General features: G+C 70.3%; 43 protein-coding genes, 1 tRNA gene and 1 pseudogene. 19 read left to right on the top strand and 26 right to left on the bottom strand.

Translation table 11 applies throughout. The features are described 5' to 3' along the window. Positions 1 to 177: 177 nt before the first annotated feature. Positions 178 to 1,770, bottom strand: coding sequence for a hypothetical protein (locus RGD00_RS18575; RefSeq protein WP_310458772.1), 1,593 nt, complete (start codon positions 1,768 to 1,770; stop codon positions 178 to 180). 317 nt (positions 1,771 to 2,087) lie between these two features. Here RGD00_RS18575 and RGD00_RS18570 point away from each other — a divergent pair, with 317 nt between their 5' ends. Genes RGD00_RS18570 through RGD00_RS18550 form a run of 5 tightly spaced genes read left to right on the top strand, consistent with a single transcriptional unit; the run spans position 2,088 to position 6,923 of the window. Beyond that, positions 2,088 to 2,648, top strand: coding sequence for a F0F1 ATP synthase subunit delta (locus RGD00_RS18570; protein WP_310458771.1), 561 nt, complete (start codon positions 2,088 to 2,090; stop codon positions 2,646 to 2,648). 1 nt (position 2,649) lies between these two features. Beyond that, positions 2,650 to 4,188 carry a F0F1 ATP synthase subunit alpha gene (gene atpA / locus RGD00_RS18565; RefSeq protein WP_310458770.1) on the top strand — a complete coding sequence of 513 codons (1,539 nt, stop codon included), beginning with the start codon at positions 2,650 to 2,652 and terminating at the stop codon, positions 4,186 to 4,188. Positions 4,189 to 4,211: 23 nt separating this feature from the next. Further along, entirely contained in the window at positions 4,212 to 5,081 is an 870-nt protein-coding gene (locus tag RGD00_RS18560; protein WP_310458769.1) for a F0F1 ATP synthase subunit gamma, read from the top strand. Between the two features lie 18 nt (positions 5,082 to 5,099). Beyond that, the gene (gene atpD / locus RGD00_RS18555; RefSeq protein ID WP_310458768.1) at positions 5,100 to 6,521 is read left to right on the top strand and encodes a F0F1 ATP synthase subunit beta; all 1,422 of its coding nucleotides are present in this window, start codon (positions 5,100 to 5,102) and stop codon (positions 6,519 to 6,521) included. A 9-nt stretch (positions 6,522 to 6,530) separates the two neighbouring features. After that, positions 6,531 to 6,923, top strand: coding sequence for a F0F1 ATP synthase subunit epsilon (locus RGD00_RS18550; protein WP_310458767.1), 393 nt, complete (start codon positions 6,531 to 6,533; stop codon positions 6,921 to 6,923). 51 nt (positions 6,924 to 6,974) lie between these two features. Here the strand turns inward: RGD00_RS18550 and RGD00_RS18545 are convergent, their stop codons facing one another. The 6 genes from RGD00_RS18545 to RGD00_RS18520 all read right to left on the bottom strand — a co-directional run bounded on the left by RGD00_RS18545 (position 6,975) and on the right by RGD00_RS18520 (position 15,950). After that, a complete protein-coding gene (locus RGD00_RS18545) occupies positions 6,975 to 8,369 on the bottom strand; it encodes a sigma-54-dependent transcriptional regulator (RefSeq protein WP_310458766.1) in 1,395 nt (464 codons plus the stop codon). After that, positions 8,366 to 8,809 carry a hypothetical protein gene (locus RGD00_RS18540; protein ID WP_310458765.1) on the bottom strand — a complete coding sequence of 148 codons (444 nt, stop codon included), beginning with the start codon at positions 8,807 to 8,809 and terminating at the stop codon, positions 8,366 to 8,368. The genes RGD00_RS18545 and RGD00_RS18540 overlap by 4 nt, the downstream gene beginning before the upstream one ends. Positions 8,810 to 8,891: 82 nt before the next feature. After that, a complete protein-coding gene (locus tag RGD00_RS18535; protein ID WP_310458764.1) occupies positions 8,892 to 10,784 on the bottom strand; it encodes a propionyl-CoA synthetase in 1,893 nt (630 codons plus the stop codon). A gap of 102 nt (positions 10,785 to 10,886) precedes the next feature. Beyond that, positions 10,887 to 11,813, bottom strand: coding sequence for an arginase (rocF, locus tag RGD00_RS18530; protein WP_310458763.1), 927 nt, complete (start codon positions 11,811 to 11,813; stop codon positions 10,887 to 10,889). 316 nt (positions 11,814 to 12,129) lie between these two features. Continuing rightward, a complete protein-coding gene (locus tag RGD00_RS18525) occupies positions 12,130 to 15,597 on the bottom strand; it encodes a pyruvate carboxylase (RefSeq protein ID WP_310458762.1) in 3,468 nt (1,155 codons plus the stop codon). Positions 15,598 to 15,821: 224 nt separating this feature from the next. Then, the gene (locus RGD00_RS18520; protein ID WP_425603438.1) at positions 15,822 to 15,950 is read right to left on the bottom strand and encodes a beta/alpha barrel domain-containing protein; all 129 of its coding nucleotides are present in this window, start codon (positions 15,948 to 15,950) and stop codon (positions 15,822 to 15,824) included. A 175-nt stretch (positions 15,951 to 16,125) separates the two neighbouring features. On the opposite strand from RGD00_RS18520, the gene RGD00_RS18515 reads away from it, so the two are divergent. The 5 genes from RGD00_RS18515 (at position 16,126) to ribD (ending at position 21,832) form a co-directional block, all read left to right on the top strand. Next, complete coding sequence (locus RGD00_RS18515) at positions 16,126 to 17,400, top strand: PucC family protein (protein ID WP_310458761.1); 1,275 nt, start codon at positions 16,126 to 16,128, stop codon at positions 17,398 to 17,400. Beyond that, entirely contained in the window at positions 17,397 to 17,927 is a 531-nt protein-coding gene (locus RGD00_RS18510; RefSeq protein WP_310458760.1) for an isopentenyl-diphosphate Delta-isomerase, read from the top strand. The genes RGD00_RS18515 and RGD00_RS18510 overlap by 4 nt, the downstream gene beginning before the upstream one ends. Before the next feature lie 387 nt (positions 17,928 to 18,314). After that, a complete protein-coding gene (locus RGD00_RS18505) occupies positions 18,315 to 19,919 on the top strand; it encodes an OpgD/OpgG family glucan biosynthesis protein (protein ID WP_310458759.1) in 1,605 nt (534 codons plus the stop codon). A gap of 351 nt (positions 19,920 to 20,270) precedes the next feature. Further along, complete coding sequence (nrdR, locus tag RGD00_RS18500; RefSeq protein ID WP_310458758.1) at positions 20,271 to 20,738, top strand: transcriptional regulator NrdR; 468 nt, start codon at positions 20,271 to 20,273, stop codon at positions 20,736 to 20,738. Continuing rightward, positions 20,735 to 21,832 (top strand): bifunctional diaminohydroxyphosphoribosylaminopyrimidine deaminase/5-amino-6-(5-phosphoribosylamino)uracil reductase RibD, encoded by a 1,098-nt coding sequence (ribD, locus tag RGD00_RS18495; RefSeq protein ID WP_310458757.1) that lies wholly within the window; start codon positions 20,735 to 20,737, stop codon positions 21,830 to 21,832. Before nrdR ends, ribD begins: the two co-directional genes overlap by 4 nt. Positions 21,833 to 21,912: 80 nt before the next feature. On the opposite strand, the gene RGD00_RS18490 is transcribed toward ribD, so the two are convergent. From RGD00_RS18490 to RGD00_RS18430, 13 genes are all read right to left on the bottom strand, one after another. Beyond that, a complete protein-coding gene (locus tag RGD00_RS18490; RefSeq protein WP_310458756.1) occupies positions 21,913 to 23,973 on the bottom strand; it encodes a capsular polysaccharide biosynthesis protein in 2,061 nt (686 codons plus the stop codon). A gap of 3 nt (positions 23,974 to 23,976) precedes the next feature. Next, positions 23,977 to 25,116, bottom strand: coding sequence for a polysaccharide biosynthesis/export family protein (locus tag RGD00_RS18485; RefSeq protein ID WP_310458755.1), 1,140 nt, complete (start codon positions 25,114 to 25,116; stop codon positions 23,977 to 23,979). A gap of 83 nt (positions 25,117 to 25,199) precedes the next feature. Then, positions 25,200 to 26,513, bottom strand: a complete 1,314-nt coding sequence (locus RGD00_RS18480) for a capsule biosynthesis protein (protein WP_310458754.1) — start codon at positions 26,511 to 26,513, stop codon at positions 25,200 to 25,202. A gap of 383 nt (positions 26,514 to 26,896) precedes the next feature. Then, positions 26,897 to 27,883, bottom strand: coding sequence for an alpha/beta fold hydrolase (locus tag RGD00_RS18475; protein ID WP_310458753.1), 987 nt, complete (start codon positions 27,881 to 27,883; stop codon positions 26,897 to 26,899). 74 nt (positions 27,884 to 27,957) lie between these two features. Further along, complete coding sequence (locus RGD00_RS18470) at positions 27,958 to 28,716, bottom strand: SDR family NAD(P)-dependent oxidoreductase (protein ID WP_310458752.1); 759 nt, start codon at positions 28,714 to 28,716, stop codon at positions 27,958 to 27,960. 1 nt (position 28,717) lies between these two features. Then, positions 28,718 to 29,149, bottom strand: coding sequence for a cupin domain-containing protein (locus tag RGD00_RS18465; protein ID WP_310458751.1), 432 nt, complete (start codon positions 29,147 to 29,149; stop codon positions 28,718 to 28,720). Further along, positions 29,146 to 29,448 (bottom strand): YciI family protein, encoded by a 303-nt coding sequence (locus tag RGD00_RS18460; RefSeq protein WP_310458750.1) that lies wholly within the window; start codon positions 29,446 to 29,448, stop codon positions 29,146 to 29,148. The genes RGD00_RS18465 and RGD00_RS18460 overlap by 4 nt, the downstream gene beginning before the upstream one ends. A 4-nt stretch (positions 29,449 to 29,452) precedes the next feature. Next, positions 29,453 to 30,379, bottom strand: coding sequence for an SDR family NAD(P)-dependent oxidoreductase (locus RGD00_RS18455; protein WP_310458749.1), 927 nt, complete (start codon positions 30,377 to 30,379; stop codon positions 29,453 to 29,455). 19 nt (positions 30,380 to 30,398) lie between these two features. Further along, positions 30,399 to 31,457, bottom strand: coding sequence for a branched-chain amino acid ABC transporter permease (locus RGD00_RS18450; protein ID WP_310458748.1), 1,059 nt, complete (start codon positions 31,455 to 31,457; stop codon positions 30,399 to 30,401). Beyond that, complete coding sequence (locus RGD00_RS18445; RefSeq protein ID WP_310458747.1) at positions 31,457 to 32,332, bottom strand: branched-chain amino acid ABC transporter permease; 876 nt, start codon at positions 32,330 to 32,332, stop codon at positions 31,457 to 31,459. The genes RGD00_RS18450 and RGD00_RS18445 overlap by 1 nt, the downstream gene beginning before the upstream one ends. Continuing rightward, positions 32,329 to 33,054, bottom strand: a complete 726-nt coding sequence (locus RGD00_RS18440) for an ABC transporter ATP-binding protein (protein WP_310458746.1) — start codon at positions 33,052 to 33,054, stop codon at positions 32,329 to 32,331. Before RGD00_RS18440 ends, RGD00_RS18445 begins: the two co-directional genes overlap by 4 nt. Next, a complete protein-coding gene (locus tag RGD00_RS18435) occupies positions 33,051 to 33,773 on the bottom strand; it encodes an ABC transporter ATP-binding protein (protein WP_310458745.1) in 723 nt (240 codons plus the stop codon). The genes RGD00_RS18440 and RGD00_RS18435 overlap by 4 nt, the downstream gene beginning before the upstream one ends. A 22-nt stretch (positions 33,774 to 33,795) precedes the next feature. After that, positions 33,796 to 34,965, bottom strand: a complete 1,170-nt coding sequence (locus RGD00_RS18430) for an ABC transporter substrate-binding protein (protein ID WP_310458744.1) — start codon at positions 34,963 to 34,965, stop codon at positions 33,796 to 33,798. Positions 34,966 to 35,229: 264 nt separating this feature from the next. On the opposite strand from RGD00_RS18430, the gene RGD00_RS18425 reads away from it, so the two are divergent. Then, entirely contained in the window at positions 35,230 to 35,748 is a 519-nt protein-coding gene (locus RGD00_RS18425; RefSeq protein ID WP_310458743.1) for a MarR family winged helix-turn-helix transcriptional regulator, read from the top strand. 201 nt (positions 35,749 to 35,949) lie between these two features. Here the strand turns inward: RGD00_RS18425 and RGD00_RS18420 are convergent, their stop codons facing one another. Then, positions 35,950 to 36,531: a cysteine hydrolase family protein gene (locus RGD00_RS18420; RefSeq protein ID WP_310458742.1), complete on the bottom strand. Its 582-nt coding sequence runs from the start codon at positions 36,529 to 36,531 to the stop codon at positions 35,950 to 35,952. 123 nt (positions 36,532 to 36,654) lie between these two features. Between RGD00_RS18420 and RGD00_RS18415 the strand changes: the two genes are divergently transcribed. From RGD00_RS18415 to RGD00_RS18385, 7 genes are all read left to right on the top strand, one after another. Beyond that, entirely contained in the window at positions 36,655 to 37,551 is an 897-nt protein-coding gene (locus tag RGD00_RS18415) for an MBL fold metallo-hydrolase (protein WP_310458741.1), read from the top strand. 217 nt (positions 37,552 to 37,768) lie between these two features. Further along, positions 37,769 to 39,301 carry a sugar ABC transporter ATP-binding protein gene (locus RGD00_RS18410; protein ID WP_310458740.1) on the top strand — a complete coding sequence of 511 codons (1,533 nt, stop codon included), beginning with the start codon at positions 37,769 to 37,771 and terminating at the stop codon, positions 39,299 to 39,301. Beyond that, entirely contained in the window at positions 39,298 to 40,266 is a 969-nt protein-coding gene (locus RGD00_RS18405) for an ABC transporter permease (protein WP_310458739.1), read from the top strand. The genes RGD00_RS18410 and RGD00_RS18405 overlap by 4 nt, the downstream gene beginning before the upstream one ends. A gap of 65 nt (positions 40,267 to 40,331) precedes the next feature. Then, on the top strand, positions 40,332 to 41,240 hold the full coding sequence (locus tag RGD00_RS18400) for a substrate-binding domain-containing protein (RefSeq protein WP_310458738.1): 909 nt from the start codon (positions 40,332 to 40,334) through the stop codon (positions 41,238 to 41,240). A gap of 46 nt (positions 41,241 to 41,286) precedes the next feature. Continuing rightward, positions 41,287 to 42,531 (top strand): flavin-dependent oxidoreductase, encoded by a 1,245-nt coding sequence (locus RGD00_RS18395; protein ID WP_310458737.1) that lies wholly within the window; start codon positions 41,287 to 41,289, stop codon positions 42,529 to 42,531. Between the two features lie 83 nt (positions 42,532 to 42,614). Beyond that, on the top strand, positions 42,615 to 43,205 hold the full coding sequence (locus tag RGD00_RS18390) for a TetR/AcrR family transcriptional regulator (protein WP_310458736.1): 591 nt from the start codon (positions 42,615 to 42,617) through the stop codon (positions 43,203 to 43,205). Between the two features lie 549 nt (positions 43,206 to 43,754). Further along, on the top strand, positions 43,755 to 44,753 hold the full coding sequence (locus RGD00_RS18385; protein WP_310458735.1) for a TDT family transporter: 999 nt from the start codon (positions 43,755 to 43,757) through the stop codon (positions 44,751 to 44,753). 178 nt (positions 44,754 to 44,931) lie between these two features. On the opposite strand, the gene RGD00_RS18380 is transcribed toward RGD00_RS18385, so the two are convergent. From RGD00_RS18380 to RGD00_RS18365, 4 genes are all read right to left on the bottom strand, one after another. Beyond that, a complete protein-coding gene (locus tag RGD00_RS18380; protein ID WP_310458734.1) occupies positions 44,932 to 45,945 on the bottom strand; it encodes an NAD-dependent epimerase/dehydratase family protein in 1,014 nt (337 codons plus the stop codon). A 205-nt stretch (positions 45,946 to 46,150) separates the two neighbouring features. After that, on the bottom strand, positions 46,151 to 46,780 hold the full coding sequence (locus tag RGD00_RS18375) for a hypothetical protein (RefSeq protein ID WP_310458733.1): 630 nt from the start codon (positions 46,778 to 46,780) through the stop codon (positions 46,151 to 46,153). Further along, entirely contained in the window at positions 46,780 to 47,253 is a 474-nt protein-coding gene (locus RGD00_RS18370; RefSeq protein ID WP_310458732.1) for a DUF6869 domain-containing protein, read from the bottom strand. The genes RGD00_RS18375 and RGD00_RS18370 overlap by 1 nt, the downstream gene beginning before the upstream one ends. Continuing rightward, positions 47,250 to 48,854 (bottom strand): peptide chain release factor 3, encoded by a 1,605-nt coding sequence (locus tag RGD00_RS18365; protein ID WP_310458773.1) that lies wholly within the window; start codon positions 48,852 to 48,854, stop codon positions 47,250 to 47,252. Before RGD00_RS18365 ends, RGD00_RS18370 begins: the two co-directional genes overlap by 4 nt. A gap of 143 nt (positions 48,855 to 48,997) precedes the next feature. On the opposite strand from RGD00_RS18365, the gene RGD00_RS18360 reads away from it, so the two are divergent. Next, a tRNA-Ser gene (locus RGD00_RS18360) sits at positions 48,998 to 49,087 on the top strand. A gap of 516 nt (positions 49,088 to 49,603) precedes the next feature. Here RGD00_RS18360 and RGD00_RS18355 read toward each other — a convergent pair. Beyond that, positions 49,604 to 50,032 (bottom strand): annotated as a pseudogene (locus tag RGD00_RS18355) (recombinase family protein); the annotation flags it as partial. Positions 50,033 to 50,060: the final 28 nt, after the last annotated feature.

Here is a 50,060-nt window from a genome sequence, read left to right as displayed (position 1 = left end):
GGCCAGGCCAGCGCCTGCCCCGGCGGGCGAGAAGCGCCCGCCATGGGCGGGGCGGGCGCTGGCCGGGGGCTTGGGGCCCCCGGCCGGGGCAACGCGATCTGTATCGCGGTGGCGAAGGCACGCGCCTTCGCCAGTCAGATCGAGGGGTCGAAGGGCGATCCGCCCCCAAGTACAGCCTCAGGCGGCGGCCTCGGCGGCCTCCAGGCTGTCGAAGAAGGCGATGTCGGCTGCGGTGAAGGCGGTGACGCCCAGAAGGCGGAAGGCCTGCCGGGGGATCGGTTCGGTCACGCCGTTGCCGCGGTCGATCACGCCCTGTTCGTAGAGGTATATATCCGTATAGCCGAGCGCGGGATGGTTCGCGATCTCGATCCGCACCGCGCCCGCATCGCCCGGGGGCAGGATCACGCCGAGGCTGTCCTGCCCCGGGGTGAAGTCGGTGATCAGCGTGGCCGGATAGGCCCGTGCCGTATCGTAATCCCACTCCCCGCCGGCGCGGGCGTCCAGCACCACCAGATCCGCGCCCGCCCCGGTGGCGATGGCCCCGGCGCTGCCCGTCAACTCGCCCCGCAGGTGGATGATCGTGTCGTCCCCCGGCCCGCCGTTCAGATAGGCGTCGCCGTAGCCCACCAGCAGGTCGTCGCCCGCGCCGCCATAGAAGGCGCCGTTGAAACCGGCGGTCTGGTCCTGCGCCACGATGCTGTCGTCGCCCCCGCCGCCCTCGACCTGGCCGATGCTGCCGGCTGCCCGCCCGGTGGCGATGACGGCGATGGCATCGTCGCCCTGGCCGCCGAAAAGGTCGTCCCGCCCGGTGATCGTATCGCCGCCATGCCCGCCATGGATCGGGCCGGGGCCTTGCAGCACATCGTCGCCGCCCCGGCCCAGGATCAGCGCCGGCGGCCCGTCGAGCCCGGCCAGCAGGGTATCGGCGCCCTCGGTCCCGTCCAGCAGCGACAGGCCCTGCGCGGGATCCAGATGGCCGACATCGGGATAGATCGCAAAGGCTGCCGGGTCGAAATCCGTCACCCCGTCCAGCCGCAGGGTGGTGGTCTCGTTGCCGTAGCGCAGCGCGACATCGGTATGGGCGCCGTCCGGCGCGGCGGTCACGCTCAGCCCGAGGCGGGAGGGATCGGCCTCGCGCAGGATCACGCCGAGCCGGTCGCCCGGGGCATAATCCCCGATCGTCAGCACCTGCCCGGGCACGAAATCGGCGAGAAACAGATCCGCCCCCTCGCCGCCATGCATCTCTGCCCGCTGCGCGCCGCGCAGCGTGTCGTCGCCGGCGCCGCCATAGCCCTCGGCATCGCCCCGCAGGATGAGGAAATCGTCGCCGTCGCCGCCATGCCCCTCGGCCTCGTCCGACACCTCCAGCCGGTCGTCGCCCGCGCCGCCGTAGCCCTCGGCATCGCTGTAGAGGAACAGGCTGTCGCGCCCCTCGCCGCCATGGGCACGCGCGTCGCCGTGGGCGTGAAGCGTGTCGTCGCCCGCATCGCCATGGCCTTCGGCGTGGCCGTAAAGGGTCAGCGTATCGTCGCCCCGGTTGCCGTGGCCGGTCGCGTCCTGATGCAGGGTGATGGTGTCGTTCCCGCCCCAGCCGGATACGGTATCGTTGCCCGCCGCCACCAGCAGGTCCTCGCCCGCGGTGCCGTGGGTCGCGGTGGCGGGGTCGGTTTCGGGCGCCTCGCCCTCGTCGTCCCTGTCGCTGTCGAGCAGCCCGAACGCCGCCATCAGCCCCCCGCCGATCATCAGCGCGCCGATGATGAGATAATCCATGCCACTCGTCCCTAACCGATTCTTTCCGCGAGTATAAAGGCCCCCGCCCCGGCGGACACGGCAGGGGTGTTTCCGGCCCGTCAACAGGCCGTTTCCGGGATCGGCGGGGCCTTGCCGATGCTGCATTGCCGCATCGCCCCGCGGCAAGCGCGATCCGCCCCGTCTTTTCCTGTGCAAAGGCCATGTTCCCCGGTTGCGGGGGGCCCACCCGTCTGTTAGAGACGCCGCAAAATCGGTAGACGCATGCCCCCGTATGCGCCCGGAAAGGCTGCGGCCAGACGGGCAAGAGGTGGGGGCCAGACAGCGGAAGGGATGACGTGTCCGAACCAGCTTCGATCTCGCTCGGCATCGCGGGGCGCTATGCGCAGGCCTTGTTCGAGCTTGCCAAGGACGACAACGGGCTTCCGGGCCTCGAGGCCGATGTGGATGCGCTCGCCGCCGCGCTGGAGGCCAGCGCCGACCTGCGCGAAATGATCGCCTCGCCCATCCTCACGCGCGAGGATCAGGGCCGCGCCATCGCCGCCGTGGCCGGGGCGATGGGCCTGTCGCCGATGGTGGCGAACACGCTGGCGCTGATGGCGGCCAAGCGGCGGCTGTTCGTGCTGCCGCAACTGGTGGCCGACCTGCGCGCCCGCATCGCCGCGGAAAAGGGCGAAGTGACCGCCGAAGTCACCTCTGCCGCGCCGCTTTCGGCCGAACAGGCGCGTGCGCTGGCCGAAACGCTCAAGGCGAAGATCGGCAAGACCGTGAAACTGAATGCGACCGTCGATGAAAACCTCATCGGCGGTCTTGTCGTCAAGGTGGGCTCGAAGATGATCGACACCTCGATCCGCTCGAAGCTCGCATCCCTCCAGAATGCCATGAAAGAGGTCCGATAACATGGGTATCCAAGCGGCTGAGATCTCTGCGATCCTCAAGGAGCAGATCAAGAACTTCGGCAAGGACGCGGAAGTCGCCGAAGTCGGCCGGGTGCTGTCGGTCGGCGACGGTATTGCCCGTGTGCACGGTCTCGACAACGTTCAGGCCGGCGAGATGGTCGAATTCCCCGGCGGCATCCGCGGGATGGCGCTGAACCTCGAAACCGACAACGTCGGCGTGGTGATCTTCGGCACCGACCAGGACATCAAGGAAGGCGATACCGTCAAGCGCACCAAGTCCATCGTGGACGTGCCGGCGGGCAACGGCCTTCTGGGCCGCGTGGTCGACGCGCTCGGCAACCCGATCGACGGCAAGGGCCCGATCGCGGCCGCCGAACGCCGCATCGCCGACGTGAAGGCCCCCGGCATCATCCCGCGCAAGTCGGTGCACGAACCGATGGCGACCGGCCTCAAGTCGGTGGACGCGATGATCCCCGTCGGCCGCGGCCAGCGCGAACTGATCATCGGCGACCGCCAGACCGGCAAGACCGCCATCGCGCTCGACACGATCCTGAACCAGAAGTCCTACAACGAGGCCGCCGGCGACGACGAATCGAAAAAGCTCTACTGCATCTACGTCGCCGTGGGGCAGAAGCGGTCGACCGTGGCGCAGCTGGTGAAGAAGCTGGAAGAAACCGGCGCCATCGCCTACACGATCGTGGTGGCCGCGACCGCCTCCGACCCGGCGCCGATGCAGTTCCTCGCGCCCTATTCGGCGACCGCGATGGCGGAATTCTTCCGCGACAACGGCCGCCATGCGCTGATCATCTACGATGACCTGTCGAAACAGGCCGTGGCCTATCGCCAGATGTCGCTCTTGCTGCGCCGCCCGCCGGGGCGCGAGGCCTATCCGGGCGACGTGTTCTATCTGCACTCCCGCCTGCTGGAACGTTCGGCCAAGCTGAACGAGGATTTCGGCGCCGGGTCGCTGACCGCGCTGCCGATCATCGAGACCCAGGCGGGCGACGTGTCGGCCTATATCCCGACCAACGTGATCTCGATCACCGACGGCCAGATCTTCCTTGAAACCGAACTCTTCTACCAGGGCATCCGCCCGGCGGTGAACACCGGCCTGTCGGTGTCGCGCGTGGGATCCTCGGCGCAGACCAACTCGATGAAGTCGGTGGCGGGGCCGGTGAAGCTGGAACTGGCGCAGTACCGCGAAATGGCGGCCTTCGCGCAGTTCGGGTCCGACCTCGACGCGGCGACGCAGCGGCTGCTGAACCGCGGCGCGCGCCTGACGGAACTGATGAAACAGCCGCAGTATTCGCCGCTGACCAACGCGGAAATCGTGGCCGTCATCTATGCCGGCACCTCGGGCTTCCTCGACAAGATCGCGGTGAAGGATGTGGGCCGGTTCGAGGCCGGGCTGCTGCAATACCTGCGCAGCAAGCGCCGCGACATCCTCGACTGGATCACCAGCGCCGACCCCAAGATCAAGGGCGCCGACGAAGAGAAACTGAAATCCGCGATTGCCGAATTCGCCAAAGATTTCGCGTAAGTCCGGCCTGAGAGGACAGGGATATGCCCAGCCTTAAGGACCTGAAGAACCGGATCGGAAGCGTCAAGAACACGCGGAAGATCACGAAGGCGATGCAGATGGTCGCGGCGGCGAAGCTCCGCCGCGCGCAGGAGGCCGCAGAGGCCGCGCGCCCCTATGCCGAACGGCTGAACGCCGTGATGGGGGGGCTTGCGGCGGCTGTCGGCGGGGCGGACGGCGCGCCGCGCCTTCTGGCCGGCACCGGCAGCGACCAGGTGCACCTTCTGGTGGTGATGACGTCCGAGCGCGGGCTCTGCGGCGGCTTCAACTCCACCATCGTGCGTCTGGCGCGGGCCCATGCCAACGCCCTGCTGGCGCAGGGCAAGACGGTGAAGATCCTCACCGTCGGCAAGAAGGGGCGCGAGCAGCTGAAACGCGACTTCGCCGACCGTTTCGTCGGCCATGTCGATCTGTCCGAGGTCAAGCGCATCGGCTATGCCGAGGCTTACGGCATCGCGCAGGATGTGCTGAAGCGGTTCGAGGCCGGCGAATTCGACGTCGCCACCATCTTCTACAACCGCTTCCAGTCGGTGATCGCCCAGATCCCGACCGAACAGCAGATCATCCCCGCCCGGTTCGAGGAAGGGGCGCAGACCAGCGCGCTCTATGACTACGAACCTTCGGAAGAGGCGATCCTGGCCGACCTGCTGCCGCGGGGGGTCGCGACGCAGATCTTCACCGCGCTGCTGGAAAACGCCGCCTCGGAACAGGGCGCGCGGATGAGCGCGATGGACAACGCGACGCGCAACGCGGGCGACATGATCAACAAGCTCACGATCCAGTACAACCGTTCGCGGCAGGCTGCGATCACCAAGGAGCTTATCGAAATCATTTCGGGCGCCGAGGCGCTCTGACGGAACCGGAGATAGACAATGGCAAGCAAAGGCAAAGTGACCCAGGTCATCGGCGCCGTCGTCGACGTTCAGTTCGAGGGCGAGCTGCCTGCGATCCTGAACGCGCTCGAAACCGAAAACAACGGCAAGCGCCTGGTTCTGGAAGTCGCGCAGCATCTGGGCGAGAACACCGTGCGCACCATCGCCATGGACGCCTCCGAGGGCCTCGTGCGCGGCGCCCCGGTCAGCGACACCGGCCGGCCGATCTCGGTCCCGGTGGGCGACGCGACGCTCGGCCGCATCCTGAACGTCATCGGCGAGCCGGTGGATGAAAAGGGCCCGGTCGAGGCGCAGGAAACCCGCGCCATCCACCAGCCGGCCCCGGAATTCGCCGCGCAGTCCACCGAAAGCCAGGTGCTCGTCACCGGCATCAAGGTGATCGACCTGCTGGCGCCCTATGCCAAGGGCGGCAAGATCGGCCTGTTCGGCGGTGCCGGCGTGGGCAAGACGGTTCTGATCATGGAACTGATCAACAACATCGCCAAGGTGCACTCGGGCTATTCCGTGTTCGCCGGCGTGGGCGAGCGGACCCGCGAGGGCAACGACCTCTACCACGAGATGATCGACTCGGGCGTCATCAAGATCGACAACCTGGCGGAATCCAAGGTGGCGCTGGTCTACGGCCAGATGAACGAACCCCCCGGGGCGCGTGCCCGCGTGGCGCTGACCGGCCTGACGTTGGCCGAACAGTTCCGCGACCAGTCGGGCACGGACGTGCTGTTCTTCGTCGACAACATCTTCCGCTTCACCCAGGCGGGTTCCGAGGTGTCGGCGCTTCTGGGCCGCATTCCCTCGGCGGTGGGTTATCAGCCGACGCTGGCCACCGACATGGGCGCGCTGCAGGAACGCATCACCTCGACCAAATCGGGCTCGATCACCAGCGTGCAGGCGATCTATGTGCCGGCCGACGACCTTACCGACCCCGCGCCCGCCACCTCGTTCGCGCACCTCGACGCCACCACGGTGTTGTCGCGCGCGATCTCGGAACTGGGCATCTATCCGGCGGTGGACCCGCTCGATTCCACCTCGCGCCTGCTCGACCCGGCGGTGATCGGGGAAGAGCATTACAACGTCGCGCGTCAGGTGCAGGGCATCCTGCAACGCTACAAGTCGCTTCAGGACATCATCGCCATCCTCGGGATGGACGAACTGTCCGAAGAGGACAAGCTGACGGTGGCCCGCGCCCGCAAGATCCAGCGTTTCCTGTCGCAGCCCTTCGACGTGGCGAAGGTCTTTACCGGCTCGGACGGCGTGCAGGTGCCGCTGGAAAAGACCATCGCGTCCTTCAAGGCGGTGGTCGAGGGCAAGTACGACCATCTGCCCGAGGCCGCCTTCTACATGGTGGGCGACATCGACGAAGTGATCGCCAAGGCCGAACGGCTTGCCGCGGCTGCGGCGTAAGGGGGCGACATGGCCAATACGGTGCAGTTCGACCTGGTATCGCCCGAGCGCCGGCTTGCCGCGATCGCTGCGACCGAGGTCCAGATCCCGGGCGCCGAGGGCGACCTGACGGCGATGGAGGGGCACGCCCCCACCATCACCACCCTGCGCCCCGGCGTGCTGCGCGCGGTGTCGCCGGCGGGCACGCAGGCCTATGCGGTGACCGGCGGTTTCGCGGAAATCACCGCGGCCTCGGTGGTCGTGCTGGCGGAACGCGCGATCCCGGTGGCCGAGGTGACGGCGGCCGACATGGACGCGCTGGTGGCCGAGGCCCGCGCGCGGGCAGAGGCCCCGGCCGACCGCGCCGCGGCGGACAAGTATCTTGCCGACATGCTGGCGTTGCAGGCGGCCGTGAACGCCTGATCGCCGCGGCATCGGAACAAAGGGCCCCCGCCGCAAGGCCGGGGCCCTTTTTCACGGCTGCTGCCCGCCCCGCGCCCATCCGTCGCGCTTGCGGTAGAGGGTCGATGGCGCGACGTCGAGTTCCCGTGCCGCGCGCGGCACCGATCCGCCGTGGCGGGCGATCGCGGCCTCGATCACCAGCTGTTCGATTTCTGCCAGCGTCCGGCCCGCCAGCGTTTCGATCCCGGGCGCGGCGGGCGGCAGGGCGGGGCCGTCGGGCGCCGCCGGATCGGTGCTTTCGACCAGCCGGTCGGGCAGCATCGCGGGCGTGACCAGCGGCCCGTCGTTCAGCACCACCACATTGCGGATGACATTCAGCAACTGGCGCACATTGCCGGGCCAGGGCAGGCTGCGCAGCAGCGCCTTCACATCGCCGTCGAGCCCGGCGAAACCGCGTCCCTCCTCGGCGGCAAAGCGGGTCAGCGCGGCTTCGGCGATTTCCACCACATCGTCGCCGCGCTCGCGCAGGGGCGGCATGTGGATCGGCACCACGAACAGCCGGTAGAACAGATCCTCGCGGAAGGTGCCGCGGCGCACGGCCTCCAGCGGGTCGCGGTTGGTCGCGCAGACGATGCGCACATCCACCTTGCGGGGCTTGGTCGCGCCCACCGGCGTCACCGTCGAGGTTTGCAGGAACCGCAGCAGTTTCGGCTGCAGCGCCAGATCCATCTCGCACACCTCGTCCAGAAAGAGGGTGCCCCCGTCCGCTGCCACCGCCGCGCCGGGCTTGTCGCCGACCGCGCCGGTGAAGGCGCCGCGCACATGGCCGAACACCTCGGATTCCAGCAGGTCGGTGGGGATCGCGCCGCAGTTGAGCGCGATGAACGGCCCCCGCGCGCGCGGCGACAGGTCATGGATCGACTGCGCGCAGATCTCCTTTCCGGTGCCGCTTTCGCCGGTGATGAAAACGGTGGCCATCGAGGGCGCGACCGAGCGGATCTTGGCATGGATGTCGGTCATCGCCGCCGAACTGCCCAGAAAGCCCTGGGTCGGCGGGGCGCCGTTGTGGCGGGGGCGGGCGCCCGGGGCGGGGGGCGGCGTTTCCTGCACCCTGAGCGCGTTTTCCACCGAATGGATGATGCGCTGTTCGTCCACCGGCTTGACCAGAAAGTCATGCGCGCCCGCCCGCATCGCCTCGACTGCCTGGTTGATCGAGGCGTTGGAGGTGATGACGATGATCCGCGTCCCGGGCCGTGCGGCCAGCATCTCGCGCATCACCGACAGGCCGTCGCGGTCGGGCAGCATGAGGTCGAGCAGCACCACCCGCGGTTCCTCGGCGTGAAAGGCGCGCAGGCCCGCGGCGGCGGTGGCGGCGGCGGTGATCGTGTGGCCCGCGGCCTCCAGCACCGCGCGATAGGCGAAACGCAGCGCGGGCGTGTCCTCGATCAGCAGCAGCGGCGGGGTCATGCCGGGCACCCCGCGGCGGCGGCCCGCAGAAGGCCGGGCAGGGCGGCAAGCTGGCGGCGGATCCCCGGCGCGATGCGGCGGATCGCGGCGCCGTCGCGGGCGCAGGCGGCGGCATGCAGCCGTTCCGCCCCCCGGCGCAGCCCGTCGGCCCCGACGGTGCCGGTCAGCGCGATCAGCACATGCGCCTGCGCCCGGATCTCGGCCCAGTCGGGCCCCGGGGGGCGCGCGGGCGGCCGGGGCAGGGCGGCGGCAAGGCGGCGGTCGACCTCGGCCAGATCCTCGGTCAGGCGGGCCAGAAGTTCGGGCACCGCCTCTGCCCCGATGGCGGCAAAAAGCTGGTCGAGCCGCGCGACCCGCAAAGATGGCGCTGCGGCGGATATGGAAAAGGCATTGCTGCGGCGCCTCTCGGCGGCCCTGTTGCCGCCGTCGTCGTCGGACATAAAATCACCTTGCACCCTTCACACTGTTCCAGATTACGCAACAATGCAGCCGGGGCAAGACTGCCCCGGCATTTTCACACGCTTAACGTGCGGGCAGGCCCAATCCGGCCAGCGCCGCGCGGATCTCGTCGAGGATCGCGGGGTCGTCGATGGTGGCGGGCACCTTGAACGTCTCGCCATCCGCGATCTTGACCATGGTCGCGCGCAGGATCTTGCCCGAACGGGTCTTGGGCAGCCGGTCCACCACCACGGCCTTCTTGAAATCCGCCACCGGGCCGATGCGTTCGCGCACCAGTTTCACGCATTCGGCCACGATGTCGGCATGCGGGCGGTCGCAGCCCTTGTTGAGGCAGAGGAACCCGAGCGGCACCTGACCCTTGAGCGCATCGGCCACCCCCACCACCGCGCATTCGGCGACATCGGGATGGCTGGCCAGCACCTCCTCCATCGCGCCGGTGGACAGGCGGTGGCCCGCGACATTGATCACGTCATCGGTGCGCGCCATGATGTAGAGGTATCCGTCATCGTCGATATAGCCCGCATCGCCGGTTTCGTAATAGCCGGGGAAGTGGTCGAGGTAGCTTTTGAGGAACCGTTCCTCCGCGTTCCACAGCGTGGGCAGCGTGCCGGGCGGCAGGGGCAGTTTCACCGCGATCGCGCCGAGCGTGCCGGGCGGCACCGGGTGCCCGCCCTCGTCCAGCACCTGCACGTCATAGCCCGGCATCGGCACCGAAGGCGAGCCGAGCTTGACCGGCAGCAGTTCGACCCCCACCGGGTTCGCGGCGATGGCCCATCCGGTTTCCGTCTGCCACCAGTGGTCGATGACCGGCACGCCCAGCTTGTCCTGCGCCCAGGTGATCGTGTCCGGGTCCGCCCGTTCCCCTGCCAGATAGAGCGTGCGCAGCGACGACAGGTCGTAGCCGCCGACCAACCGGCCTTCCGGGTCGTCGCGCTTGATGGCGCGGAAGGCGGTGGGGGCGGTGAAGAAGCTGGCGACCCGGTGGTCCTGGATCACGCGCCAGAAGGTGCCGGCATCGGGGGTGCCCACGGGCTTGCCCTCGAACACGATGGTGGTGTTGCCGTGGATCAGCGGCGCATAGCAGATATAGCTGTGCCCCACGACCCAGCCCACGTCCGAGGCGGCCCAGAACACCTCGCCCGGGTCCACCCCGTAGATGTTCCGCATGGACCAGTTCAGCGCCACCAGATGGCCGCCGGTGTGGCGCACGACGCCCTTGGGCTGGCCCGTGGTGCCCGAGGTATAGAGGATATAGGCCGGGTGGTTGCCCTCGACGGGCACGCAATCCGCAGGCTCCACCCCGTACTGGAAGGCATGCCAAGCGTAGTCGCGGCCCTCGACCAGTTGCGCCACCTCCTGTTCGCGCTGGAAGATCACGCAGAAGTCGGGCTTGTGCGCGGCAAGGTCGATGGCGCCGTCCAGCAGCGGTTTGTAATGCACGATCCGCCCCGGCTCGATCCCGCAGCTGGCGGCGAGGATGGCCTTGGGTTTCGCGTCGTCGATGCGGGTGGCGAGTTCGGCGGCGGCGAAACCGCCGAACACCACCGAATGGATGGCGCCGATGCGGGCGCAGGCCAGCATCGCCTCCAGCGCCTCGGGGATCATCGGCATGTAGATGATCACCCGGTCGCCCTTGGCGATGCCCTTGGCGGCCAGGGCGCCGGCAAGGCGCGCGACACGGTCCTGCAGTTCGGCATAGGTGATCTTGTGGACGGTGCCGGTGACGGGGCTGTCGTGGATGATGGCGATCTGGCTGCCGCGCCCGGCGGCGACATGGCGGTCCACCGCGTTCCAGCAGGTGTTGACCAGCCCGTCGGCAAACCATTCGTAGATCGGCGCGCGGTCGGCGAACAGCGCGCGCGAGGGCGCGCGCACCCAGTCGATGGCGCGGGATTCGTTCATCCAGAATGCTTCGGGGTCGGCTTTCCAGCGGGCATAGAGATCTGCGTAGGCCAAGATGTTCCTCCTCTGGGGCGACAGTCTGTTACGCGCTGAGGGAAATTTTCACAAGAATATTACTCAAATTTACAAGGCTCTGCCCTGCGGCGGATCGCGCGGTCAGCCGAAGCTGCGCGTCGGGCGGTCGAACACCTTGCGGCCCATCAGGCTGCCGACCAGATCCACCATCAGCTTGGCGGTGCGCCCGCGTTCGTCGAGGAAGGGGTTCAGTTCCACCAGATCGAGGCTGGTGACGAGGCCGCTGTCGTGCAGATGTTCCATCACCAGATGCGCCTCGCGGAAGGTGATGCCGCCGGGCACGGTGGTGCCGACCGCGGGCGCGATGCCGGGGTCGAGGAAATCGACGTCGAGCGAGACATGCAGCATCCCCCCCGCCGCGCGCACCCGGTCGAGAAAGGCGCGCAGGGGGGCGACGATGCCGGATTCGTCGATGTCGCGCATGTCGACGACCGTGACCTGCCGGGCCAGCATGGTGGCATATTCCGCCGGGTCGATGGACCGGATGCCGTAAAGGCAGATCCGGTCGGCGGGGACCGGCGCGGGGAAGGGCGCAAAGGCGTCGAAGCCGGGCTCGCCCGCGATATAGGCCAGCGGCGTGCCGTGCAGGTTGCCGCTGGTGGTGGTCAGCGGCGTGTGGAAATCGGAATGCGCGTCGAGCCACAGCACGAACAGGGGCCGCCCCACGGCCGCCGCCTGCGCCGCCACCCCGGCGACGGACCCGAGCGAAAGCGAATGGTCGCCCCCCATGAAGATCGGAAACCCCGCCGCCATCGCCGCCTGCCCGGCCGCGGCCAGCGCGCGGGTCCAGGCGACGGTTTCGGCCAGGGAATGGACGGCCGGATTGGGGCTGTGGATGGCCGAAAGGGGGCCGGGGGCCAGATCGCCCCGGTCCTCGACCCCATGGCCCAGATCCGCCAGCGCCTGCGCGATCCCCGCCACGCGATAGGCCGCGGGCCCCATCAGGCACCCGGCCCGGCGCTGGCCACTGTCGATCGGCGCGCCGATCAGGATGCGGGGCAGGGACATGGCGGCACCTCCGTTCCGGGGGCCAGCGTCCGACATTGCGCCGCGTCCCGCAAGGGGCTTCACCCCGGCGGTGGCGCGGGGGGATGGGGCGGTGGCCTCCGGCGGGGATATTTAGGGACAGAAAATGAACAGGGGCGCTTCCCGCCCGGCCTCCGGCCCGGCGGGAAGCGCAGGAGCCTCCGGCGGGGATATTCAAGTCCAGCCTGAAGAGGCGGGGGCGTGCCCCTGTTCACTTTCTGTCCATAAATATCCCGGGGTCCGGGGCAGCGCCCCGGCGCCGCCCCCGACGCGAAAGCGCCGCCGGGGGCACGGGGCCTCAGCCCTCGAACTCCACCAGCAGGTCCTTGGCCTCGACCTGTGCGCCGGGGGTGATGTGGACGGCCTTGACCACGCCCGCGCGTTCGGCATGCAGGCCGGTTTCCATCTTCATCGCCTCGATGGTCAGCATCAGGTCGCCCGCGTTGACCTTCTGCCCCGCGCCGACCGCGACCGAGGCGATGGAGCCCGGCATCGGCGCGCCGACATGGGCGGGGTTGCCGTCCTCGGCCTTGGGGCGGCGGGCGGCGGTGGCCTTGATCGCGCGGTTGGGCACGCGGATCACGCGCGGCTGGCCGTTCAGCTCGAAGAACACCTTGACCTCGCCGTCCTCGCCCGTCTCGCCCACCGTCAGCAGGCGGATTTCCATCGTCTTGCCTGGGTCGATCTCGACCGAGATTTCCGCGCCCGGTTCCATCCCGTAGAAGAAGGCGCGCGTCGGCAGGGTGCGCACGGGGCCGTAGACGGCGTGGCGCTGGCGGTAATCGAGAAAGACCTTGGGATACATCAGGTAGCCGTTCAGGTCCTCGTCGTCGATGGTCTGGGCATCGGCATCCTCGCCCGCCCGGGCGCGCACCTCGGCCAGCGCGGTGGCGCGGGCGGCCTCGAAATCGACCGGGGGCAGGTGCCGGCCGGGGCGGTCGGTCGAGGGCGTTTCGCCCTTGAGCACCTTGCGCAGGATGCCTTCGGGCCAGCCGCCCGGGGGCTGGCCGAGGTTGCCGCGCAGCATGTCCACGACCGAATCCGGGAAGGCGACCTCGACCGCCGGGTCCTCGACCTGCGCGCGCGTCAGCCCCTGCGCCACCATCATCAGCGCCATGTCGCCCACCACCTTGGAGGACGGCGTGACCTTCACGATGTCGCCGAACATCGCGTTCACATCGGCATAGGCCTGGGCCACCTCGTGCCAACGGTCCTCGAGCCCGAGGCTGCGCGCCTGCGCCTTGAGGTTGGTGAACTGCCCGCCGGGCATTTCGTGCAGGTAGACCTCGGACGCGGGGGCCTGGAGGCCGCTCTCGAACGCCGCATATTCGCTGCGCGCGGCTTCCCAGTAGTTGGAAATCGCGCGGATCGCGCCGATGTCGAGCCCGGTGTCGCGGTCGGTATGCCGCAACGCCTCGACGATGGAGCCGAGCGTGGGCTGGCTGGTGTTGCCCGACAGCGCATCCATCGCGCAATCGACCGCATCCACCCCCGCCTCTGCCGCCGCCAAAATCGTGGCGCCGCCGAGGCCCGAGGTGTCATGGGTGTGGAAATGGACGGGCAGGCCGACCTCTTCCTTCAGCGCCTTGATGAGGATGCGGGCCGAGGCCGGTTTCAGCAGCCCCGCCATGTCCTTGAGGCCGAGGACATGCGCGCCCGCGTCGCGCAGCGCCTTGCCCATGGCGACGTAATAGGCCAGGTCGTATTTCGGCCGCGCCGGATCCAGCAGGTCGCCGGTATAGCAGATCGCGGCCTCGCAGACCTTGTTGGCCTCGATCACCGCATCCATGGCGACGCGCATGTTCTCGACCCAGTTGAGGCTGTCGAACACGCGGAACACGTCCACCCCCGATGCCGCCGCCTGCGCGACGAAGGCGCGGACCACGTTGTCGGGGTAGTTGGTATAGCCCACGCCGTTCGAGGCGCGCAGCAGCATCTGGGTCATCAGGTTGGGCATGGCCCGGCGCAGGTCGCGCAGGCGCTGCCAGGGGCATTCCTGCAGAAAGCGGTAGGCGACATCGAAGGTCGCGCCGCCCCAGCATTCGACGCTGAACAGCCCCGGCAGGTTCGCCGCATAGGCGGGTGCGACGCGGATCATGTCGTGGCTGCGCATGCGGGTGGCCAGCAGCGACTGGTGCCCGTCGCGCATCGTGGTGTCGGTGATCAGCAGCCGCTTTTGCGCCGCCATCCAGTCGGCCACCGCCTGCGGCCCCTTTTCGTCCAGCAGGGTGCGCGTGCCCGGCGCGGGATCGGCGCGCAGCGCGGGTGGGCGGGCGGGGCGGGCCTGCGCGGCGGGGCGCGGGCGGCCGGCGGTTTCGGGATGGCCGTTCACGGTGATGTCGGCGACATAGGTCAGGATCTTGGTCGCCCGGTCGCCCCGGCGCTGGAAGTGGAACAGATCCGCCGTCGTGTCGATGAACTTGGTCGTGTACCGGTTCGACAGGAAGGTGGGATGTTTCAGCAGGTTTTCGACGAAGGCGATGTTGGTGCTGACGCCCCGGATGCGGAATTCGCGCAGCGCGCGGTCCATCCGGGCGATGGCCATTTCGGGCGTGGGGGCCCAGGCCGTGACCTTTTCCAGCAGGCTGTCATAGTACCGCGTGATCACCGCACCCGAATAGGCGGTGCCGCCATCCAGCCGGATGCCGTGGCCGGTGGCGCCGCGATAGGCGGTGATGCGGCCGTAATCGGGGATGAAGTTGTTCTGCGGATCCTCGGTCGTCACCCGGCACTGGATGGCATGGCCATGCAGGCGGACCTCGGACTGGCCGGCGGCGCCCGTGGCCTCTGCCAGCGTCGCGCCCTCGGCGATCAGGATCTGGGCGCGCACGATGTCGATGCCGGTCACTTCCTCGGTGACGGTATGTTCGACCTGGACGCGGGGGTTCACCTCGATGAAGTAGAACTTGCCCTCGTCCATATCCATCAGGAACTCGACCGTGCCGGCGTTGCGGTAGCCCACGGCGCGGCCGATCTTCAGGCCGAGATCGCAGATTTCCGCCCGCTGCGCATCGGTCAGATAGGGCGCGGGGGCACGTTCGACGACCTTCTGGTTGCGCCGCTGCACGGTGCAGTCGCGTTCATAAAGATGGTAGAGCCCGCCGTGGCCGTCGCCGAGCAATTGCACCTCGACATGGCGGGCGCGCTGGATCATCTTTTCCAGATAGCCCTCGCCGTTGCCGAAGGCGGCCTCTGCCTCGCGCCGCCCTTCGCGGACCTTGGCGTCGAGTTCGTCCGCGTTCAGGATCGGGCGCATGCCGCGCCCGCCGCCGCCCCAGCTGGCCTTGAGCATCAGGGGATAGCCGATGGCATCGGCCATGCGGCGGACCTCTGCCATGTCGTCGCCCAGAACCTCGGTCGCGGGAATGACAGGCACCCCGGCCGCGATCGCCACCCGCCGGGCGCTGGCCTTGTCGCCGAGCCGGCGCATCGTGTCGGCGGTCGGGCCGATGAAGGCGATGCCGGCCTCGGTGCAGGCATCGACGAATTCGGGGTTTTCCGACAGCAGGCCATAGCCGGGGTGGATGGCGTCGGCGCCCGACATCTTGGCCACCCGGATGATTTCCGGGATCGAGAGATAGGCCCCCACCGGCGACAGGCCCTCGCCGATCCGGTAGGCCTCGTCCGCCTTGAAGCGGTGCAGCGAAAGCTTGTCTTCCTCGGCGTAGACCGCGACCGTACGCTTGCCCAGTTCGTTCGCGGCCCGCATCACGCGGATCGCGATCTCGCCGCGGTTGGCGATCAGAAGTTTCTGGAAATCAGCCATCTTTCCCCCCGAGGGTGCGAGTCGCGCCGCACTGTAGAGACGAATTGCCGCGGTGCAATAGAGGCGGTGCAGCGAAGTGACGTTTTAATGACAGCCATAGGTTTGCGCTTCTGCCACCGCACAGGGGGACGGGCGGGGAGACGGGGCGGGGGCGGTTCAGCGGCCCGTGGCGGCGTCGAAGGCGGCATGGGTTCCGAAGGTCTCTGCCATCCGCGCGATGGAGGTCAGGGGACGGGGGAGTTCGGCGGCACCTCGATCCGGGTGACGCCCGCGGCCACCGGCGCCGCGGCCACGGGCAGGGCCCCGGGCGGGGTCAGGCCGCGCAGGATGGCGATCCGGGGGTGGTGCTGCATGGGGCCGCGCCTTCGGTCCGGAGGCCGGAAATCGAGCCCCCGGAAACAATCCCGGTGCGACGGCGGGGCCGCTTGAAGGCCGCGCGGCGGCGCACTACGGTCGCGCCATGCGGAATGCCCCTCCTCCTCTTCCGGCGCGCCTGTGCCCTGTTTCCCTCGCGCTGCGGGGGCGGCCATGACCCTCGGTTGGGCGGGGATCCTGCGCATCGGCGTGGTGCAGATGAGCCTCGGCGCGGTCGTGGTGCTGATGACCTCGACGCTGAACCGGCTGATGGTGGTGGAATTCGCGTTGCCCGCGGTGCTGCCGGGGGCGCTGGTGGCGTTCTATTACGGGATCCAGATCACCCGGCCGAACTGGGGGTTCCTGGCCGATACCGGCGGCAGCCGCACGCGGTGGGTGCTGCGGGGGATGGCGGCGCTGGCGGCCGGGGCGTTCCTGGCGGCCTGGGCGGTGACGCTGCTGGATACGGCGCGGGCGGCGGCGCTGGCGCTGTCGGTGCTGGCCTATGGGCTGATCGGCATCGGCGTGGGGGCGGCGGGCACCTCGGCGCTGGCGCTGCTGGCCATCGCCACCGCGCCCGCGCGCCGCGCGGCGGCGGCGGCGCTGACCTGGGGGATGATGATCTTCGGCATCGCCGCGACGGCGACCATCGCGGGGGGGATGCTCGACCCCTACGGGCCGGGGCGGTTGCTGGCGGTGGTGGGCGTGGTGACGGCGGGGGCGCTGGTGGCGACCGTGCTGGCGGTCTGGCGCATCGACCGCGGCCTGCCCCCGGCGCCGCCGCCCGAATCCACCCCCCTGCGCGCGGGGCTGGCAGAGATCTGGGCCGAACCGGCGGCGCGGCGCTTCACCCTGTTCGTGTTCCTGTCGATGCTGGCCTATTTCATGCAGGAACTGATCCTGGAACCCTTCGGCGGCCTCGTCTTTGCCATGACGCCGGGGCAGACGACCACGCTGTCGGGGATGCAGAACGGCGGCGTGCTGGCGGGGATGATCGTGGTGGCGGTGGCGGGCACGGGCCTTGGCTGGGGCAGCCTGCGGGTCTGGGTCACGGCGGGCTGCGCGGGATCGGCGGGCGCGCTGGCGGCGATCGCGGCGGTGGGCGCCGGGGGGACGCAGGCGATGCTCTGGCCCGCGGTGGCGGGGCTGGGGCTCTTCAACGGGATGTTCGCGGTGGCGGCGGTCGGCGCGATGATGGCGCTGGCCGGGCAGGGCCGCGCGGCGCGCGAGGGCACGCGGATGGGCCTCTGGGGTGCGGCGCAGGCGGTGGCGGCCGGATCGGGCGGGTTTCTGGGCGCGGCGCTGGCCGATCTGCTGCGCCTGATGCTGCCGCCCGCGCCCGCCTTCGGCGCCGTGTTCCTGGCCGAGGCGGCGCTGTTCCTCGCCGCCGCGGTCATGGCCTGGCGGGTGATCGCGGCCCCGGGGGCGCGGGCGGGGGCCACGGCATGACCGGCGCGGCCGATACGCCGATCCCCGCCTGGGTGGACGGCGTGCTGACGCCGGTGGGCAAGCTCGCCGTGCACCGGCGGGGCCTGCGCCACAAGGCGGTGTCGGTCTTCGTCATCCGCGGCGCCGAGGTGCTGATCCAGCGCCGGGCGGCGGGCAAGTACCATACCCCCGGGCTCTGGGCCAACAGCTGCTGCACCCATCCCCACTGGGCCGAGGATCCCGCCGCCTGCGCGCTGCGCCGCCTGCGCGAGGAACTGGGGATCACCGGCCTGTCCCCCGCCTTCGCCGGGCAGGTGGAATACCGCGCCGAGGTGGGCGGCGGCATGGTGGAACACGAACTGGTCGACATCTTCACCGCCCCCGCCCCGCCGGGGCTGGCGGTGACACCAGACCCTGCCGAGGTCGCCGGGATCCGCTGGATCGACCGCTACATGCTGGCCGCCGAATGCACCCGCCACCCCGAACGCTTCACCCCCTGGTTGCGCATCTACATGGCCGGCCACGCCGACCGCATCCTCGGCCCCTAGGGGGCGTGGGTTGCCACCTCGGGGGGCATCGAGCCCCCCTCGCCGGCGCTGCCGCGGCCCCGGGGGGGCGCGCTGGCCGCGATTTCGGACGGGTGGTGCGGGTGGGCGGGTCGGGGGCCTCCGGCGGGGATATTTGGGGACAGAAAGTGTGCAGGGTTTCGCGCACCGGTTTGCGTCGCTTCCCGTCCCTGAATATCCCGGGGCGCCGGCGGGTAGCGCCGCGGGTTCGAGAACCGGCAGGCCACGGGGCGGCCGGCCATGTGCCCCGTTCCGCGCGCGGGTCCGCCGGTATTCCGCCATCCCGCCGCGCCCCCTTGATTTCGCCGTGATCCGGCGGCAATCGCTGGTGCGCCCGCCCCGCGCCGGCCCGAATCCCGGAGAGTCGTCTTGCCCCTGCCGCCCGTCCGCCTGCCCCTTTCGCCCCGTGCCGCCCTGGCCGCGCTTTGCCTGACGCTCGCCGCCCTGCCGCCCGCCGCCGCGCAGCAGGCGGTGGCGGTGCCCGCCTCTGCCGTCCAGGTGCAGGGGGGCGAGATCCCGTTCAGTTTCGACCTGCTCGCCGCGCGCGCCGCGGCCCTCGCCGCCGCGCCCCATGTCCCCGCCCCGGTGCGCGCGCCCGAGGTGCTGGAGCGGATCGACTACGACGCCCACTGGCGCATCCGCTTCCGCCCCGAGCGCACGGTGGATCTGGGCGGCGTGCCGGTGCAGCTGTTCCATCTGGGCACCTATTTCCGCCAGCCGGTGCGGATGTTCGCCGTCCGGGACGGCGCGGCGCGCGAGATCGCCTATGCGCCCGATTTCTTCGACATGCCCGCGGACAGCCCGGCCCGCGCGCTGCCCCCGGATGCGGGCTTTGCCGGGTTCCGCATCATGCGGCCGGATCTGGCGTCGGACTGGATTTCCTTCCTCGGCGCGGCCTATTTCCGCACCGACGGGGCCGAACGGCAATATGGCCAGTCGGCGCGCGCGGTGGCGGTGGACACCGGGCTGTCCACGCCCGAGGAGTTTCCCCGCTTCACCGAATTCTACATCGAGCCGGCCCCCGGCCCCGACCATGACGTGGTGATCCATGCGCTGCTGGACGGCCCGCGCCTCGCCGGCGCCTGGCGGATGGCGATCCGGCATCGCGACGGGGCGGGGCAGGTGATGGATGTCGAAAGCCGCCTCTATTTCCGCGCGCCGGTCGAACGGCTCGGCATCGGGCCGCTGACCTCGATGTACTGGTATTCGGAAACCAACCGCTTCCAGTCCTTCGACTGGCGCCCCGAGGTGCACGACACCGACGGGCTGATGATGCTGACCGGGGCGGGGGAACGGATCTGGCGGCCGTTGATGAACCCCGACCGGGTGGTGACATCGAGCTTCGAGGACGTGAACCCGCGCGGCTTCGGCCTTGTCCAGCGCGACCGGGCCTTCGCGAATTACCAGGACGACGGGGTGTTCTACGACAGGCGCCCCGCGGTCTGGATCGAACCCCGGGGCGACTGGGGCGCGGGCGCGGTGCAGCTGGTCGAGATCCCGACCGATGACGAGATCTATGACAACATCGTCGCCTTCTGGAACCCGGCGCAAAAGCCGCAGCCGGGGCAGGAGATGCGCTTCGACTACCGCATGACCTGGGCCTCGGACGTGCCGGAAAAGGGGCCGGTGGCGCGCACCGTGGCCACGCGGATCGGCGCGGGCGGCGTGCCGGGCCATCCGCGGCCCGAGGGGCAGATCAAGGTGGTGATCGACTTCGCGGGCGGGGCGCTCGAGGGGCTCGGCCAGCAGGACGGCGTGGTGCCGCGGATCAGCGCGCCGGCGGGGGTGGACCTGCTGAACCCCTACGCGCTGCCGATCGCGCGGCACGGCGGCTGGCGGCTGGTCTTCGACCTGAAGGCCCCGCCGGGGGTGGAGACGCTGGACCTGCGCGCCTATCTGGAACGCGAGGGCGTGGCGCTGACGGAAACCTGGCTGGGTCAGGTGCATCCCGGCCAGATCGCGCGGCTGCGGTAAGGGGCCGGGCGTGCTGCGGGTGGAGGGGACAGCGCCGGGGGCCAGCCCCCGGACCCCCGGAGTATTTGAGAAAAGGTGAAGCCGCATCCGCCTTGTTCAAGGGGAAAGCGCGCCCTGCATCTTCAGGCTGGCCCAAATATCCCGGGGGTCCGGGGGCTGGCCCCCGGCGCTGTCCTCGACGCCGCGCGCCGCCCGGCGGTCGCCCCGGCAGAAAGGGGCGGGCCGGCGGATTGAGTCCCCACGGCAACAGGCCGCACCAAATCTTGTGGCCTGCGCGAAGGGCCTACCCAGCCGATGCCGTGCCGCCTATAGTGCTTGCGGAAGGTTTCAGGCAACATCCGAGGGACACCCATGCGCTGCCCGTTCTGCGGCAATATCGACACGCAGGTGAAGGACTCCCGCCCTGCCGAGGATCACGTCTCCATCCGCCGCCGCCGGTTCTGCCCGGCCTGCGGCGGGCGCTTCACCACCTACGAACGGGTGCAGCTGCGCGACCTCGTGGTCATCAAGTCCAGCGGCAAGCGCGAGGATTTCGACCGCTCGAAACTCGAACGCTCCATCCGCATCGCGATGCAGAAACGCCCGATCGAGCCCGAGCGGATCGACCAGATGATTTCCGGCATCGTGCGGCGGCTGGAAAGCATGGGCGACACCGATGTGCCCTCGAAGGTCATCGGCGAGATCGTGATGGAGACGCTGGCCCGGATCGACACCGTGGCCTATGTGCGGTTCGCCAGCGTCTACAAGAACTTCCAGGCCGCGGGCGATTTCGACAAGTTCGTCTCGGAACTCCGGCCGCAGGCGCGGGACGAGGAGTGAGCGCCGATAACGACGCCCGCCACATGCGCCATGCGCTGGCGCTGGCGGCGCGCGGGTTGGGGCGGGTCTGGCCCAATCCGGCGGTGGGCTGCGTGATCGTCGCGGGCGGGCGGATCGTCGGGCGCGGCTGGACGCAGCCGGGCGGGCGGCCGCATGCCGAACCCGGGGCGCTGGCGCAGGCGGGTGCGGCGGCGCGCGGCGCCACGGCCTATGTCAGTCTTGAACCCTGCGCCCATCACGGCAAGACCCCGCCCTGTGCCGCAGCCTTGGCCGCCGCGGGCGTGGCGCGGGTGGTGACGGCGCTGGAGGACCCGGACCCGCGCGTCGCGGGCGGCGGCCATGCGATGCTGCGCGCCGCGGGGGTCGAGGTCGCCACCGGCGTGATGACGGCAGAGGCCGCGCGGCTCAACCGCGGCTTTCTGTCGCGGATCACCCGCGGGCGGCCGATGGTGACGCTGAAGCTCGCCACCTCCTTCGACGGGCGGATCGCGACCGGGGCGGGCGAAAGCCGCTGGATCACCGGGGCCGAGGCGCGGGCGCGGGTGCATCTGATGCGCGCGACGCATGACGCGGTGCTGGTCGGCGGCGGCACGGCGCGGGCGGACGACCCGGAACTGACGGTGCGCGGCCTCGGCATCGCGCATCGGCCGGTGCGGGTGATCGCCGCCGCCACGCTCGACCTGCCGCGGGGCGGGCGGCTGGCGGCCAGCGCGGGGCAGGCGCCGTTGTGGCTGGTGCACGGGCCGGATGCGCCCGCGGCGGCGCGGGCCTATTGGCAGGGCCTCGGCGCGCGGCTGGTCGAGGTCGCGGCCCCCGGCGGGCGGATCGACCCCGGCGCGATGCTGGCGCAACTGGGGGCCGCGGGGCTGACGCGGGTCTTTTGCGAGGGCGGCGGGCAATTGGCCGCCGCGCTGCTGGACTCCGGGCTGGTCGATGAACTGGTGGGCTTCACCGCCGGGCTGATGCTCGGGGCCGATGGCCGGCCCGCCATCGGCGCGCTCGCCCCCCGCGCGCTGGCGGCGATGCCGCGCTTCCGGCTGATCGAGACGCTGCCGGTCGGCGGCGACGTGCTGCATCGGTGGGAGCTGGCCTGACCCAAGGCCGTCCCTCTTCACTTTCTGTCCTTAAATATCCCGGGGTCCGGGGCAGCGCCCCGGCGCCGCCCTTTCCACCTCTACCGCCAGAGCGGTGCAAAGGAGGCCAGCGCCCCCTGCGCCTTGGCCAGCACCCGCAGCACGGGGCCACCGCGCGCCACGGCGCCGGAGGCCAGCCGCTCCACCGCCACCTCGGGCGGGCAGGGCAGGCCCGTCACCGGGTCGCGGTAGCGGGGATAGGCGATCAGGGCGGCATGGGCCAGCGCGTGCAGGCCGGGGCGCGCCTGCCGCCGGGCGGGCAGGGGGCAAAGGTCGCGGGTCAGGCCCCAACCGGCATAGAAGGGCGTGCCGAGGCAGGTGACGGGCAGCCCGCGCAACAGCGCCTCGAAGCCGAGGGTGGAGGTGATCGTCCAGACCTCATCGGCCACGGCCAGCGCGGCGGCGGCGTCGATGCCTGCCAGCGTCACATCGGCCAGCCGCGCCGCATCCGCTGCGGCCACGGCCCCCGGGCGCAGGCCCGCGGCCACATCGGGGTGGGGTTTCCACAGGATCACCGCTTGCGCGTTTTCCGCCCGCACCCGTTCCAGCAGCGCCAGATTGGTTGCCACCTCCCCGGCGCCGAGGCGGATCGAGGCGTCGTCCTCCACCTGACCGGGCACGAGGATGCGGCGGCCCGGCGGCAGGTCGGGAACCGGCCCGCCGCCGAGGTTGTATTTCGTCACCCCCCGCGCCGCCAGCGCCGCCACCAGCCGTTCCGCCCGCCGTTCGCCCCCCGCCGGGCAGGGGGCGGCGATCAGCCTTTCCAGCCGGCTTTCGCCTGCGGGGTCGTAGTAGATGCCCAGATCGTCGGTCACGAGGCTGAGCGGCGGCACCAGATCGGCGCCGAGGCCCCGGGATCGCAGGAACCCGTCCTCCACCCGCCGGACCGTCACGCCGGGGGCGGCCAGCCCCTCCGGCGCCTTCCCGGCCCAGACCAGCAGCCCGCGCCCCTCGGCCCCGGCCTGCGCCAGCGCGCGGGCGGGCGGGTCGGCGAAGCGCAACGGTTTTTCGGTGCCGAAGAACCGTTGCAGATGGCCGCGTTTCCACAGCCGCATGCCGGTGGCGACATGGCCCGTGCGATCCTCGCGATAGGCGCGCACCTGCGCCTCCAGCTGGTCCAGCGCCTCTTCGAAGGAACACAGGCGGTCGCGGCAGGGGTCGTACCATGTTGGGGCGAGGATCATCGCGGCGGCGAAGATCTGCGCCCGCGTCAGGCGGCGGCTGCGCCGGGGCAGGGGGCCGGCCTCGTCCCGGCTCAGCCCCCAACCGGCATAGAAGGGGCGGCCGAGAACCACGGGGCGGTGGCCGGCGAGGATCGCCTCGAACCCCAGTTGCGACGACACGGTATAGACCGCGATGGCCCCTTCCAGCAGGGCCTGCGGCGCGACCGGATCGGACAGCAGCGTGATGTTGCCCCGCGCGTCCTCGGGCCCGAAATGGCCCGCGCGCAGGCCCATCGCGGTTTCGGGATGGGTGCGGATGACGATCCGCGCGCCCGGATGGTCGTCCTGCGCGCGGAACAGCATCTCGCGGAAGGTGGCCCAGGTCGCCCCGCCATGGGTGATCGCGGCATCGCCGGCGGTCTGGTCCACCACCAGCACATAGCCGGGGGGCGGGGCGGGCAGGGCGGGGTCATGGGCGTTGTATTTCGACAAGGACCCCGCGGCCAGCCGCGCCATCCCCTCGCGCGCGCGGTCCAGCAGGGCGGTGTCGTCGAGCGGGTGGCGCGCCAGCAGGACCTCCAGCGCCGAGGGGGCGGCGGCGTCGAAATGCACCCCGCCCGTGCGGTCGATCAGCAGCCCCAACGGCCCCTCGCCCGCCCGCCCGGGGCGGATGGAGCGTAAAAAGGCGTCCTCGATCCGCACCAGCCCGGCGCCGGTGGCCGCCGCCAGCCGTTCGCCCCGCGCGGCGATGGGGCTGCGGCCCCAGACGCCGACCAGATCGTCCGGCCCGGGCCGCCCCAGCACCACCGGGCGCAGCCCCGCCAGCGTCAGGATCCGCCGCACCCGCCCCGGCCGCGCCAGCCCCCCCGCCCGAACGAAAAGCCGCCGGGGGGCATCCCCGGCGGCTTCCAGTCCTGCGGCGGCATCCGCCCCCCGCATGGCCTAGCTGCCGGAGCCAAGGCTCGCCAGCGAATCCGCGGTGGTGGCGCTGCCGGTGATCGCGCCGAGCGTCTTTTGCCATTGCACGAAGGGCGCCTCGGTCACATAGACGGTATCGCCGTCGCGGATCACGAAGTCGCGGGCGTGGAACATGCCCATCGGCTGCGTCAGGTCCAGCACATAGACCATCCGCTGATCGCCCCGAAGGTCGTTGCGGCCCAGAACGTTGTTGGCGATTTCCGCCGGTTCGTTGCGGAAGACGAAGACGCCCGTGGGATCGGCAAGGTTGGTGGACAGCCCGCCGACGGTGGCGATGGCCTCGATCGCCGAAAGGGTCTGGGTGTCGAAGGGCACGCGCGTCTGCGCCCCGGTCGCGCCGAGGGCGACGAAGGCGCGGCGGTCCTCCTCGACCACGATCCGGTCGCCGGGGCGCAACGGAATGTCGAGCGAGGGGTTGTCGTAAAGGTCCTGCAACCAGACCTGCCCGGTGCGCGCCCCGCGCGTCACCCGCACCAGCGCCACCGCCGGTTCGATCGCGACGCCGCCCGCGGCGGCGATCATCGCGGTCAGCGTGCGCGTCGGCCGTTCGATCGGATAGACGCCCTGACCGCCCACGCCGCCCGATACCGTGACCGTCGCCCCGTTGCCCGCCACGCGGTTCACCGTGACCTGCGGGTCGGGCGTCTGGGTGTCGAGCTTGCGGGTGATCGCCTGGCGCAGCCCTTCGGGCGTCTGGCCGGCGGCCTTGATGCGCCCGGCATAGGGCACGAAGATATAGCCCTGCCCGTCGACCTGCACTTCCTCCAGCACCGCGACGCGGCTGCCGGTGGCGGACAGCAGGGGTTCGTCCCGCACGTTCTCGATCACCTGCAACGACAGCGTGTCGCCCGCCGCGATGGTGTCGGACCCCATGATCCCGGCCCCCGTGAAGGCCGACCCGAAGCCGAGCGCGGGCACCACCGCGGTCGCCCGCGTCACCCGGTCGTTGACCGCCACCACGAAGGCATCGCCCTGCTTCAGCACCGAACCGGCATAGATTTCACGCTTGTTGGGCCCCGAACGCGGCAGGCCGCAGGCCGCAACCGTCGCGCCGACCGCAACGAGGGCCAGAAGCCGGGCCCCGGTCGAAAGATACAATTTCACTGCTCGCGCTCCTTGGTGGAAGCCGTATGTTTTTTGCCACGCTAGCGAAAAATCGCCCGTCGCGCCAGTTTTCCGGCCCGCTGTCAGTTCACGAGCCGCAACTGTTGCCGTGGTGCCGCGTTTCCGCTGCTGAGCGCGTCATAGGGATCCTGCGGCGCCAGCATCATGTCGACCACCTGCCGCAGCAACTCGCGCCGCCCCCGCGCGGAATAGAACCCGCCCGCGATCTGGCTGGTTTCCAGCAGGTAATGGCGGTAGTCGCGATAGGCGCGGCTGTCGGGCCGGGTGGGGTTAGCGAAGAATTCCGCCAGCGGTTGCGCGGACACGAATTCCGGTTTGGCATAGACCGCCGCGCCGAAAACCTTGAGCGGCATCCCCCGCCACAGCACCTGTTGCCCGGCGGTGGAATTGACCGTCACCGCGGTGCGCGCATGGTTCAGAAGACCCGCGAGCTTGCCGCCGCGCACGAAATGCACCCGGCCCGCCACGCCCAGATCGGCGGCCTTGCGCCGGATTTCCCGCCGCAGCGCGACGCGCCCGTCCTCCAGCGGATGGGCCTTGAACACCAGATGGTGGTGCGAGGGCGCGCCGCGGGCAAAGCCTTCCAGCACCAGATCGGTGAATTCGGTCATGGTGGAAAAGGGCGAATGCATGCGGAAGCTGGAATCGTGTTCCAGTTGCAGCAGCACCAGATGATAGGGATAGCCGCCCGACCGCACCCGCCAGCTTTCCACCGCGCGTTCCAGCCGGTGGAAGGGCATCAGCAGCAACCGGCGCAGGTAAAGCTGGAACTCGCGCATCACCGGCACGCCCCGGTGCGGGTGGAAATTGCGGTAGCGCCGGTTCAGCGCCAGCACGCAGCCGTGATAGAGCGCGCCATAGAAGATGTGCTGGCGCATGTCGCCCCACCGCGCGGGGGCGTCGGGCAGATCCATGTCCAGCTGCGCCAGCGCCGCCTGCATCTGGGGCAGGGTCATCTGCATCAGCCGCGAATGCCCGTTGGACCCGCCGCGTTCGTAGCTGACCCAATAGGGGCGCAGATAGCCTTCCTCGAACACATGCACGGCGATGCTCTGCGCGCGCGCCGCCGCCACCGCCTGCGCATGGATCGGGCGGGTGTCGCCGTAAAGCACGATGTCGGTGATCCGCTTTTCGGCGCTGATGCGTGCGAAGGCCGCGGGCCAGTCGGCGGCGGCGCCGGTGAAGGGGATATAGCTCGCACGGTCGGGCCAGAACGCCTCGTCCCCGCGGTTGAAGCCGACGCGCCAGACCTCTGCCCCCGCGGCGCGCAGCATCCGGCCGAGCGCGTGGAACCAGGGCCCGTGCGGCCCCTGAAGGAACAGGAACCGCCGGCCCGTGCCGGGGGTATGGGTCGCGCCGGGGCTGTCGGTCGTCATCGCTGTCCCTGCCTTGATGGCCCATGCCTGTACCAAAACGGCCATGCTGCCAAGGGGGATGATCCGCAGCGGTGGGGCGGATTTATGGCCCGGGCCGGGCGCCGGGATGTTTTCCCGCAGCGTTGCGCCCGGCGATGAGGACAGCGCCGGGGGCTTCGCGCCCCCGGATCCCCGCGGGATATTTGGGCCAGCCTGAAGAACGGGCGCTCTTGCGAGACGGGAACGAAGGCTGTTCTTCAGGCTGGATCTAAATATCCCCGCCGGAGGCCGCCGTCCTCACCACCTGCACATATGCCGCGGGCTAGGGCACGTCCCCCTTCATTTTCTGTCCTTAAATATCCCGGGGGTCCGGGGGCTGGCCCCCGGTCCTGTCCTCTTCGCCCTCAGGCGCGCTTGCCGTCGAGGCTTTCCAGGAACCGCAGGATATGGGCGTTCAGTTCCCCGGTCGCCTCGCGCTGGATCCAGTGGCCCGCGCCCTCGATCAGGAACACGCCGCGGCTGTCGGCATAGTTCCAGTCGGCATCGGCATAGCGGTCGTAGCCGTCCATGAAGCGCGATCCCTCGCGCGTGCCGCCGACGAAGATCGCCGGCTGCTGGATCTTGCGGCCGCGCCAGGGGGCCATTTCCTGCCAGTCGATGTCCTGCGCGCGATAGCGGTTCAGCGGCCCGCGCATGCCGTTGCGGCGGAAGAGTTCGGCATATTCCGCGACCTCGGCGGGGTTCATCCAGTGCGGCATCGGGTCGGGTTCCGGCAGCCCGTCGAGCAGCGTCGTCGATCCTTCGGGCCGCAGCAGCGCCACCAGCGTGTCCTGCGGCGCATCGCCCGAGAGGTTATAGTGCATCACCCGGACGAAGCGTTCGAGGTCGCCCTCGAATTCCGCCTCCGCCTGGCCCTCGAAACGGTTGAAATAGTGCTGGTAGAAGAGTTCCTTGGGATACCGCTTTTCCCAGTAGTCGCGCGGGTTCACGGTGTATTTGTGCGGCGTGGACGACAGCCCGATCAGCGCCCGGATGCGTTCGGGGTGGACCACGGCGGTGTTGTAGACGATGGGCGCGCCCCAGTCGTGGCCGACGATCACCGCGGTGCCGTCATCGCTCAGCGCCGCGATGGCGGCGGCGTTGTCGGCGCAGTGGTTCAGCATCGTGTAGGACGACACCTCGTGCGGCGCGCCCGAGCCGCCATAGCCGCGCACGTCGATCGCCGCGGCGCGATAGCCGGCGGCCGCCAGCGCCTCCATCTGCGGGCGCCAGGAGATCCAGGCATCCGGCCAGCCGTGCACCATCAGCACCAGCGGGCCTTCGCCCAGGGTGTGGACGCAAAGCCGTACCCCGTCGGGTGCGGTGACGAAATGTTCGGTATAGTCGGCCATGGCGATCCTCCCCGGTCTGGCGGGGAAAGGCTAGCCCGGCTTTCCCGGGGCGCAGTACCGCCCCGGGGGGACAGTCATTCCGCCAGATAGCCGCCGTCCACCGGCAGCACCGCGCCCGTCACCCAGTCGGACGCCGCGCTGGCGAGGAAGGCGGCGGGGCCCACCATCGCCTCGGGCGTCACGAACCTGCCCATGGGCATGCGCGCCAGCAGGGCATCGGCGGCGGCATCGTCCAGCACGCCGTTGGCCATGTTGGTGGCGAAGCCGCCGGGGGCGATGGCGTTCACCGTCACGCCGCTGCCCGCCAGTTCCAGCGCCAGTTGCCGTGTCAGGTTCACCACCGCGCCCTTCGATGACGCATAGGCGGTGAAGGGCGCGACCCGCGTGCCCCGGATGCCCCAGGTCGAGGCGGTCAGGATGATCTTGCCCGCCCCCTGCCGTTTCATCCGCCGCGCCGCACCCCGTGCGGTCAGGAAGGTGCCGTCGAGGTTCACCGCATGCACCCTGCGCCATTCGTCGAGGCTCAGCGTGTCGATACCCATCGGATGGCCCGCGATCCCGGCATTGGCGAAAACGGCATCCAGCCGCCCCGCCGCCGCCAGCGCCCTGTCCAACGCGGCCTCCACCGCCGCCTCGTCCGCCACATCGGCGGTGAGGGGGGTGAAGCCCGCGCCCGCCGCCGCTGCGGTTTCCGCCAGCCCCGCCGCGTTCCGGTCCAGGCCGAAGACCTGCGCGCCCATGGCGGCCAGTCCCTGCGCGATGCCTTGGCCGATGCCACTGCCCGCGCCCGTCACCACCACCGCGCGGCCGGAAAGATCGAACAGCCCCGCCATCTCAGGCCCCCGTCTTCAGCGCCGCCGCATCGGCGTCGCGCAGCCCGTCGAGTTCCGGCGTCAGCACCACGTTTTCCTGTTCCGCCGGGTCGTTGCGGGCCGACAGCGCGGTGGCGGGTTCGCTGTCCGACAGGTTGAAGGCGACATGGGGGATGCCTGCGGGGATGAAGCAGAAGGTGCCGGGCACGATCAGGCTCAGTTCCTCCAGCCGGGGCCCGTGGTAAAGGGCGATGCGCCCGGTCATGCCGTAGATCGCGGTCTCGAACCCGCGGTGGTAATGGGCCTTGGCCTTGCCGCCGGGGCCGAAGGCGGTGAGGTTCATCGAAATGCCTTGCGCCCCCGCCGTGGCGCCCGAGATGCCGAAGAACTGCGGCATGCCCTGTTTGGCGATGGCGGTGGTGTCGGGGTTCAGGATGGTGACTTTCTGAGTCATGGTGTCCTCGTGTCGGGCGCCGGGATCGGCGCGGCGTTCCAGTGGTAAAGCCGCCGGTCGGGGCGCAGCCCGGCCAGGCAATAGGGGTCCTCGTCCATCAGCCGGGCGGCCTCTGCCGCCGTGTCGGCCTCGATCACCCAGAGCGAGCCGCAGAAGGCCCCGCCCGCGGGCGGGCGCAGGCCCCCCGCCAGCGTGATCCGGTCGCGGTGGCGGGCGAGGTAGTCGAAATGCGCGCGCGTGAGATCGGGGTCGAGGTCCGCCGGGGTGAGCGTGTCGAAGAACATCGCGGCAAAGCGCATCGCCTCAGGCCCCCTTCGCCTTCGCCTGTTCGGCCAGCCGGTCGAAGGTCACTTGCACCGCGGCCAGCGCGTCGGGATACATGCCGATGCGCGTCGTGTCGGTGATGGTGCCGATCCGGTCCAATACGGTTTCGGCGGTGATCCGCGCGGGGTCTGCGATGTCGATGCCAAGCGTCTCGATCGTGCGGGCGATGGCGAAATGGCCGCCCCCGGCGATCAGCACCTCGCCGTTCAGGGTGCAGTCGGGGGAACTCAGATATGTCACCCCCGCGCTGACGAATTCGGGGGCCAGTTCTTCGGCCAGTTCCTTGGGGAACAGGTCCACTACCATGCGGGTGAACGCGAAGGGAGAGATGCAGTTGACGCGGATCCCCGCGGCCTCGGCATCCAGCTTGATGCCGTGCATCAGGCCCAGGACCCCGTTCTTGGCCGCGCCATAGGCGACCGCATCGACCTGCCCGTAAAAGCCCACCTGACTGGTGGTGAACACCACCCGGCCATAGCCCTGCGCCACCATCTGCGGCCAGACCGCGCGGGTCATGTTGAACGCCCCGCCGAGGTGGATGCCGACGAGCGAGTCGTAATCCTCGCGCTCCGTTTCGGCAAAGCGCAGGAACCGTTGGTTGCCGGCGTTGTTGACCAGAATGTCGATGCGGCCGAAGGTGTCGATCACCCGCTGCACCAGCGCCTCGGTGTCGGCGGGGCTGGCCACATCGGCGCCGTCGGCCATCGCCCGGCCGCCGGCGGCGATGATTTCGCCCGCCACCGATTCCGCCACCGCGCTGTCGCGGCCCGCGCCCGCCACGGTCAGCGCGCCCAGATCGTTCACCACCACTGTCGCGCCGCGTTTCGCCAGATCCAGCGCATGCGCCCGCCCCATGCCGCGCCCCGCGCCGGTGACGATGGCGACCTGTCCTTGCAGATTGATCATGTCCGTGTCCCTGTCGTTGTCATGTCTTGCGGCGGAACAGCGCCGTGATCTCGCGCCCGCCGGTGATGCCCTGCGGGCGGTAGATGAGGATGACCAGCATCAGCCCGGCCAGCACCACATCCCCCAACCCCGCGGGCGCGGTCAGCGTCAGGCCGGTGCCGGGCAGGGGCAGGCCGGATTCGACCTGCCGCAGCGCCTCGGACAGGGCGGCGACGGTGACGGTGCCGATGACCGCGCCGGTCAGGCTGCGGGTGCCGCCGACGACCAGCATGGCGACGTACAGGAAGGTCGGGTCGAGGTAGAAGTTTTCCACCCGCAAGGTGCCCTGGAAGTGGCCGTAGAGCCCGCCCCCCACGCCGCAGGTGAAGGCGCCCAGAACGAAGGCCCCGAGCCGCAGCCGCACCACCCGGATGCCCGAGGCCCGCGCGGCCACCTGATCCTCGCGCGAGGCGCGCAGCGCGATCGCCCACCGGGTTTCCTGATAGATCCATGCCAGCGCCACCGCGCCGATGGCGAACAGCCCCGCGGGCCAGAGCCCCACCCAGCCCTTCAGCCCCATCAGCGAGGTTTGCCCCCCGGTGACGGAATTCCAGTTCCCCAGAACGATGTAGATGATGAACATCAGCGAAAAGGTGGCGATGCCGGCGGCGATGCCCGACAGCCGCATGATCGGCCCGCCCACCGCCAGCGCCAGCACGGCGGCCACCAGCCCGCCCGCGAACGGCCCCGCCACCAGCGGCAGTTCGGCCGCCGCCAGCCACCCGGGCAGGTCGGGCAGGAAGGTGTTCTTCAGCATCGGCGGCATCGTCAGAAGCGCCGCCGCATAGGCCCCCACCGCCATGAACCCCACGGCGCTGAAATTCAGCACCCCCGAATTGCCCATGAAGATGTAAAGCCCCACCACCACGGTGACGTTGATCAGGCACAGGATCACCCGGCGTTGGGTCACGATGTCGCCCATCCCCGCCAGCAGGACCAGCGCCAGCAGCCCCGTCATCAGCACCGCAAGGGGGGCGGCGCGGGCGATGGCCTCGCGCAGCGGGGAAGGGGCGGTATTGTCGCGCATCGCCATCGTCATCACACCCGGTCCTTCATGCCGCGCGCCGGAAGCAGGCCGTTCGGTTTCACCAGCAGCACGAGGATCACCGCGACGAACAGGAACGCCTCGCGGAAGGGCCGCAGGTCGGCGGGCAGCAGCGCCTGCAACAGCGTGGCCCCCGCGCCGACAGCAAGCCCGCCCACCACCGCGCCCGGCAGGCTGCCGAGCCCCCCGATCACGGCGGCGACAAAGGCCGTCAGCACCAGCGGCACACCAAGGCGGGGCTGCACGAAGCCCGTCTGCGCCGCGAACAGCAGCGCCACGATGGCCGCCAGAACCCCGCTGAGCACGAAGGCCAGCACGATCACCGTGTTCGCCCGCACCCCCACCAGCTGCGACATGGTGAAATCCTCTGCCGCCGCGCGCATCTGCAACCCCGCCGAAGTGCGTTTGAGAAACAGCACCAGCACCGCCAGCAAGATTATGCAGATGGCGATGGTGACGATCTTCAGCAGGCTCACCTGCGCGCCCGCGATCCATACGGGTCGGCTCAGCACCGGCAGGGGGTCGAGCGTCTTGACCCGCGATCCCACGGCGAAGATCAGCAGTTTCTGGATGAACATGCTGACGGTGAAGGATGCGATCAGCATCGTCGCCGGATCGGCGCGGCGCAGCGGGCGGAAGGCCACCCGTTCCGTCAGCACCGCCAGCACCATCGCCACGAATACCGAGGCTGCGATCGCCATCACCGCCGGATGCCCCGACAGCGCGAACAGCGCATAGGCCGCGCAGGTGACAAGTTCGGCATGGGCGAAATTGGCCAGCCGCATGACGCTGAACACGATGCCGATGCCGAGCGCGGTCAGCGCGTAAAGGCCGCCGAGGCTCAGCGCATCCACGACGATCTGGATCATGCCGCATCCCCCATGCCGAAATAGGCGGCCTCGAACGCCGGATCGTCGCGCAGCGCGGCGGATGGCCCGGCCAGCCGCACCCGGCCCGCGTTCAGCACATAGGTGCGGTCGGCGGCGCGCAGCGCGCGGTCGGCGTTCTGTTCCACCACCAGCACCGTCACCCCCCGCGCCCGCAGGTCCGCGACCAGCGCATAGACCTGATCCGTCACCTTGGGCGCAAGCCCGAGCGAGGGTTCGTCGAGCATCAAAAGCGCCGGGTCCGACAGCATCGCCCGCGCGATCACCAGCATCTGTTGCTCGCCCCCCGACAGCCGCCCCGCCGGTTCGTTGCGCCGCTCGTGCAGGATGGGGAATATCTCCATGAACCGCGCGATCTCTGCCGCCGCCGCGGCGCGGTCGCGGCGGATCACCGCGCCGACGCGCAGGTTTTCTTCCACCGTCAGGCCGCCGAACACGCGCCGGCCTTCCGGCACCAATGCGATGCCGCGGCGCACGGTGCGCTCCAGCGGCTGGCCGAGGATCGGTTCGCCGCGAAAGGCGATGCTGCCCGCCACCGGCCGCACGATCCCGGCGACGGCGGACAGAAGCGTCGTCTTGCCCGCGCCGTTGGGGCCGACGATGGCCACCACCTCGCCCGCGTCGACATGCAGGCCGACGCCATCCAGCGCGGTGATGCGGCCATAGCGGACGGCAAGGTCGCGGATGTCCAGAAGCGGGGTCATGCGCCTTCCTCCAGCCCCAGATAGGCGGCGCGGAAGCCCGGATCGGCAAAGACCTCGGCGGGCGTTCCGGCGGCGATGGTGCGGCCGCTCGCCATCACATGCATGCGTTCGCAGGTGCGGGTGATCAGGCTCATGTTGTGTTCGATCAGCAGGACGCCGCAGCCGAAATCGTCGCGGATGCGGCGGATCAGGTCGCTCAGCGCCGCGGCCTCGGCCACGTTCATCCCCGCCGCCGGTTCATCGAGCAGCAGGAAGCGCGGTTGCAGCGCCAGCGCGCGGGCGATGCCCACCCGCCGCTCGTCGCCGTAGTTGAGCGCGCCGCCGGACGCCTGCGCGCGCCCGGCGATGCCGAGGTAATCCAGCATCTCCAGCGCCCGCCGGCGGGCGGCGGCGCGGCCATGCCCGAGGCTGGTCAGCGCCGCCTCGACGTTTTCCGACACGCTGAGGCCGTGGAACAGCCGCACCGCCTGAAAGGTGCGCACCACCCCGTTGCGGGCCAGCCAGGCGCTGTCGCGCCCGGTGACGGCGGCGCCTTCCAGCGCCACCGCGCCGCGGTGGGGCGGCTGGAAGCCGCTGAAGACATTGACCATCGTCGTCTTGCCCGCGCCGTTGGGGCCGACAAGCCCCAGGATCTCGCCGCGCGACAGGCTGACGGATACGTCATCCACCGCCCGCACGCCCGAGAAATGGACCGCGATGCCCGTTGCGCTCAGCCCCATGGCCGCCCCCTGTCCCGCGGTGTCAGTCGAGCGAGAAGTCCCGCGCCGTGACCTTGGTGACAAAGCTGAACGCGCCGTCCTTGCTTTGCACGATGGTCATCGGGCGGGTGGTGGCGATGTGCAGGTCGGGGGTGAAGGTGGTCGGCCCGACGGCGAGCGGTTCATCCGCGAAGGTATCCAGAACCTTCGCCACCTCCGCCGCCTCGACCGATCCCGCCTTTTCCGCCGCCCTGGCCCAGGCCTGCACCATCGAATAGCCCCGCAGCGCATAGGACACATCGGCGCGCTGGCCGTATTCGGCCTGATAGCGGGCGAAGAAATCGGCGATGCCCGGATCGCTGTCGTCGCCGTAGAAGGACCCGAAGTTGACGACATAGAAGTTCGACAGCCCCGGCACGGTGCCGGCCCAATAGTCGCCGTCCATCGATTCACCGGTCATGATCGGCTGGTCCAGCCCCGCCGCGCGCAGCTGCCGGATCGCCGAGGGCCCGCCGGGCGCATAGGAACACAGCATCACCACATCCGGTTTCGCCGCCAGCCCGTTGATGCGCGACACCTGCGCGGCGATGGTCGGATCGCCGTTCAGGAAGGTGTCGTTGCCCAGAAGCCCGGCGTCGCCCGCCAGATCCTTCCAGCGGTCGGCGAAACTGCCGCAAAGCGATTTGGTATAGGCGATGGTGTCGTCCAGCAGCACATAGGCCGTTTTCCAGCCCTGCTGCTCGAAGGCCCATTCCGCCAGCAGCGCGCCCTGCGCCTGCGAGGCGGTGGACAGCGAATAGGCGAGGTTGCCGATACCGCCCACGCCGAACTTCGGATCCGACGCGCCCGAGAAGGAAATCACCCCGTTCTGCTGCGCCACGAACGCGCCGGGGGCGCCGAAGTCGAAATCGCTCGGCACGATGATGGCCTTGGCGCCCTTGCCGATGACCTCCAGCGCGCCGTCCGCGCCCAGAAGCGGTTCGGACTTGTTGTCGAAGCTGACGGCCTCGATCTCCTGTCCCAACACGCCGCCGGTGGCGTTGATTTCCTTGATCGCCAGCATGGCGCCGTTGACGGTGCTGGCGTCGATGGGCTGGAACCAGCCGCTGTAGGGCATCACCAGCCCGAACTTGACGGTATCCGCAGCCGCGGGCAGCCCGGCCGTGGCGGCGCAAAGCGCAAGACCGGCCGGGATCAGGATGGAAGTCCGCATGTGTTTCCCCGTTGGATGGTGCCCCGCCGCTCTGGCCCGATGCCGGCGCGGGGTCGTTGTCATGGCCGACCCGAAGCCCCGGGGACCGGGATTTCGTTAAGTCGTGAATGAATGTTATGGTGGGCCCCGAGTCGTTGCAATATGCCGCGGCAAAAAATTTGAAGCTTGAAGCAATCCCCCGGTGCGCCCCCGGGCGGCGCGCGGCGCTTGCACCCGCGGGCGCCGCGGCCTAGGGGACGGTGCCGACGATCCAGCAGGTCCCCGATGAACGACACCATGCGCCGCCCGCCGATCCTTCCCACGGCCGAAAGCTTCGGGCACAACCTGCGGCACACCAACCGGCTGATCCAGCGCGACCTCGGCACGCGGGTGGTGCGGATGGGGCTGAACATCGCGCAGTGGTATGCGCTGCGCACGCTGTGGGAAACCGACGGGGTGACGCAGATCGAACTGGCGCAGCGGTCGGGCATCGCGGGGCCGGCGATGGTGACGGCGGTGCGGGGGCTTCTGGCGATGGGGCTGGTCACGCGCCACCGGCCCGACAACGACAAGCGGAAATACGTGATCCTGCTGACCGAAAAGGGATGGGCGTTGCAGAACCCGGCGCTGAAGGCGGCGATGGAGGCGAATGCGATCGCCTTGCAGGGCATCCCGCCCGAGGATGTGGCGACCTGCCTGCGCGTCCTGCGCGCCGCCCACGCCAACCTGACCGCCGTGGCGCAGGAGGCCGCCAACCCCGCCGCCGATGCGGCCGACCGGCTGATCGGCGACGCGCAGGGGTAGGGCCCGGCGTCCGGCCCGGCGGAAAGGGCGGTGGCCTCCGGCGGGGATATTTAAGGACAGAAAGTGAGGAAGGGCCGTGGTCCTGTCACTTTCTGTCCATAAATATCCCGGGGGCGCCGGCTGGTGCGCCACTGGTTCGAGAACCAGCCGGCGCGGGGCTGGCCCCCGGTGCCGCCCCCTCCACCGGCGCTGCCCTCGGGGTCAGAGCGCCGCCAGAACCGCGTCGGTCGTGCGCACCTCTGCCACCAGTTCCATGCTGCGCAGCGAGGCCGCATGCATCGCCGGATCGCCCGAGGAACAGGCATCCCCCACAACCGTGACCGCATAGCCCATGTCCGAGGCATGGCGGACCGTCGCCTCGACCACCGAATGGGTGGAGACCCCCGCCACGATCAGGCGGCGCGCGTCGAGGCAGCGCAGCACCTCTTCCAGCGGCGCGCCGATGAAGGCGTTGGTGCGGGTATGCTTGACCACATGTTCGCCGGGCAGGGGGCCCAGACCGTCCACGAACTCTGCCCCCCACGACCCCTCGACCATCGCGCCGAGGCGGACGACATCGCGGAAGATGCGGCAGTTCTGGATCACGTCGGCATGGTCGGGGCGAAAGGCGATGCGGACCGACACCACCGGCACCCCCGACGCCCGCATCCCCGCCAGGAGCCGCCCGGCATTGGCGATCAGCGCCGCGCGTTCGGGGGCGTGTTCGGCCATGCCGACGCGGATCGCGCCTTGGGGATGGATGACCTCGTTCTGGTAGTGCAGGGCAAGGAAGGCGGTGGACATGGGCGGTTCCGTTCAGGGGGGCAGGGAGGGGCTGGCGTCGGGAAGGGGCTTGCCGGATGATTTGTTTCAAACTTAACGATTCTCCAAGGCCCGTCCATCCACGAATCCCGAAAGGAGCCCGCCATGACCGACCAGACCCTGCCGCCCGACGCCCCCGCCGTGGATGCCGCCGCCCTGCGCGAGATCCTGCCCGGCGTCCATGTGATCGCGGACCGCCGCGTGCCGCTGGTGCCCAATATCGGCATCGTCGAGGGGCGCGACGCCGTGCTGGTGGTTGATACGGGCATGGGCCCGGTGAACGGCGCGACCGTGCTGGCGGCGGCGCGGGGGATCGCCGGGGACCGGCCGCTGATCCTGACGCTGACGCATTTCCACCCCGAACATGCCTTCGGCGCGCAGGCGTTCAAGGGAGTGGCGAAGATCCTCTACAACGCCGCGCAGCGGGACGAACTGGCCGAACGCGGGCCGGGCTATCTGGCGATGTTCCGCGGCTTCGGCCCCGGTGTCGCCGCCGCGCTGGAGGGGACCGAACTGGTGATGCCGGATGCGGTCTATGAGGGCGGCAGCCACCGGATCGACCTCGGCGGCCGGGTGGCGGAGCTGCGGACCTGGGGCCTTGCCCATACCGCCGCCGACCAGGTGGTCTGGCTGCCGGAGGACCGCGTGCTGTTCGTGGGCGATCTGGCCGAGGAACGGATCTTCCCCATCTTCCCCTGGTTCCCGCCCGATGACGCGGTGCTGGACGCCGCGCGCTGGCAGGCGGTTCTGGGGCATCTGCTGGCGCTGGACCCGGCGGTGGTGGTGCCGGGGCATGGCGCGGTGGGCGGCCCGGCGATCCTGACCGCCGTGTCGGCCTATATGGACGAGGTGCGCGACGCGGTGGCGCGCGCCCGCGCCGAAGGGGTGGCCGAGGGCGATCTGGCCGCGCGCCTCGCCCCGGTGATTCGCGCCGCGCACCCCGACTGGGACGCGCCGGAATGGATCGACTTCGCCATCCGCTATTACGCCACGCAGGGCTGACCCCTGCCGGGGTGCCGGGTTTGCACAAATTTTGTGCAGTTGCCCGGCGCCCCGGACTGACCATCCGAAAGATATTTCATACTTAAACCATTGTCTTTCCGGCCCCGGCGGCCGCGCGGTGCCTTGACGGGTTCTTTACCGATCAAGGTTCGTTATTGACAGGTTGTCGCACCCCTCCCTAGCCTTTCCCCATCACCCGAGGAAACCCGGAGGCCCCATGGACGCCGATGCCGACGCCATCCTGACCGTCCGCGACCTGACCAAGAGTTTCGGCGAGACGCGGGCCCTGCGCGGGGTCGGCCTGAACGTGGCGGCGGGCGAGGTTCTGGGGCTGGTCGGCGGCAACGGGGCGGGGAAATCCACGCTGCTCAAGATCGTCACCGGCGTCTATCAGGCCGACCGGGGCACGATGGTGCTGGCGGGGCAGGACTATCGCCCGCGGTCGCCCTTCGAGGCGGCAGAGCGGCATATCGCCCTGATCCCGCAGGAATTGCGCGTGGTTCCGGCGATGAGCGTGGCCGACAACGTGATGCTGGGCCACTGGCCGCGCCGGGGCGCGTTGCCGCTGGTGGATGCCCGCGCCGCGCGGGCCGAGGCGCGGGCGCGGCTGGCGGCGCTTGGCCTCGACATCGACCCGCGGGCGGAAATCGGCAGCCTGCCCTTTGCCGCGCGCCAGTCGGTGGTGATCGCCCGGGCGGTGGCGCGCGATGCGCGGCTGCTGATCCTGGACGAACCCACCGCCGCCCTGGGCGAGGCAGAGGTGGACCGGCTGTTCGACCTGATCGCGCGGCTCAAGGCGCGGGGGACGGCGGTGATCTATGTCTCGCACCGGCTGGACGAGATCGAGCGGCTCTGCGACCGCGTGGTGGCGTTGCGCGACGGGCAGGTGGTGGCCTCGCTGGTGCGGGGCGGCTACCGGCTGCACGATCTGGTGGTGGCGATTTCGGGCCAGCCCGCGGTGCAGGCCCACGCCCATACCCCCGCCGCGCCGGGCCCCGCACTGGTCGCGGCGGATGCGCCGGGCGGGCGGCTCGCGCTGCGGGCGGGGCGGATCGGGGGCCTGCACGGGCTTCTGGGCAGCGGGATCGAGGATCTTCTGCGCGGCCTTTTCGGCGCGGGCGCGCGGCGGCGGCTGGACACGCCCGCAGGGGCGGTGGACCTGACCGGCCCCGCCCGCGCCATCGCCGCCGGTCTGGGCTATGTGCCGAGCGAACGCCGCCGCGCCATCGTGCCGGCGCTGTCGGTGCGCGACAACATCGTGCTGCCGCATCTGGCGCGCTATGCGCGCGCGGGCACGCTCGACCGCCGCGCGCTGGATGCGGCCGTGGTGCCGCTGATGGAACGGCTGGATATCCGCCCGCGCAACCCCGCGCTGCCCGCCGGCACGCTGTCGGGGGGCAACCAGCAGAAGGTGCTGTTCGCGCGCTGGCTTCTGGGCACCACCCACAGCCTGTTGCTGGACGAACCCACCCATGGCGTCGATGTCGGCGCCAAGGCGCTGATCAAGGCGCAGATCCGCGCCTTTGCCGCCGCGGGCGGCGGGGTGCTGATGCATTCGGTGGAACTCGACGACCTGACGGAGCTGGTGGACGAACTGTTCCTGATGATCGGCGGCCGGCTGACCGCGCCGCAGGAACGGCCCGCCGCCGGCTATGACACGATCGCGCTGAAGGAGCTTGCATGTCACACCGACCCGATGTCCCTGCAACCGCCACCGGCAGCGCCGCTGGAAGCACCCGGGGCAGGATGAGCGGCGCGCCCCGTTCCGCGGCGCTGCGGCTGGCGCGCGCGCTGGTGCACAACGCGCCGATCCTGGTGCTGGTGATCATCTTCGCCACCGGCGCGCTGATGTCGGACCGCTTCCTGAGCCCGGTCAACCTGCGCAACATCCTGTTGCAGGCCTCGATCATCTCGGTGCTGGCGATGGGGATGACCTTCGTCATCATCTCGGGCGGGTTCGACCTGTCGGTGGGTTCCATCGTCGCGGCCTCCGGCTGCGTGGCGGCCTGGACGATGCTGCATCTGGGCGTGGCGGCCGGGGTTCTGGTCGGGGTCGTGGCGGGGCTGGCGGCGGGGATCGTCAACGGCGCGCTGATCGCCTGGCTGCGGCTCAACCCGTTCATCGCCACATTGGGCACGGTGGTGATCCTGCGGGGCCTCGCGCTCCTGTTCACCGAAGGCCAGCCGATTTCGGGCGAGGCCGGTTTGCCGGCGGTGTTCCTCGACTATGCGCGGACCTCGGTCCTGGGGATCCCGCTGCTGACCTGGACGCCCATCGTGCTGTTCCTGATCCTGGGATGGGCGCTGCACCTGTCGGCCTATGGCAAGAAACTCTACGCCGTGGGCGGCAATGCCGAGGCCGCGTTCCTGTCGGGCATCCCGGTGGACCGCATCCGCGCCTCTGCCTTCGCGCTGGCGGGGCTCACCGCCGGGATCGCGGGGGTGATGCTGGCCGCGCGGCTGCAAAGCGGCCAGCCCACGGCGGCCGAAGGCTATGAGTTGAACGCCATCGCCGCGGTGATCCTCGGCGGCGCCTCGCTGCGCGGCGGCGAAGGGCGGCTGGCGATGACCATCGTCGGCGTCTTCATCATCGTGATCCTCGGCAATGCGCTGAACCTGATGGGGGTGAATTCCTACTGGCAGCGCATCGCGGTGGGCGCGGTGATCCTGCTGGCGGCCGCGGCCGACCAGATCAAACGGTCGCGCCGGCACTGACCGGCGCGCCCCCGAACACCCCCGAGGGCGGCCAACCGCCCCTTTCCCCCAACACGTTGACCCCCATGATCACCCGCAGACTGTTCACCGCCGCCGCCGCCGCCGCCGCCGCCGCCCTGCTGGCGCCCGCGCTGCTGGCCGCGCCCGCGCAGGCCGAAACCATCGGCGTCGCGCTGGCGTCCGACACCAACCCCTTCTACGTCGCCATGCGCAAGGGGATAGAGGCCCGTGTGGCCGAACTCGGCTGGGAGGCGCGTTTCGTCACCGCCAACGAATCCGTCGCCGCCCAGGTGCAGGGGGTCGAGGATCTGGTGGCCCAGGGGGTGGACGGCATCCTCATCTCGCCCATCGACGCCGTGGCCTCGGGCCCCGCCTATGCGGCGGCGGGGGCGGCGGGGATCCCGATCATGTCCATCGCCCGGCAGGCGCAGGCCGCCGAACAGACCGCCTCCATCGCGATGGACGAGGTGGGCATCGGCGCGGCCATCGGCGCCTGGCTGGCCGACCGCATCGGCGGGCAGGGCAAGATCGCCATGGTCGCCGGGCCCTCGGGGGCGGAAACCTTCCGCAACCTCGCGCAGGGCTTTGCCGCGGAAATCGCGAAACATCCCGGCATCGAGGTCGTGTTCAAGAAAGAGGACGGCCTGAGCCGCGAAGAGGGCCTGCGCGTGGCCGAGGACCTGCTGGTCGCCCATCCCGATGTGGTGGCGATCTACGGCGGCAACGACGAGGTGGCGCTCGGCGCGGTGCAGGCCGTCGCCGCGGCGGGACGGACGGGCGAGATCATCGTCACCGGGCTGAACGGCGTGCCCCCGGCCAAGGCCGCGGTCGCGGCGGGCGAACTGGGCATGACGGTGGAACTGAACCCGGTGGTCTGGGGCACGCTCGGCGTGGACACGATGGCGCGCTGGCTGGCGGGGGATCAAGGCTTCGACCGGGTGAACGTCGGCTACCAGATCATCGACAGGAAATGACGGCGCCCCTTTGGGGGATGGCCGCGCGGAAGGAAGGAGTGACCCCATGAAGGTGATCATCGTCGGGGCGGGGATCGGCGGGCTTTCCGCCGCGCTGCACCTGCACAGGCAGGGCATCCCCTGCACGATCTACGAAAAGGTGCCCGAACTGTTGCAGCTTGGCGTGGGGCTGACGCTTCTGCCCCATGCGATGACGGAACTCGACGCGCTCGGCCTCGTGCCGGCGCTGGACAGGGTGGCGGTGCGGACGGAACATCTTTACTACCGCACCCGCCACGGGCAGGGGGTCTGGGACGAACCGCGCGGCCTGCCCGCGGGCTACAAGGTGCCGCAGTTTTCCATCCACCGCGCGCATCTGCAACAGGTGCTGCTGGATGCGGTGCGCGAAAGGCTGCCCGAGGGCGCGCTGGTGCTGGATGCGGCCTTCGAGGACGTGGCCGAGACGGCGGAGGGCGTCACCGCCCGCTTCCGCCGCGCCGACGGCAGCGCCTTCGAGGCCGGGGGCGACATCCTTGTCGGCGCCGACGGCATCCATTCCGCCGTCCGCCGCCGCTTCCACCCCGACGAGGGCATGCCGCGGTGGAGCGGCCTGATGCTCTGGCGCGGGGCGGTGGACTGGCCGGGGTTCATGGACGGGCGGTCGATCATCATCTCGGGGGGCACGGACTGCAAGTTCATCCTCTACCCGATCGGGCCGGGCCGGACGCCGGGCACGCAGCTGATGAACTGGGCCGTGGTGGTGCGGCAGGCGGGGCCCGGCGGCAGCCCGCCCGCGCGCGAAGACTGGAACCGCGAGGCGAAACACGAGGATCTGCGCGCGCTGCTGACGCGGTTCACCGTGCCCGAGGCCGACATCGCCGCGATGGTGGCGGCGACGCCGGTGTTCTGGGAATTCCCGATGTGCGACCGCGACCCGCTGGCGCGGTGGAGCTTCGGCCGCGTCACGTTGCTGGGCGATGCGGCGCATCCGATGTATCCCTTCGGCGCCAATGGCGCGGCGCAGGCGATCCTCGACGGCCGCGCGCTGGCCGATGTGCTGGCCTCCGGCGCCCGCGGGGCCGAGGCGCTGCGGGCCTACGAGGCCGAACGGCTGCCCAAGGCCAACGACGTGGTGGCGCGCAACCGCATCGGCGGCCCCGAACGGGTGATCGACGAGGTGGAATCCCGCGCGCCGGACCCCTTCGCCGATGTGGATGCCGTGTTGCCCCATGCCGAACGCGAGGCCATCGTGCGCGGCTATTCCCGGCTGGCCGGTTTCGCCACCGACCAGCTGGCGCGCGCCCGGGCCTGAGCCCGCGCCGCTTGCAACCGCCCGGCCGGGCCGGTAAGACCCGGCCCGCAGCCTTTTGACGCAATCTTTCGAGCGGATCGCCGATGTCCCAGGTCAAGAAGATCGAGGTGGAACGCGCGATCCTCGACAGCGCGGACGCGTTGTTCCGCGAAGAAGGCTATTCCCGCACCACCATGGCCGCCATCGCGCGGCGCGCGGGCATCGCCACCTCGACGATCTATGTCTATTTCCGGTCCAAGGTGGAGGTGTTCTTTTCCGTCTACACCCCCTGGCTGGAAGGCCGGCTTTCGGCGATGGAGGCCGCGGCCGCCCGCGTTTCCGACCCGGTGGCGCGGGCGCGGGTGGTGCTCGACTGGATGTGGATCCGCATCCCGACCGAGGACAATTATTTCTCGAACGAGCTGATCGCCGCGGTCTCGACCGCGACACGGGCCGACAACTACAGCCAGGACCTGTTTTTGCGCACCCGCCGCCGCATCGCCGCCGCGATGACCGGGCAGGAGGAAGGCGCGCTGAGCGGCCGGGCGATCGACATCGCCATGGTCACGCTGATGGCCTATGACGGCTTTTCCCTGAAGATCCGCACCGAAACCTCGCCCACCAGCCCCGCGCTGATCGACCACCTCGCCGCCATCTTCGCCGCCGCCCTGGCCGCAGAGGCGGTTCCGGCCTGAGCGCCGGGGGGGGGCGGCCGAGAATGCCGGCTCGGGGGGCATCGAGCCCCCGCTCGCCGGCGCTGCCGCGGGAGGGCGGGGGCGTGGGCTTGCGCGCGTGCAGGGGGGCGATCCGGGGGCGCATCCCGGCGGCAGGGGGCCGGGCAGCCCCGTGGAAGGCCCCGCCCCTTTCTGGACGGTCCGTGCCCGTGGCCGCTGTCGGCGGCGCGCCGCGCGGGGGTATTTGGGAAAAGGTGAAGCACAGGTTTTCCAGTGGAAAACGGCGCCCATCTTTCACCGTGACCCGAATATCCCCGCCGGAGGCCCCCGCGCTTTCCACCCGCACCGCCGCCGGGCAGGGACCCGCCACGGCCCCGCGCCACCGGTTCGGATTGGACGGGGACCCGGAACGGAATGGGGGGCATCCTGCGCCTGCCTGCGGCACCGGATCCGTTGCGCCAGCGGCCCCCTGCGCCCACCTGCCGCCCCTTCCGCCGCGCGGAGGCCGTTGCGCCGGTGGCGGCGGGGCGGATAGACTGGCGGGAACCTGTCAGCAGAGATCCCGGACCCATGACGACCCCCGCAAAGCGCCCCCCGATGCCGCCCCCGATCCGGCCGCAGGCCCCGCCGCCCCCCGGGCTCTGGCGGCGCACGCCGCCGGCGATCTTTCCGCCGATCATGGGCCTTCTGGGGCTCGGGCTGGCCTGGCGGCGGGCGGCGGGGGCTTTCGATGCCAGCCCTGCGGTGGGCGAGCTGATCCTGGGCGCGGCGGTGCTGCTCTATGCCTTCGCCGCCCTCGCCTGGCTGGCCAAACCCCTGCGCCGGCCCGGCGCGGCGGTCGAGGATCTGCGGATCCTGCCCGGGCGGGCGGGGTTGGCGGCGGGCTCGCTCTGCCTTTTGCTGACCGCCGCCGCGCTGGTGCCGCATGCGCCGGGGGTGGCGCGGGTGCTGCTGGTGGCGGGGCTGGCGCTGCATGCGGGGCTTGCCGTGCTGATCCTGCGGGTGCTGGCGGCGGGGCCGGAGGAGGCGCGCGCGCCGACGCCGGTCTGGCATCTGACCTTCGTGGGCTTCATCATCGGCGCGCTGTCGGCGGCGCCGCTCGGCTGGCCGCTGCTGGCCGGGACGCTGTTCTGGGCCAGCGGCGCGGTGGCGCTGGCGCTCTGGGGGCTGAGCGCGGTGCAACTGGCCCGCCGCATCCCGCCCGCGCCGCTGCGCCCGCTGCTGGCGATCCACCTTGCGCCCGCGGCGCTGCTGACCACGGTGGCGGGGCTGACCGGGATGGCGGGGCTGGCGCAGGTGCTGGCTTTGGTGACGCTGGCGATCCTGCTGGCGCTGCTGGCGGCGGCGCGCTGGATCACGGCGGCGGGGTTCTCGCCCCTCTGGGGGGCGTTCACCTTTCCGCTGGCGGCGACGGCCACCGCGCTGCTGGCCACGGGCGGGCCGTTTCTGTGGCCGGGCGTGGCGGTGCTGGCGGCGGCGACGCTGGCCATCCCGCCGATCCTGTTCAAGGTGCTGCAGGCCTGGGCGCGCGGCGCGCTGGCCGCGAAAACCAACGCCGCCACCGCCTGATCCGGGCCTGCGGCGCGGGCGTATTTCCGGCAAGATGACGTCCCACGCCCTCCCGTTCCCGAAAGGGCGCGCGCGGCATCACTTTCTGTCCTTTAAATATCCCCGCCGGAGGCCACCGGCCTCTCCCCCAAGGCCAACCGCCGGGCAGGGGACATGCAGGCCGGGTCCCGCGCGCGCCCTACCGGCGATGGCGGTCCAGCATCCAGGCGCAGAGCCGCGCCACGCCCTCGTCGAAGGGTGTCTGCGGGCGGTAGCCGGTCAGCCGTTGCAGCAGCGATGCGTCGGCCCAGGTTGCGGGCACGTCGCCGGTCTGCATCGGCAGATAGCGGCGTTCGGCCCGGATGCCCAGATGCCGCTCGATCGCGTCGATGAAATCCAGCAGCCGCACCTTTTCCGAATTGCCGATATTGACCACCCGCCAGGGCGCGACGGGGCTGAGGCTGTCGCCCGGGACGATGTCGGCGGGGGTGGCGGGCCGCGCGGGGGGGGCGTCGATCAGCAGGCGGATGCCGCGTACCAGATCGTCCACATAGGTGAAGTCGCGGTACATCTCGCCGTGGTTGTAGATCTCGATCGGCCGGCCCTCCAGCATCGCCTGCGCGAACTTGATCGGCGCCATGTCGGGCCGTCCCCAGGGGCCGTAGACGGTGAAGAAGCGGAACAGCGTCGTGGGGATGTTCCACAGATGCGCATAGGCATGCGTCATCGCCTCGGTCGCCTTCTTGGTCGCGGCATAGATCGTCAGCGGCGTGTCGGCCTTGTCGGTCTCGCGGAAGGGCATTTCGGTATTCGCGCCATAGACCGAGGAGGTGGAGGCGACCAGCAGATGCGCCACCCCCTGTTCGCGCGCGCATTCCATCACGTTGAAGGTGCCGGTCACGTTGGCATCGACATAGGCGCGCGGATGGTCGAGGCTGTAGCGCACCCCGGCTTGTGCCGCCAGATGCACGATGACCTGCGGCTTGAAGGCGGCGATGGCGGCGGACAGCGCGCCCATGTCCTCCAGCATCGCCTCGGTCTGGCGGAAGCCCGGGTGGCGGCCGAGACGCGCCAGCCGTTCGCGCTTGAGGCCCACGTCGTAATAGTCGGTCATCCCGTCGTAGCCGTGGACGGCAAGGCCCTCGGCCAGCAGCAGTTCGGCGAGGTGATAGCCGATGAAACCGGCGGTGCCGGTGATGAAGACGCGGGTCATGCGGGGCTCCGTCGCTGGATCCCGCCAGCCCTAGCCGAGCGGGGGCGGGTTGCGCAAGGTGGGGCAGGGGGGCAAGCCCCGGCCTGCATGACCCGCGCCTCATGCCCGGCGGTTGGCCCTGGGGGAGAGGGCGGGAGCCTCCGGCGGGGATATTTAAGAGACAGAAAGTGAGGCGGGCGGTTCTTGTGGGGCGCGGTTGCGGGGGCTACCAGCCCGGCCGGTCCTCTGCCGCGGTCAGTGCGGGGCGCCAGCCGGCGGCCATCACCGCGAGCATCGGTGCGGGCGTCAGCACGGTGACGGGGCCCTGGGGCAGGGGGCGGGCGGGGGCATAGCCGTCGGGCGCATGGGGCAGTGCCATGCCGTCGCGGATCAGATGCGCCCGGCCCTGCCAGAGGATGAAGGCCCCCGTGGGCAGGCTGTCCGCCGGGCGCAGGATGCGGCGCTGCGCCCGCGTGGCGGGGGCGATCCGCGCGGCGTGGAGTATGGCGTCGATCCCTGCGGCCCGCGGCGTGGCGCCGAACGCCCGGCCCCAGGCGGCGCGGAAGGCGTCATAGGCGGCGCGGCGGCAGAGCGCGCAGGGCCGGTGCCCGGCGGCGCAGGCGACGGCCTCGTCGAGGAAGAAGAGCGGTGTGTAATGCCCCGGTGCCTCCATCGGCAGGGGCGGGCGGCCCGGGCGCGGGCGGATGGTGCAGGTGATCCAGGCCTTGTGCCGCCACCGCGCCCGCCCCATGCGGCCCGCTGCGTCATGCAGGATGCCGCGGTTGCCGGTGAACCGGCCGCGCGCAGGCGTAGCGAGGAAGCTGCCGTCGGGCTGGAGGCGGTTGGGACGCGGCATCAGGCCGGCGGCAGCGGCAGGCCGCTGTCGAGCGTCGGCCCGGCGCGCGCCGCCTCGATCCGCCGCCACAGGGGCGTGCCGGCCGATCCCTGCGGCCAGACCCCGGTCAGGGCATGGCGGAAGCGCGGCGAGGCCGCCGCCGCGGCCTCGATCCGGTCGATGACCGCGGGGCCGTTCCGGGCGATCACATCCTCCAGCGGCCCGGCGGCGATCAGCGCGGCCTCCTCGGCGGTCCCGCACAGGGCAAGCGCGGCCAGCACGGTGTCCAGGCACAGGTCCGGCGCCGTGTCCGCCAGATCGCAGAGCAGCGAAAACGTCCAGAACTCCGGGTGGTCCTGCGGCGCCTCCGCCTCCATCGTGGCGCGGAGATAGCCGAGCCAGCGTTCGGCCAGCCGCGCCACCGGCAGGTCGCCCTCGGGCAGGGCCCCGGGATCGACATGCAGCGCCGCGGCCACCAGCGCGCGTGGGATCACACCATCATCTCCTTCGTCGCCGTCAGCCGCAGGTCCGGGAAATCGCGCTGCACCCGGTCGATGTCCCATTGCAGGCGGGTCAGGAACACCATGTCGCCGTCGTGGTCGGTGGCGATATGCTGCTTGTTGATGTTGGCGAAGCGGTCCATTTCCGCCTTCGGGCCCTGCACCCACCGGGCCGAGGTGAACTGGCTGCCCTCGAACCGCACCGGCAGGCCGTATTCCAGCTCGATCCGGCTGGCCAGCACCTCGAACTGCAAGGCCCCCACCACGCCGACGATGAAGCCAGACCCGATCATCGGCTTGAACACCTTGGCCGCGCCTTCCTCGGCGAATTGCATCAGCGCCTTTTCCAGATGCTTGGCCTTCATCGGGTCGCCCGCGCGCACCGATTGCAGCAGTTCCGGCGCGAAGGAGGGGATGCCGGTGAAGCGCAGCGCCTCGCCTTCCGTCAGCGCGTCGCCGATGCGCAGCTGGCCGTGGTTCGGGATGCCGATGATGTCGCCCGCCCAGGCCTCTTCGGCCAGTTCGCGGTCGGCGGCGAGGAACAGCACCGGGTTCGACACCGCCATCGGTTTCTTCGAACGCACATGCAGCAGCTTCATCCCCCGCTGGAAATGCCCCGAGGCGAGGCGCACGAAGGCCACCCGGTCGCGGTGCTTGGGGTCCATGTTGGCCTGCACCTTGAAGACGAAGCCGGTGACGGGCGTTTCCTCGGGCGCGATCTGGCGTTCGGCGGCGGTCTGCGGCTGCGGCGGGGGGCCGAATTCGCCCATGCCGTCCATCAGTTCCTTGACCCCGAAGGAGTTGATGGCAGAGCCGAACCAGATCGGCGTCAGATGGCCTTCGAGAAAGGCCTGACGGTCGAAGGCGGGCAGCAGTTCGCGCGCCATCTCGATCTCCTCGCGGAACTTCGCCAGCAGGCCGGGGGGGATGTGGTCGGCCAGCCGGGGGTCGTCCAGCCCGTCGATCTTGACCGATTCCGCCACCCGGTTGCGGTCGGCGCGGTCCATGATCTCCAGCCGGTCGTGGATCAGGTCGTAGGCGCCCACGAACTCGCGCCCCATGCCGATGGGCCACGACGCGGGCGCCACGTCGATGGCGAGGCTTTCCTGGATCTCGTCGATGATCTCGAACGTATCGCGGGAGTCGCGGTCCATCTTGTTGCAGAAGGTCAGGATCGGCAGGTCGCGCAGCCGGCAGACCTCGAACAGCTTGCGGGTCTGGGATTCGACCCCCTTCGCCCCGTCGATCACCATGATGGCGGCATCGACGGCGGTCAGCGTGCGGTAGGTGTCTTCGGAAAAATCGCTGTGGCCGGGGGTGTCGACCAGGTTGAAGCGGTACTGCCCGTATTCGAACGACATGGCCGAGGCGGAAACGGAAATGCCCCGTTCCTGCTCCATCTTCATGAAGTCCGACCGCGTGCGCCGCGCCTCGCCCTTGGCGCGCACCTGACCGGCCATCTGGATCGCGCCGCCGAACAGCAGGAATTTTTCGGTGAGCGTGGTCTTTCCGGCGTCGGGATGCGAGATGATCGCAAAGGTCCGGCGGCGGGCGATTTCGGGCGGCAGGGCGGGGCGGTTCGGCATGTCCAGCATGGCCTGCGCCATAGCGCAGCGGCAGGCGCACGGCAAGCGGCCGCATCCGTGCGCCGTGCGCCCCCCCGGCGGGGGAGGCCGCCCGCCGGCCCTCCCGCACCCTCTTGCGCATCCCCCCGGGATCAGGCTACACCACCCCCGCTGGACAGTTGGCCGAGTGGTCGAAGGCGCACGCCTGGAAAGTGTGTAGGCGGGGAACCGTCTCGAGGGTTCGAATCCCTCACTGTCCGCCACTTCAGTCCCTGAGTGGGCACTGAGTTTACGCCACTTCCCGCCACAAGCGTCTGTAGCAGCCGGGACTTCGATCCCATGATCCTGACTTCGCCATCTGCGACCTCGACGCGCTGCGCGAGCGCGCGCAGGTGGTCGCGGCGATAGCCGCCGCCTTCCAGCCGGATACGGTCGCGGGCGGTTGAGGCGAACTTGCGCAGCATCTGCGGCGTTACCGCCTTTTGCCCTGAGTTCTGGAGCATGGCCTGTGCCCGGTCTGCATCGGCCTTGGCCTGATCGCGGATGGCCTTGAGGCCGTCGATGCGGTCTTTCAGCGCCGGGTCGTCCAGATCGGCAATGCCCGCCTCGATGGCGTCATAGAGCCGCTTGAGGCGCAATTCCGATTCGGCGGCGCGCTTGTTCAACTCGGCGATATGCTCGCGGCGGCGCTCGGCATGTTCTTCCCTGCGGTCGAGCGCGGCGGCTAGCACAGTTTCCAGCCGCTCGGGTTGGAGTAGCTGTTTCTCAAGGTGATTGACGACCAGATCGTCCAGTTTTTCCATCGGCACGGCCATGCCCTCGCAGGCGGTCGGTCCCTGCCGCGCCTTCATGGAGCAAGCATAATAACGGTAGCGCCCGCCCTTGCCGGTGCGGATGGTCATGGCCCCGCCGCACTTGGCGCAATGGATCAAGCCTGTCAGCATGGTGGGACCGCTGATGACGCGGGCGGGCATGACCTTCGGATTGCGTGCCTTGAGCAGCTTCTGAACCGCCTCGAACGTCTCCTTGTCGATGATCGGGGGGACAGGAACCGTCACGATCTCGCTGACCGGCTTCAATTCCTTGGTCTTGGACCGCTTGTTGAACTCGTGCTCGCCCATATAGGTGCGGCGGGTCAGGATGCGGTGAACCTGCCCGAGGCTCTGTTGCACAAATCCTGTGAGGGATTCATCTCGTGAATCCAGCATGGTAGCTGGGTGGCATGAGCAGACCGAC

It is taken from the genome of Ruixingdingia sedimenti (genome assembly GCF_031432425.1).
Taxonomy (GTDB): Bacteria; Pseudomonadota; Alphaproteobacteria; order Rhodobacterales; family Rhodobacteraceae; genus Ruixingdingia; species Ruixingdingia sedimenti.
The sequence above is the reverse complement of the archived record's forward strand: the minus strand, read 5'-3'. Positions and strand labels throughout refer to the sequence as shown.

Bases quoted from the DNA above. Each gene is read 5' to 3' on its own strand.
- RGD00_RS18390 (WP_310458736.1), top strand. From the start codon at position 42,615: ATGTCCCAGGTCAAGAAGATCGAGGTGGAACGCGCGATCCTCGACAGC.
- atpA (WP_310458770.1), top strand. From the start codon at position 2,650: ATGGGTATCCAAGCGGCTGAGATCTCTGCGATCCTCAAGGAGCAGATC.
- RGD00_RS18440 (WP_310458746.1), bottom strand. From the start codon at position 33,054: ATGACCCCGCTTCTGGACATCCGCGACCTTGCCGTCCGCTATGGCCGC.
- RGD00_RS18515 (WP_310458761.1), top strand. From the start codon at position 16,126: ATGACCCTCGGTTGGGCGGGGATCCTGCGCATCGGCGTGGTGCAGATG.
- RGD00_RS18385 (WP_310458735.1), top strand. From the start codon at position 43,755: ATGACGACCCCCGCAAAGCGCCCCCCGATGCCGCCCCCGATCCGGCCG.
- RGD00_RS18395 (WP_310458737.1), top strand. From the start codon at position 41,287: ATGAAGGTGATCATCGTCGGGGCGGGGATCGGCGGGCTTTCCGCCGCG.
- RGD00_RS18460 (WP_310458750.1), bottom strand. From the start codon at position 29,448: ATGCGCTTTGCCGCGATGTTCTTCGACACGCTCACCCCGGCGGACCTC.
- nrdR (WP_310458758.1), top strand. From the start codon at position 20,271: ATGCGCTGCCCGTTCTGCGGCAATATCGACACGCAGGTGAAGGACTCC.
- RGD00_RS18420 (WP_310458742.1), bottom strand. From the start codon at position 36,531: ATGTCCACCGCCTTCCTTGCCCTGCACTACCAGAACGAGGTCATCCAT.
- RGD00_RS18575 (WP_310458772.1), bottom strand. From the start codon at position 1,770: ATGGATTATCTCATCATCGGCGCGCTGATGATCGGCGGGGGGCTGATG.
- RGD00_RS18415 (WP_310458741.1), top strand. From the start codon at position 36,655: ATGACCGACCAGACCCTGCCGCCCGACGCCCCCGCCGTGGATGCCGCC.
- RGD00_RS18525 (WP_310458762.1), bottom strand. From the start codon at position 15,597: ATGGCTGATTTCCAGAAACTTCTGATCGCCAACCGCGGCGAGATCGCG.
- RGD00_RS18410 (WP_310458740.1), top strand. From the start codon at position 37,769: ATGGACGCCGATGCCGACGCCATCCTGACCGTCCGCGACCTGACCAAG.
- RGD00_RS18550 (WP_310458767.1), top strand. From the start codon at position 6,531: ATGGCCAATACGGTGCAGTTCGACCTGGTATCGCCCGAGCGCCGGCTT.
- RGD00_RS18465 (WP_310458751.1), bottom strand. From the start codon at position 29,149: ATGACTCAGAAAGTCACCATCCTGAACCCCGACACCACCGCCATCGCC.
- RGD00_RS18560 (WP_310458769.1), top strand. From the start codon at position 4,212: ATGCCCAGCCTTAAGGACCTGAAGAACCGGATCGGAAGCGTCAAGAAC.
- RGD00_RS18435 (WP_310458745.1), bottom strand. From the start codon at position 33,773: ATGGGGCTGAGCGCAACGGGCATCGCGGTCCATTTCTCGGGCGTGCGG.
- atpD (WP_310458768.1), top strand. From the start codon at position 5,100: ATGGCAAGCAAAGGCAAAGTGACCCAGGTCATCGGCGCCGTCGTCGAC.
- RGD00_RS18365 (WP_310458773.1), bottom strand. From the start codon at position 48,854: ATGCTGGACATGCCGAACCGCCCCGCCCTGCCGCCCGAAATCGCCCGC.
- RGD00_RS18475 (WP_310458753.1), bottom strand. From the start codon at position 27,883: ATGGCCGACTATACCGAACATTTCGTCACCGCACCCGACGGGGTACGG.
- RGD00_RS18510 (WP_310458760.1), top strand. From the start codon at position 17,397: ATGACCGGCGCGGCCGATACGCCGATCCCCGCCTGGGTGGACGGCGTG.
- RGD00_RS18425 (WP_310458743.1), top strand. From the start codon at position 35,230: ATGAACGACACCATGCGCCGCCCGCCGATCCTTCCCACGGCCGAAAGC.
- RGD00_RS18400 (WP_310458738.1), top strand. From the start codon at position 40,332: ATGATCACCCGCAGACTGTTCACCGCCGCCGCCGCCGCCGCCGCCGCC.
- RGD00_RS18375 (WP_310458733.1), bottom strand. From the start codon at position 46,780: ATGCCGCGTCCCAACCGCCTCCAGCCCGACGGCAGCTTCCTCGCTACG.
- RGD00_RS18520 (WP_425603438.1), bottom strand. From the start codon at position 15,950: ATGCAGCACCACCCCCGGATCGCCATCCTGCGCGGCCTGACCCCGCCC.
- RGD00_RS18490 (WP_310458756.1), bottom strand. From the start codon at position 23,973: ATGCGGGGGGCGGATGCCGCCGCAGGACTGGAAGCCGCCGGGGATGCC.
- RGD00_RS18450 (WP_310458748.1), bottom strand. From the start codon at position 31,457: ATGACGATGGCGATGCGCGACAATACCGCCCCTTCCCCGCTGCGCGAG.
- RGD00_RS18445 (WP_310458747.1), bottom strand. From the start codon at position 32,332: ATGATCCAGATCGTCGTGGATGCGCTGAGCCTCGGCGGCCTTTACGCG.
- RGD00_RS18545 (WP_310458766.1), bottom strand. From the start codon at position 8,369: ATGACCCCGCCGCTGCTGCTGATCGAGGACACGCCCGCGCTGCGTTTC.
- RGD00_RS18470 (WP_310458752.1), bottom strand. From the start codon at position 28,716: ATGGCGGGGCTGTTCGATCTTTCCGGCCGCGCGGTGGTGGTGACGGGC.
- RGD00_RS18430 (WP_310458744.1), bottom strand. From the start codon at position 34,965: ATGCGGACTTCCATCCTGATCCCGGCCGGTCTTGCGCTTTGCGCCGCC.
- RGD00_RS18480 (WP_310458754.1), bottom strand. From the start codon at position 26,513: ATGACGACCGACAGCCCCGGCGCGACCCATACCCCCGGCACGGGCCGG.
- RGD00_RS18380 (WP_310458734.1), bottom strand. From the start codon at position 45,945: ATGACCCGCGTCTTCATCACCGGCACCGCCGGTTTCATCGGCTATCAC.
- RGD00_RS18540 (WP_310458765.1), bottom strand. From the start codon at position 8,809: ATGTCCGACGACGACGGCGGCAACAGGGCCGCCGAGAGGCGCCGCAGC.
- RGD00_RS18455 (WP_310458749.1), bottom strand. From the start codon at position 30,379: ATGATCAATCTGCAAGGACAGGTCGCCATCGTCACCGGCGCGGGGCGC.
- RGD00_RS18405 (WP_310458739.1), top strand. From the start codon at position 39,298: ATGAGCGGCGCGCCCCGTTCCGCGGCGCTGCGGCTGGCGCGCGCGCTG.
- rocF (WP_310458763.1), bottom strand. From the start codon at position 11,813: ATGTCCCTGCCCCGCATCCTGATCGGCGCGCCGATCGACAGTGGCCAG.